This window comes from Cupriavidus sp. L7L (assembly GCF_004353535.1).
In the GTDB taxonomy this organism is placed as follows: Bacteria; Pseudomonadota; Gammaproteobacteria; order Burkholderiales; family Burkholderiaceae; genus Cupriavidus; species Cupriavidus oxalaticus_A.
Genome location: NZ_SMNY01000034.1, coordinates 57,672 through 115,342, shown reverse-complemented (window position 1 = coordinate 115,342; position 57,671 = coordinate 57,672). Strand labels below are relative to the sequence as shown.

Sequence of the window (57,671 nt, the reverse complement as noted above, 5' to 3'; positions counted from 1 at the left end):
GTACCCACGCCAGGTTGGCGGCGTCGGCAATACCGGCGTTCATGCCATACCCTGCGTAGGGCACCCAGAGGTGTGCAGCGTCGCCGCAAATGAAGATCCGGCGATCTCGGAATTTATCTGCCACCAGACGGCGGCCAAACCAGTCTTCCTTGTTGATCAGTTCGTATTCGAAGGTGCTGTCGACGCCCAGGATCTGGCGAATGCTCAGGTCGCGGTCCACGGACTCGAAGTCGGGCTCTTCATCCCTCAGGTAGTTGTGAACCAGCCAGAGTTCCTTGCCATCGATGGCATAGACGTTGCCGCTGCGAATCGGGCTGAGCGAAAAGGTCGCCCACGCCGGCTGGTACTTGAACATGCTCAGCAGCTTAGGCGCACGAATGTACGAGGACTGAACGCGCTGAATCACGTCATCGCCCACCAACTTTGCGCCGATTGCCGTACGGATCATGGAGCGCCCACCGTCGCAGCCGACAAGATAGTCCGCCGAATATTGTGTCGTTTCGCCTGAATCCAGATCACGAGCCTGCACCGTGACGCCACCATCGTCCTGCGACACTTCAGCGACTTCGACGCGATTGACAATGGTCACGTTTTCCATCGAAGCCGCATGCTCGAACAGAATCGGCTCGAGGTAGATCTGGTTGATCCGATGCGGCGGCTCCATCGTCGGCCAATCCGTGTCAGGGCCAGGATCACCACGCAGGCGCCCTGCACGACCAGGGATCGGAATACGGGTAAGCTCGATCCCCGTTGCACTCGTGCGGTACACAACATCGTGCGGGTACTCGTCCGGCAGACCCGCGGCGCGGACTGCCTTGGCCACGCCGAGTCGACGGAAGATCTCCATCGATCGCGCCGACACGTGATTGCACTTCACGCTGGGTGCCTCACCCCGCGGGCGACGCTCAAGCACCAGAACGGATACGCCTCGCGAGGCGAGATCCATTGCTACCGTCAGTCCGACGGGACCTGCACCAACTACGATGACACTGTGTTTGTCTTGTCTCATTTGGGAGAACACCCTCTTTAATCGTTGTCCGATGCAGCCAGTCTAGGGAGGTGTCCCTGCGCAAACAAACGAACTCTTCTTATCGACTTCTAAGGAAATCCTATGGATCCCCCCGTCACTTCTCAGACCGACTTCGATCTTTGCGTGCGACCAAGCCAATCTCGTAAAATGTCACTTACAGTGCATATCAGCCTTGCTCTGGGTAGGCGCAACGACTGCCTCCAGGCGGTCAGCCCAAGCAGGCTACGGGCAGGTGTGAGCCGTGAGAAATTGAATTTCTTTCGGCATTTATAAAAATCCTTTATAGTTCGAATCGCGATTCGGCACAGCCGAATCCTCCACCTACGCTCCCAGGTGAAGCGCATGCTCAAGAACGTCAGTTCACCAGTGGTCGAAAAGAAGACCATGTCCCTCAAAAGTCTTCCCTCGATTCGTCAACTTCGCGCGTTCGTCGCCGTCTACTACACTGGCAGCCTCTCTGCTGCAGCGGAGGCCCTGGCGTTGACGCAGCCCGCTGTGACCGTGCTGATCAAGGAACTGGAGGAGAAGCTTTCGGTTCGGTTGTTTGACAGAACGACAAGGGCCTTGAGACGGACCGAAGCGGCCACAGAGGCCATTGCATTTGCCGAGCGTGCGCTCGGTGAACTCGACGCGATGAGTACCAGCATGCTCGACCTGGCTGAGACACGCAAAGGTCGCATCCGCATTGCCGCCACGTCGACGGTCGCGCAGACCATCCTGCCGAAAGTCATTCGACGCTTCCTCGATCTTCACCCTTCCGTCCAGGTAAATGTGGACGATTGCGCCCCATCCGAATTCGCTGAACGCGTTCTTTCGGAACGCGTCGATCTCGGAGTGGGCACACTGGAAAGCGACATTACCGGCCTGGCCGAACATCGGTTCCTTGACGACTATCTGTGCGCCGTTGCCACGGGCGAGGCGTTCGACGAAGACAAGCCGCTGACCTGGAAGCAGTTGGCCTCCTTTCCCGCCATCCTTGTTCGTCCAGGCTACGGCGTCAGGCGCAGCATTGATCGAGCCGTGCATCAGGCGGACGTGCAGTTGCAGGTGGCGTTCGAGGTCTCGCTGCTCACAACTGCGATCGCGATGGCTGCGAACGGGCTGGGTGTTGCTGTCATTCCTCACTCAATCCTCGCGCACACGCACTACAGCAACCTTGTTGCCCGCAGGCTCATTCGTCCGACCGTTCAGCGCACGATTTCGGTCGTCTTCAAGGAAGGCCGCTCCCTATCCCCTTCCGCGCAGGCATTTGCCGATCTCCTCGAACTGGAATTCGCGGCGCCATGATCCGTGGCGCACAACGCCGTGAATCCTGACGTTGACGGCACCTACGCACGCTCGTTCTTTTCGACGCAACCGCAGCATTGGCGCCAATCCTGCTGATCGAAATGCTCGAGCGCATCTGTTCGGAGCTCGAAGAGACGGCGCGTGCACCGATGAAAAGGTGCTGCCGGCCGACTGAGCAATTGGAGCAACTGAATTTGCCCGGAGAGCTGACTCGCGCGCGGAGCTGCTCGACGACCGAGAAGCTCCGCGCTGGAGAAATGAACAGTTACTTCACGTGACTGTGGGCAAGTCCTTTAAGCTTTTCCGATCGAGTTTCCGTGCCGACAAACATTAAAGCGATGATTGCAAGCACGAAGAACACCACAGCGTAGTGTGCCGGAGCCAGTTGGCTTCCTGTCATCTGTTGAATGTAAGTGACAAAGAAGATGGAGAAGCCGCCGAACACCGTAGCCGCCAAGTTATACGTAATCGACAGACCGCTGGCGCGGACGCGCACCGGGAAAAGATCGGACATATACGTCGGGGAAGGGGCATAGGCGGCTGCAATCAGAATGGCGAACCAGCATTCCACCACCAGCAGCGAAGCGAAGCTGGGATGGACGATCACGTGGTTGTAAGCAGGGTAGATCGTCACGGCAAACACTACCATGGACACGGCCAGCATCTTGCGGCGCCCCATATTGTCGCTCAGCAGGCCGAAGATTGGGATCAGCGCCATGCGAAGCAGCACCGCAACGAACAGGACGAAGAACGCGTCTCCCTCCGAGATGCCCAGTGTCTGCTTTGCATAGAGCGGCAGGTACGTAACGATGACATATGACATCACGTTGACGGCTGCGCTGACCGCCGTACCGGCAATCAATTGCGGTGTATAGGACTTCACGAGATCGGCCATGCGGATCGATGCGGCCGGCGCCGACTTAAATTCCATCGGTTCATCGAGATGACGCCGGATGTACAGCCCCACGGGACCAATGAGCAATCCCAGGAAGAACGGAATCCGCCATGCCCAACTTTCGATTTCCGCCTGCGTGAAATACTTGAAAAGGACCGTGCCAACGATGGTCGACAGCAGTGCGCCCGACGCCTGGGCGAACATCTGCCAGCTTCCATAGAATCCTTTCTTGCCAGCGGGTGCGAATTCAATCAGATACGACGTGGCACTCCCGAACTCGCCGCCTGCGGAGAACCCTTGCAAAAGCCGGGCGGCCGAAACGAGGATCGTCGCCCACAGTCCAATCTGCAGATAGGTCGGCGCGAACGCGATCATTGCGGTCGACACAAACATCAGCAGGATGACCAGTGTCATCGCAGGCTTTCTTCCGACCTTGTCGGCGTAGATCCCAATGGCGATGGCGCCCAGGGGACGGGCGACAAATCCGATGCCAATACTCAACGTGGCCAGGAGCAACGCGACCTTGGGGTCACCACTTGGAAAGAACAGACGACTAAGGGTCGCTGCCAGGAACCCATATACGATGAAATCGTACCATTCCAAGGCGTTGCCGATGGTAGCTGCGAGAATGAGCTTCCAGGGCTTCAGTTTATTATGCCGTACTTCCATTACTTTATTTCCGTTTCGAAATTACAATGCTTTGCCCATTAAACCGTAGCCAAAAATTTCGGTAATTTATAATCGAATCTTGCAGCGGCTTAGTCAATGAGCTACGCCACGGCTTCATGTTTAACCGCAAAGGTCGCAGGCCAAGTTTGTTTCTTCGGAAGCAGCATTTCCAGCAAAACGCCGCAATCATGATCACCCATCGGAATCACCCTACATGTCTTGCTAGGCAACGGTTCCTGCCGCCCGGACATGACCTTAGGGTTTCCACTGATTCCGTTCCTCATCATGGTGCCGACGCCCAAATTGAGCGCATCGGATTCACCACAACGATTAATAAATGAACGTGCGATTTCCTGTCATGACCTTGGACGCTCGATTACGAAACGTAATCACGATGCCCTATCCGCCATAGCGGGATGGCGCGTAATGGTTCAGGATCGGATAACGCGATGTAATTTTTGAGCGTCGCATCACGCAGGGCGACGGTGGGCGTAGCGGTAGACGCCAACCAGCCACAGATTATCCGCACTGTTATATCGACATGTTTGACTTTCCTGATCACATCCAGAAGCTTCAGCCATACGTGCCTGGGCTTGCCATTACCACCTTGGCCAACGAACTCGGCGTGGCCCCGTCCGCAATCGTCAAGGTCGCGTCGAACGAGAATCCGCTGGGACCAAGCGTGCTCGCCCAGAGGGCGCTAGCCAGCGCTGCCCCAGAGCTCGCGCTCTATCCCGACAATGATTCCCTGGAACTGACACAGGCCATCGCAAGCTTCCACGGCCTGCCGGCCGGCTGGGTCGTAGTCGGAAGCGGTTCGGAAGCGGTTTTGAGCATGGCCGCGGTTGCCCTCCTATCCCACGGGCGCGACACCGTCTATTCGCAGTACTCGTTCCAGGCATTTGCGGGCGCAGCACAGCGTGTGGGCGCAACCGCTGTGGTTGTCCCCTCGCCCGACTTCAAAGTCGATCTCGATGGCCTGCTCGACGGCATCAACGAGCAGACCTCCCTCGTCTACATTGCCAATCCGGGCAATCCGACCGGCACGTACCTGAAGAACGACGAGATTGAGTCGTTCTTGCAGCGCGTACCTGCACAGGTTGTCGTTTTGCTGGACGAGGCCTACTTCGAATATTTGCCGGACGCGGAGAAATCCAACTCACTCGAACTGGTCCGACGCTACCCGAATCTGCTGGTGACACGAACGTTCTCGAAGGCTTACGGCCTGGCCGGCCTGCGCGTCGGTTACGGTATCGCTCAGCCTGGTATCGCGGATATGCTGCGTCGCGTACGCGCGCCCTTCTCTGTCACACGTGCGGCACAAATTTGCGCGGCTGCTGCGCTTCACGACACGGACTTCCTGGCAAGAACGGTAGCGTGCAATGCCGAGGGCCTTACCTATCTGTATCGCGCCTTTGATGAACTAGGCGTGCAGTATGTACCATCGTATGCCAACTTTGTGCTGGCCAAGGTGGGCGACGGGATCGGCCTTAGCAAGCGGTTGACCAAGCGCGGCGTCATTGTTCGCCCGCTAAAGTCGTATGGCCTCGATCAATGGATCCGAATTTCCGTCGGCACAATGAACGAAAACCAGCAAGTCGTTGCAGCCATTCGCGCGGAGCTCCAGACCGCACGGTAGTACTCGCGCGGCTTCGGTGAGAAAAGGGAGATCCCTCGATCTCCCTTTTTTCTTCGACTTGTCACGCCTGAAAATGCCTTCCATGGCGCAGCGAGCGTGTTGGGGGGCAACCCAGCAAGAAGGGCGGCTAAACTTCAGCCGCCCCCGCTCGCCAAATTACACGGCGCCGTGTAGGGACCGGTAAGTTAGACATTCCTCCACGCCGTATCGGCCGTTCTCACGTCCAATTCCAGATTCGCCGCGACCACCGAAGGGCGTAGCGAGGTTCTGCGGCGCGCCATTAATGATCACCTGGCCTGTCTTGAGTCGCCGTGCGAAAGCAGTGGCGCGCTCCTTGCTGGCTGACCACACCGCTCCGGACAGACCGTACTTCGTGGAGTTGGCAATCGCGAGCGCCTCGTCCTCAGTGTCATAGGGCATGATGGCGAGTACCGGGCCGAACGCTTCCTCTTGGGCAATTTCCATCTCGGGCCGCACGTCCGACAGTAGCGTGACGGGGTGAAAGTAGCCCTTTGCTGGTAAGTCGCGCGCGCCCGGTTCTGGCGACACATCACGTGCCCCTTGCGTCTTCGCCGTAGCGACCATCGCGCTGACACGTTCGAACTGTCGCGCATTCGCCAGCGGCCCAAGTCGGGTAGCAGCGTCGAGTGGATCGCCGAGCGGCCAGGCTTGAATCAGCCCCTTCAAGCGATTCTCGACATCTCTGAGCTGCTGCGCGGGAACGATCAACCTGGACTGACTCACACACGCTTGGCCCGAGTTGGCGATTGCCATGCGCATCACGACCGGCAATGCCACGTCCAGATCGGCATCGTCCAGGATTACGGCGGCTGACTTGCCGCCGAGTTCGAGCGTCACCCGCTTCAAATGCTTGCTGGCGTCAGCCATGATGGCACGACCGACTCCGGTGCTACCGGTGAAGCTTACCTGGTCAATCTCGGGGTGAGTAACCAGGGCCTGCCCGATTGCCGCATCGCCCCATACCGAATTGACCACGCCCGCCGGCAGATCCGCCTCGTGGCAAGTCTCCACGAAAGCCTGCGCCGCACCGGGAGCCAGTTCGCTGGGCTTGAGCACGACCGTGCAACCCGCAGCGATGGCTGCAGCCACCTTGGCAACGATCTGGTGAAGCGGGAAGTTCCACGGCGTGATCGCAGCCACCACGCCGACCGGCACCTTCTCGACCACTCCGTTACCGACGGACTCCGACCAGACGATCTGATCGAGGGCATCGATGGCAAGCTCCAGGCCCCGCAAGGCCATCGGAACCTGCATCAACTCCCCCAGCCAGACTGGGCAACCCATCTCCTGGGCCAGCAGGCGAGCAATCGCGCCAGTGCGCGACGCCAAGGCGGAGTGCAACCGACGCAGGACCGCCCGACGTTCATCCAGCGTGGACAGGCTCCACCGCGCGAAGCCGGCCACCGCACACTTCACGGCAAAATCGAGATCCGCGACGGAGGACGATCGGACTGACGCGATCTCTTCACCGGTGGTGGGGCTGAAGACGGGCAACCAATCCTGACCAGTCGCCTTATGGAAGGCGCCCTCGGCATAGTAGTGTTCGTATTTCATTGCGTTGCACGGTCAAGCGGATTTTCAGGGGCTTCCGGTCCCTTCATGCCCGCCATCGGCTGCAAGCGCAGCAGATGCCACGGGCTCGGCACAACACCGATCTTCACTTCGATGAGCACCGGACCACCAGACAACGAATCGCGAATGGCCGCCCCGAGAGCTTCCGGGGTATCGACCTGCACGGACGGCACGCCGAATGCCTTTGCCAGCAACTGGAAATCCGGATTGCAAAGATCCACCGCGATCTCCGCGCCGAAGACGCGGTTCTGGATGGCTCGAACGTTGCCATAGTGCCCGTCATTGAATACGACGAGCGTGACGGGGAGGTTGTAGCGCTTCGCCGTCGCCAGTTCCTGCAGGTTCCAGCCGAATCCACCGTCGCCAGTGATCGACAAGACCCGACGCCCGCCGCCACCGACCGCGGCACCCAAGGCCACGGGGAATCCGTAACCGAGCGTACCTTGATAGCCCGGCCCGATGTACGTCCGCGGTTCATATACGGGAAATGCGATGCGTGACAGATATCCGACCTGGGTCAGCTCATTCACAAAGATGCCGTCCTCAGGAAGCGCATTGCGCATGGCTTCGATGTAAGCAGCCTGCGGCTGAATCATCGAGATCTGTGCTTGGGCCCATGATTTGACTTCGGCTGCACGTTCGTTCGACAGCGCGACTCGCTTCTCCAGACGATCCTCGAGGGACGCCAAGGCATGACCGGCGTCGGCGACGATGGCGACATCGGGCGCGCGCGGAGGCGTCAGATCCCCGGCATCAATGTTGATGTAAACGTACTTCGTCGCGCCAGCGGGCCAAGAAGCGGTCGGCGTCATGGCATCGGCGAAACGGCTGCCGATGACGACAACCACATCCGCGTGCTCGAATACGGCCCTGCCTGCGAGCGAATTCATGGCGAGGGGATGGCGATCGGAGACGGCTCCGCGCCCGTTATCACTCATGACGATCGGTGCGCCAATACGTTCAGCGATACGACGCACGCTGTCGCCGGCATTGCTGGCGATCACGCCACCACCGATGTAGAGAACCGGCAGCCTTGCCGAGTTGATCAGCGCCGCGGCCTCACCGAGCACGCGCTCTTCTATCGGGTCGCAGCCCTCCTTTTCTACCGTTACCGTCGATCCAACTGCAGCAACGTCCACAGTGGTCTGCAGGTAATCGTGGGGAATCTCGATCCCCACCGGCCGCGGACGGCCATTGCCGGCACGGGAATAGGCCTCGCTGACTGCGCCAGAGATCGCGGTCGGCGCACCAACGAGCGTGTGCCATTTGGTCAGGCCCTTGATATAGCCGCTCTGATCCTTGATCTCGTGCAAGAGGCCATAGGCCTTGCCCACGCCACCCGAGTGAATCTGAGGGGTGATGAAAACCATACCGGAGTTCGACGCGTACGCCGTGGCGAGCCCCGCACCGGCGTTCAGCGCGCCCGGGCCGGGTACGACCATGGCGGTCCCCGTTTTGCCAGTGGCCCGATAGTAGCCATCCGCCATGTAGGTCGTAGATTGTTCGTGGCGCGGTACGAAGAGATTGATTTCGCCGGGCCGCTTTCGAAGCGCTTCCACGGCCCAGTCAAGTTGAATTCCCGGAATAAAGAACAGGTCCTTTACGTCATTTCGTACCAGGCTATCAACAAGAATCTCGCCGCCCGTTATCGTGGTTTTCATCTAGCAGTTCTCCAAGGTGTTCGCCCGCTCTTGCATCCACGTCCTGCGACGGCGTGATACGGACCATGTTCTGTCTGACCGCCTCGATTGGCAGCCGGAATAGCGCACCTGGCAGGGTGACCACAGTTCGCTGGTTGTGCGCCTGCGTTCGCCCTACCGGATCAGGGGCTTTGGGAATTTTGCGTGAATAGCCCAGCCGGGCGCGATAGCGTTCCCGCGCTCGCGATTCCAGGAAGCAATCAGGAATGGACGGCGTGTTCCGCAAAGGAAAGACTTTGCGGGCGCGAGGCGGCGTGGCAGAGGCGTCGGCGCCTCACTATAGGCGGGACGCGTCGTAAATGTGCTTAGAAAAAGGGAAGCCTAGCTCGCTTCGCCCACGATCGCGCGTGAGATCCGTGCAAACGATGAGATCATCGCCACGAGAGTCTGTCCTCCAGGCGATAGCCGTCGCGTTGTCTTATAGACGATTGCGATCCAGTAAGGTACCGGCGGCTCTTCAACGGGAATCGCAATAAGGTTCTTGGCTACCAACGGATGTTCAAGTAGCGCACGGGGTACCCGCGCCAATGCATCCGACTCCATCAACATCGATACGATGCTGAACAGCGAATTGCTAATTGCTGCAAATCGCGGACGGCCCAAGGCTTCGCGGTCGAACAGTTCCCAGATACTGTCGTCGCTCATTGCACCCTGTTGGGACGTATCCCCTGCCACCACCCAGTCGAATTTAACAAGGTCCCGAAGCGATGTCGCCCGGGCCCCGGGATGGCCTGCTCGGCCGACAATCACCGGTTCAGACTGGTATAGCCGTTCCACCTTGAGGTCCCCTGCGTCAAAATTCCGAGGCAATCGCACCACGGCAAGCTCAATCTTGCTTTCGCGAAGGGCGCTAAGGAGATCGTGGGAAATGCCCTGTGTCAATCGAACAGCTACGTCCGGCATGATGCGACGAAAGTCCTGCAGCACCGCCGGAACCAGTCGAATTGACGGTTCAATAGAGATGCCCAGGGAGACCGTGGGCGACGCGTCATTGGCGTTTGTCTTCAGCCACCGGTCGGCTCTGTCCGTCTCCTCCAGGATCGCTTTGGCGAACTCAAGGAAGGATTCCCCCCGCGCGGTCAACAGCACGCCCTTAGCACTGCGATCGATCAGGTCAATACCGTACTCCTCCTCTAAAGCAGCGATGCTCTTTGTGAGTCCCCCTTGAGACACGTTGAGGGCTCGAGCCGCCGCGCGAAAGCCGCCGTGATTCACGACAGCCATAAGCGCTCGCAACTGCTGGATTGACATTGACACAGGCAATTTGAAATTTGAACTACGGGGCACTCCGCTCCCGGCTGCGGGCGGTGGCGTTGAGATGCGAATGTTAGCCGGGCACATGGGGTGATGCTATTGGGGAATCATCTGAGCCCCCCACCAACTTGCACCCGTACATCCCCGTGCTGGATAGGAGGACCACCATCTGGGAGCGATTTTTCCGCTATTGCGCAGTTGCTATACCGGCTAAAAGGACCGTCGTACGCGTTTCCGCGCTCCAATATGCTAAACACGTCTCGTGTAGGCCGTCAGGGCTACAAGAGTCTGGGCTAAGATGCTCCCTCAAGTGCTGCGTTGACTTTCGGGCCGACTGCGGAGACCGAACCGCGGTGATTCCAATCAGCAATCGCGATGCCCAAAATGGGCAGAATTATCTGCTCGAAGTGGCACCGAGTTGTGCCAGCCGAGGTTCGATACAGCACCGTCAGCACCCAGCGGCAGGCGGCCACGTGCAGCCGTTCCCGCGCCGTCTCCGCTGGCATCGCCGCGACCGTGTCGTGAAGAGTAGTAAGGATAGTTGCCGGCATCGGAGGTGACCGCGACCACGATGGGCGCGTTCTTCTGCCGGCGCGAAGACCAGGGCATCGAGTGCTGGTGGCTGGAAACCGGCAAAGGCAGCAAGACCCGCCTGGTGCCGGCCACGGACGAGCTGATTGCCGAACTGGCGCGCTACCGCCGCGCCCACGCGTTGCCGCCTGCCCCGCAGTTCGGGGAGACGCGACGCTTGGTCCTGCCGGTGATTGGAAGCGGCGAGAAGCCGCTGTCGCGCGGAGCGCTGCACCTGATTCTGAAAGACGTATTCGGCATGGCCGCGGCGCGCCTGCGGGCCCGGGGGCCGGAATGGGAGCCGCAAGCCGCGGTGCTGACCAGCGCCTCGGCGCACTGGCTGCGCCACACTGCTGGCTCGCACATGACCGACCGGCAGGTCGACCTGCGCTACGTCAGGGATAACTTCGGGCATGCGTCGATCTCGACGACGAGCGGCTACCTGCATAGCGAGGAGGATGCGCGGCATGAAGCCACGCAGGAGCGGCACCGGATCGGTTGGGCAGAAAAAAGTGAGGCCTGCGGATAGTTTCACGATAGTGAAACTATGAGAACCCCCATGGTTGAAAGCAGCCGTTTTGCGTTTGGAAACGCGCCTGGCGGTTAATTTCACTTTGTGAGCCTGGCTGTGGCATATAGTGCATCCTCGTTCTATGTTGTTTGCCAAGCACGCTATGCGGCTCGCGCTCGAGCTGCACCTGGGCGGGCGCGGGCATCAGAAGTCACCGGCACGCCAATAGGCGCGTTCGTCTGTCGGCGCGACGCGAGAAGTGGCTGGAGGTGATCAGCAAGCGCAACAAGATTCGGCTCGCGCCGCCACGGCGCGCAAGCGCTCAGCGGCTTGTTCGACCGGCCCTACCCGCCCTGATAAGATTTAATCGTTGAGTCTTGCTGGCCCCGGAAAGTGGGGACAAGCCCTATGCGCTGCGCAAGCTGCGGGTTCGAGAATCCGGCAGGCGCCAAGTTCTGCGAGGAATGTGGCGCCAAGCTTGTGCGCGCCTGCCCGGCCTGCGGGCAAGAGGTGAGCGCGAGCGCCAAGTTCTGCAGCGAATGCGGCGCGCCGTTGGGCGCGACGCCCCCTATTGCGGGACTTGCGCCCAGCGCCCCCATTGACTACACCCCTCCCTATCTGGCCGAGCGCATCCGGGCGGCGCAGGCAGACATGGAAGCCCGCGGCGCGGCGGACGGCGAGCGCAAGACAGTTACCGCGCTGTTCGCCGACATGGCCGGCTCGACCGCGCTGATTCACGACCTTGACCCCGAAGACGCGCGCCGCCTAATTGACCCGGTGCTCGCGCTGATGATGGAGGCCGTGCATCACTATGAAGGCTATGTGGCCAAGTCCATGGGCGATGGCATCCTGGCGCTGTTCGGCGCGCCAATCGCAAATGAAGACCATCCGCAGCGGGCCTTGCTGGCGGCGCTGCGCATGCAGGATGCCATGCGCCAGTACGCCGACAAGGTGCGTGTCGCCCAGGGAATCGCACTACCGATCCGCGTTGGCATCAATACCGGCGAAGTGGTGGTGCGCACGATCCGCATCAGTGATTTGCACACCGACTATGACCCCATTGGAAATTCCATCCACATTGCCTCGCGCATGGAGAGCATCGCCATGCCCGGCTCGATCGTCGCGAGCGCACACACCTACAACCTGACCGAAGGCTATTTCGCGTTCAAGCCGCTCGGCGCGACGCCGATCAAAGGGCTGCCCGAGCCGCTCGCGGTCTTCGAGGTCCTCGGTCTCGGCCCGCTGCGCACCCGGCTGCAGGTGTCGGCCAGCCGCGGGTTGGCGCGCTTTGTTGGCCGTGCCCGTGAGCTCGAGCAGTTGCACGAAGCGCGGGCGCGGGCGCAGGCCGGGCACGGTCAGATCGTCGGCGTGGTCGGCGAACCAGGGGTCGGCAAGTCGCGGCTCTGTCACGAGTTCAAGCTGCTCGCGCCGCGCGATTGCCTAGTCCTGGAAACCTTCTCGGTGTCGCACGGCAAGGCCTATCCGTATCTGCCGCTGATCGAGTTGCTACGGAACTACTGCCAGATTACGACTCAGGATGACGAGCAGCGACGGCGGGAGAAGCTCACCCGCAAGGTCCTATTTCTTGACCACACGTTGGATAGCCATGTGCCTTATCTGCTTCACTTGCTTGGTGCCGCCGAGCCTGATTCGATGCTGGCGCAGGTGGATGCCCAGATACGCCAGCAGCATACATTCGAGGCACTCACACGGCTGCTGGTGCGGGAGAGTGAGATTCAGCCGCTGGAGCTGGTCGTTGAGGACCTGCAATGGCTTGACAGCGAGACCGAGGCCTTCCTTGACTTTTTCGCCGAAAGCCTAGCCGGCAAGCGTATCCTACTTATGGTGAACTTCCGGCCCGGTTATCAGCACCATTGGTATGCGAAGAGCTATTACACCGAGTTGCGGCTCGATCCTTTGCGCGAAGCCGAAGCTCAGGATCTGCTACGAGGCCTGCTGGGCGACCCAGCAGAGCTCGCGCCCCTTGAGCATCTGATTCTGGAGCAGACGCAGGGCAATCCCTTTTTCATTGAGGAGGTGGTACAGACGCTGGTCGAGGAACAGGCGCTACAAGGTGAGCGAGGGCATTATCGTGTGCGAAGCCTGCCGAGCCAATTGCGCGTTCCGACCACTGTGCAAGGCGTACTTGCTGGCCGTATCGACCGTCTACAGCCAGCCGATAAGGCGCTGCTGCAAACCATGGCGGTGATTGGCAAGGTCATCCCATGGAGCCTCCTGGCGCGGGTAGTCGACGTGACCGAAGACAAACTGAGAAGACGACTGGCGCGACTCCAAGATGGAGACTTCGTTTTCGAGCAGCCAGCGTTTCCCGAAGTGGAGTACAGTTTTAAACATGCGCTAACCCAAGAAGTGACATATAACTCCTTGCTGAGCGATCGCCGTCGTGCTCTACATGAGTGCGCTGCGCAAGCGATTGAAGGTCTCTTCGGCACTCAGCTAGAGGAACACTACAGTGAGCTCGCGCATCATTTCAGCCGCAGCGGCAACGCCTCCAAGGCAGTTGAATACTTGCACTGCGCCGGTCGCCAAGCAGTGCAACGTTCTGCCGATGCAGAAGCGGTCACGCACCTCACCATGGCTTTGGCCTTGCTGTCAACGCTTCCCGATACTCCAGAACGCACTGGCCACGAACTCGCGCTTCAAGTTTCCCTCGGCCCGCCCATGATGGCTACAAAGGGGTTCGCTGCCCCCGAAGTCGGGGCGACGTACGCCCGCGCATTGGAGCTTTGTCACCAACTCGGAGAAACAAACCAGCTCTTCCCTGCAATACTCGGGCTGCGCACATTCCACATAGTTCGTGCGGAACTGAGGATCGCGCGCGAGTTCGCAGAGCAATTGGTTGCTCTAGCCGAAGAGGCGCAGGATCCTGCGTTACTCATACAAGCTCGGCGCGCATTAGCGGCCAGCCTATTCTGCCTCGGCGAATTGACGCCCGCTCGCACCGAGCTAGAGCAAGCTATTGCGCTTTACAATCCTAGTAAGCATCGCTCGCATGCCTTCTTCTACGGACTGGAACCCGGGGTGCAGGGCCTGGCGCTCATCGCCATGGATTTGTGGCTGCTCGGCTATCCCGACCAGGCCCTCGCACGCAGCCTTGAGTCGCTTGCATTAGCGCAGACCCCATCTCACCCTTCAGATTCGGCCGATGCTCTTGTCTTCGCTGCAGAGGTTCGTCTGTTTCGCCGCGAAGCCCAGCCAGTGAATGATCTGGCCCAGGCGCTCCTGGCGCTCTCAACCCAATACGGATTGCCGTTTGGCCTGGCTTGCGGGAACATCCTCTCAGGTTGGGCGCTAGCTCATTCCGGGCGCGCAACAGAAGGGGTGGACATGATCCAGCGAGGATTAGGCGCCTACCGCGCCACCGGAGCAGAGCTTTGGCGAACCCACTTCCTTGCGCTGCTGGCCGAAGCTTGCGCGAAAGCAGACCAAGCCGACCGAGGGCTTGCCGCCCTGGACGAGGCTTTAGCGCTGGCGGATCAGACCGAGGAACGTGTGTACGAAGCCGAACTGCACAGACTCAAGGGTGAACTGACAATTCTTGCGAGGGGTCACGACAGTCATAAGGAGGACTGTCGGCGGGAAGCTGAAGCCAGCTTCCTTCGTGCAATGGCGATCGCACACCGCCAAGGAGCTCGCTCGCTGGAGCTGCGAGCGGCGGTTGCTTTATGCCGGCTTTGGCAGAGGGCGGGCGGCAACCCAAAGGGGCGCCATATGCTGGCCAAGAGAATTTGCTGGTTCACCGAAGGCTTTGACACAGTGGACCTGCAGGAAGCCATGGCTCTTCTCACAGATTGCGAGCTATAACGGAGGTTTCCGCCGCCGGTCACTGTTTTTGCCCCTTGAATTCCGATGCATGGCTGGCGTCAGTTGATGCGTCGGTTCCCAAGATGGCCGCCTCGCGAAGGGCCATGCCCGACCAGAGTGGGCATGGCGCGACTCACCGTTGTCAGGCGGCAGTCTTCAACATTCCGTGAGGATCAATGACAAACTTCTTGGCTACACCTGCATCGAATTGCGTGTAGCCTTGCGGCGCTTCGTCCAGCGAAATAACCTGCACGTTCACGATATCGGCGATATCGATTCTGTCCCAAAGAATCGCTTGCATCAGGTTCCTGTTGTACTTCATGACGGGCGTCTGTCCGGTAAAGAAGCTGTGCGACTTTGCCCAGCCCTGCCCCAGGCGCAGAGATAGACTACCGCGCCGGGCCGCGGCGTCGACTGCACCAGGATCGTCTGTCACGTACAGTCCGGGAATACCGATCTGTCCGGCCACACGCGTGACTTCCATGAGTGAATTAAGAACCGTAGCCGGAGCCTCCTGCTGGGAGCCACCATGCCCGTGGCCGCGCGCCTCAAAACCGACGCAGTCGATAGCGCAATCTACCTCCGGTTCGCCCACGATTGCAGCGATTTGCTCAGCGAGCGTAACGTCCAACGAGAGATCCACCGTCTCAAAACCGACCTTACGAGCGTGCTCAAGCCGAGCCTTGTTGACGTCTCCGATGATTGTGACCGCCGCCCCCAACAACCGAGCGGACGCTGCTGCAGCCAACCCAACCGGGCCAGCGCCGGCGACATAGACGGTCGTGCCCGGCTTCACCCCTGCGGTAACGGCACCATGATAGCCGGTCGGCAGAATATCCGAGAGACAGGTCAGGTCACGAATCTTCTCCATTGCCTGGTCGTAGTCCGGAAATTTCAACAAATTGAAATCGGCATACGGCACCATGACGTACTCAGCTTGGCCCCCGATCCAACCGCCCATGTCCACATACCCATAAGCACCGCCCGGACGTGCGAGATTGACGGTCAGGCAAACACCGGTGTTCATTGATTTGCACATCGGGCATCGGCCGCACGCCACGTTGAACGGCACAGACACCAAATCCCCCTTCTTGAGGGTGACTACATCGGATCCCGCCTCAATGACCTCACCCGTAATCTCGTGCCCAAGAACAAGCCCCTCAGGAGCCGTCGTTCTACCACGAACCATATGCTGGTCAGATCCACAGATATTAGTAGAGACCACACGCAGGATGACGCCGTGATTGGCCTTCTTTCCATTGGGTTCGACCAGCTCGGGGAAACGAATACCTTGAACTTCCACGACGCCTGGCCGTACATACACTACACCACGATTATCCGACACAATCTTCTCCTCGCGTTACCCCAGAAACCGGGGGCTTTTCTGAAATCTCGCGGTCACTGGGTGGACCACTGGTCCTTCCGGCACACCCCACCCCTCCACGAGTTCTCCTTGTGCGCCGTGGGTCCGGAACCGTTAAAGATCCAGGACCAGGTGCTTACCTTTGCACCCGGAGACGCAAACCATCATCGTCTTGTTGGCGTCGCGCTCTCGCTGGCTCAGCACACTGTCGCGATGATCAGGACATCCATCTATTACCGCCGTCTCGCAAGACCCGCACACTCCTTCCCTGCACGAGTAATCAATCTGCACTCCGGCTTCCAACAGCGCGTCCAGCAGCGACTTTCCCGCGGGGACAAGCACCGTCTCGCCAGAACGTTCCAGGGAGACGCTGTACTCGCCCTCTTGCGCAGCTACGGTACTGGCATCGGCCGCAAATCGCTCGATATGTACGTTCGAATAGCCAAGATCCTGGCATGCGCCTTCGAATGCGTTCAGCATTGGACCGGGGCCACAGCAGTAGAAATGCGTACCGGGGTCCTTCCCGGCCAGCAGAGTCCCGAGTTCTGGCGGACCACCTTGTTCGTCGTCGAAGTGAAAGCGCACGGAGTGTCCATAGACTGCCAACTCTTCCATAAAAGCGGCTTCGGCGAGCGACCGCGCGCAATACAACAGCGTGAACGTACGGCCAAGTTCAGCGAGCCGTCTTGCCATGCAAATGATCGGAGTCACACCGATTCCGCCCGCTACCAACACCGACTCCGCAGCTTCGTGATCCAGCTGAAAATGGTTGCGCGGTGGCGAAACCTGCAGAGTCTGCCCAACGCGCAGTTGTTCATGGACAAAGCGGGACCCGCCCCGACTGTTCCGGTCGAGCAGTACCCCTACCGTATAGCGATCACGGTTCTCCGGCGCACCGCACAGCGAGTAACTGCGAGTCAGTCCATTTCCCAAATGCAGGTCTATATGTGCACCTGGAGCGAACTCGGGCAAGACGCCTCCACAAACATCCCTCAGCTCAAGGCTAACGACCCCTTGCGCTTGATGACGGATTGCCTGCACCCTCATCGTCAATAGGCTGACTTGATTCATCTCTCTACTTCCTTCTTGCAACACCGCTTTCTTCAATGCGTTTGCGGATTGACCCGACGCTCGTTGGTACCTGAAATGGATGCTGCATCCTTCTCCAATATCCAAGCTAGCTCTTCAGCCGTCTTTCGTACTTTCGCAGCGAGTTGCTCCATCTCTCTTGTATTGAGACTTGAGGATCTGACAATGATGCCCAGTGAAGCGACCATTCCGCCTGTTAGACTCCGGACCGGCGCAGAAACCGCTGCAACGTTTCCCTCCACACCGGCTTCATGTGTTGAATACCCTCGCTCTGCTTCTTGCCGAACCATCTCGAAGAGTTCGTCGACCGTACGTATCGCTTGAGCGGACTGCCCCTGTAGTTCCGCGTCCGAGTAGAGCGAATGCAACTGTTGCAGCGTCAGTTCCGCTAGAAGCGCTCGGCCCAGAACGGTGCGATACGCCGGTAAGCTCGTGCCAATCGCCGTGTTTCCCAGGAGCAGTCTGTCAGGATCCGCCTTTGCAACACAGATCGCCAACCGTCCGTCGCGGACCGCAAGGTGGCTCGGATAACCGGTTTCTTCACTAAGCCGCCTCAACAGGGGATTGCTCAGTTCCGTCAGGTCCCTGGATGCAAGCTGATCGAAACCAAGCCGAAGCACCCCCAAGCCAACACGGTACGCATGGCTGGTGCCGACACGCTCTACACAGCCGGTAGCTTCCAGTGTCGCCAGCAACCGGAACACTGATATCCGCGGCAACTTCAACCTTTCACATAGCAGCGGTGCCGTCATTGGCGCGCGATGCGCCATCATCTCCATGAGCAGGCGAAGGCCTCTTTCCAGGCTCCTGACCGGAACCTCCGCGCCGAAGCCATCCGCCGCACCGATACCGATACTGCTCCCCTCCGCCCGTCGCTTCGGGATAGCGAGTTCATTGGCTGCGGGAGCCGCAATGTCCCTGGTCACGATTCTCGTCATAAGCATCTGCTTACGCCTGCTATCTCTTGTCATAGATCGCGGCAACGGTGTCCAAAAATCTGAAAAAGAATGAGGTAAGGCGAATCGAAAGTATTCATTTCGCCTTACCGATCCTGCAGATCGTCAGAAGCGGTGCCTCATCCCAAACCGCACCGCGGTCTGGCTGGATCCAGACGACGGCCCGCCAATTGCAGCCACCACCTGCGGGCCGAAGCCACGATCACGTCCGTAAGCGCCTACCAGATACACATCCGTCCGCTTGGAAAGCTGGTAGTCGACGCTGAGCGTGAGTTGCTGGGCATTGCCGACGTCGTTGTTGCGGGCCTGGTACTGGTAACCAAGGCCAATTGAGAGCGGCTGCATCAGGGTATATACCGCACCCAGCTCATAGGTTGTTGCTCTGGGCTTTTCGCCGCTTGAAATGCGGACGTCTGAGACCAGGCCAAATAGCCGTACCGCCTTGAAGCTGTACGCCGCACCACCGATGACAATCCGCTTCGTACTGTTATCTACGGCATTTTTCTGCGTGTAGTAGGAGACGGAAGCACCAAACGGGCCATTGTTGTAGTTGGCGATAACGCTGGTGGTTGCGCTTTTTCCGAGTGAGCCGGCCACTTCGCCGAAGCCGTACATTGCACCGAAATCGAAGCCGCCGAAATTCGGAGAGACGTACTTGACCGAGTTATCCACCCAATCGCCCCAGACGCGGTTGTCCAGCGTATACCCCCCGGCGCTGTACGAAGGAAGGCTCCACGCAAGCAGACCCGCCGGCGTATTGGAAGCAACCGCATAGGCGGGGAAGTACCAGCCTATGAAATCATATTGCCGCCCCATCGTCAGCGTGCCCCAGGGGCCCTGCGCTCCAACGTACGAGCCATATCCGAAGAGGCGGCCGCCGGCACCCAGCACACCGGTGTCCAACTGGAAGCCACTCTCCAGCTGGAAAAGAATCTTGTTGCCGCCGCCGACATCTTCGTAGCCGCGCATCCCCCAACGGCTGCCTTGTGCCACACCCGCCATGAGCGCTACTTGAGAACCTTCCGCTCCGTTTTGGCCAACAACATTATTGGTGTATGTCAGACCCGAATCGAGCAAGCCATATAGTGTCACGGACGATTGGGCAAATGCTGTCCCCGTCAATAGCGACAAGCCTGCAAGCAAATATTTCCTGCAACGCACAACTCCTCCTCCCTGCCTTTGAATAATATTAATTAGCAAAATGCGATCGAATGCATTCAGCTTGATCATCGCCGTGCGTGGCGCTCAGCGTCGGCTATCTAGCCATCGAGTGAGTGAATCCGGTGCATCAGCAACCAGTAGCTGCATGCCTTTTTTGTGAGTCAACGGGCCCCGTACAACGCCTTTTTGGCCTCCGGCGAGAGCCATTGCTCGACGGTCTTCTTGTTCTCATTGATGTAGGTGCGCGCTGCTGCGCGAGGAGGAATCTTCTTGTCCGCCATCTCAGCAATGACGCGATTGATGTCTTCCATGGGAACGCTCACGTTTTGCATGAGTCCCACAATCGCGGGCGAACCTTTCGCAAAGTCTCTGGAAAGCGCAGTTGTCAGGTTTGTCGCCGGGGAGGCAGACCCGCAAGGATTCGACGAGGGGTTCTCATGGATCGTCTTCCAGCATGCACTATTGAATTCTGGCTCTTGCAGTTGAACCGATTTATATTTTCCCAGAATGTTCGACGGCCCCCAGTATGTGAAGAGAATAGGCTTACCGCGCTGGAACGCCGATGCAATTGCAGCGTCGAAGGCCGCTCCTGTTCCTGGTCGGAAGTTGTTGTAGGACGCCGTCAGCTTGTAGGCTTTCAGGCGCTGGTTGTTATCCTTTTCACACGCCCACCCCGTCGGGCAATTGTAGAATCGTCCCTTGGTGGGATCCTCGTCGTCGCGGAACACTTCCGCATATCGAGCAAGGTCAGAGACCGACTTGAGGTTTGGGGCAATGGGCTTGATCCCGCGCACCGGATCGCCATGAATAACATACTCAGGCACAAACCAGCCTTCGCGTCCACCTCCCTTGACGAGTGAGCCGACCAGCTGGATGCTCCCACGTTCGGCGGCACGCTCAAAAGACTCCGTGCGACCTTGCCAGTATTCCACGAATACTTGCAAGTCATTGTTCAGCAATGCCGCCTGTGTAATCGGGCTAGACCCCACCACCGCTTCCGTCTTACAGCCATAGCCTTTCTCGATGATCTCACGCATCAGTTCCGTAAAAAACTTGCCACTATCCCATCCAATCTCTGCAAACTTTATCGGACGACCACTCTCGCACCAGCTGGAATCGCTTGCCAATGCAGCATGTGCAAAAAGTAGTGAAGTGGCAGCGACAGCGATCTTTGCGGCTTTTTTTACTTTGCCTTCCATTGTTTCCTCCAGGTGATATCTCGTACCCCGCTGGGTGGGGCGATTTAATCAGGCTGCTGCGCATTCTTTTGTTGCGCATGACTTGCTCTGGCAGCGGCATGGCCGTGTGAGATCAGATCCGCGTGCGAGGCATTGGCCAACGGGCTACGTTGGTAAGTCATATGTTTATGTGTGTGCGCACGTTTGACTCAATCAATCCTATGGTGCGTCGCACCAATAGGTCAGAAGCAGCCAGCAGGCGGAGGACCTTTTCAAGGTCACTGTGCGGAGAAAGCACCAAACTGGGTGTCTGTGTGCTTGATAAAGCGGGCAGAACGGAGGCGTTATACCCGGTGGCTGGCCTGTCTGAATTGAGAATGCCGGAGATCAGCGATGTGCGCCTGCGGAGATCGTGCGTGCAAGGTGGTATGCCGGCGAGATCAGCCTTTTCCCTTTACATGGCGGAGTGCCACTTCCAGAGGCGAGCCGTCACCTTTGAATTCTTCGAGCACGATGTTCGATGTCACTTCGAGCACCCCAGGTGTCTTGTAAAGGCGGCCAATCACGAAGTCTGCGTACTCCTTCAGCGAGCGTGCGCGCACCAGAAGGATGTAATTGCTCGACCCTGTGATGACGTACGCATAGGCAACTTCCGGCCATTCCGCCACTGTCCTCTTGAATGCCTCATGCCAGCCTTCGCCGTCTGGACGCATGGTGACTTGCACGATTGCCTGCACCTCTAGACCGAGATTAACGGAGTCCAGTTGAACCTTGTACGCCTTGATGACGCCGTTCTGCTCAAGCTGCTTCACACGGCGTAGGCAAGCAGATTGAGAAAGGCCAACCTGCTTAGCGAGGTCCAGGTTCGTGATCCGCCCGTCCATTTCCAGTGCGCGAAGAATGGCGATATCGATTGTGTCCAGATCGGTTTGCATAAAGTTAGACAAAGACGAGGTTTCATTGAATCTTCTTGCGCCAGGATGCGAAGGCGCCGCAGCAAAACGAAGCACATTTCGTATCCAGCCGCGTAATATTCTCCGCAGATCGTATCGGAACGGAGGCCTCGTGCAAAGTCATCGTTATGCCGCAGCTGGCATCTGGGACATCTCGCCATTGATACATGCGGGAACGCCCGTATGGCCAGGCGATACCAGCTTCAGCCATGAGCGCATCTGGCGGATGGAAGCAGGCAGCCCTGTGAACGTCGGACGCATCACGCTATCCCCGCATACCGGGGCACATGCCGACGCCCCAGTGCACTATGAAAGTGAGGGGCTCGGCGTCGCCGCGGTCGACTTAACCAAGTACATTGGCCCGTGCCGCGTTGTTCGGGTTGTGCCTCAGAACGGCGTGATCGAGCCAGAGTGCCTTCCGAAAGCACTTTGGGAGTCCTCGCCTCCTCCCCGCTTGCTGTTGCGCACCTATCAGGTGACTCCTGTTGGCTGGGATTCGCACTTTGCTGCCGTAGCTCCCGCGACCATCGACCTATTGGCCGAGTCCGGTGTCCAGCTCCTTGGAATAGACACGCCATCTTTGGATCCACAAGAGTCGAAAACGATGGATGCCCATCGGCGCATCGCAGCGCACGACATGGCGATCCTGGAAGGCATTGTGCTGGACGGCATCCTCGACGGCGACTATGAATTGATCGCGTTGCCGCTGAAGCTAGCAGCACTGGACGCCAGTCCTGTACGCGCCATTCTGCGGCGAGCGCCGCAATCCCCCATCACATCCTTGATTGGAGTATGACAATGAGCTGCCCAATGGGTCACACCGTGACTAATAACACCGGGGCTGAACAATGGCACGGTGCTCAGATGGATTTCGCCAAGGACATGAGCTACGGCGACTATCTCCACCTGGAGCCCGTTCTGTCCGCACAGCACCCCTTGTCCCCGGACCACAACGAGATGCTGTTCATCATCCAGCATCAGACGTCTGAACTATGGATGAAGCTGATGCTTCACGAGCTTCACGCGGCCAGGAATGAGGTTCGCACCGACAAATTGGCGCCTGCGTTTAAGAAACTTGCACGTGTCTCCCGCATCATGGATCAGCTGGTGCAGGCATGGAACGTATTGTCGACCATGACGCCGTCCGAGTACTCCTCGATGCGCCCGTACCTGGGGATGTCTTCTGGCTTCCAGTCCTACCAGTACCGCGAGATCGAGTTTCTTCTTGGCAACAAGAACGCTTCGATGCTCCGTCCCCATGCACACCGGGACGACCGGCTCCAGCCTTTGCAGGCAGTGCTGCATAGCCCTTCCCTTTATGACGAAGCACTGAAACTGATGGCGCGAAATGGCCTGTCGGTCGATCTGGCATGCTTGGAGAGGGACTGGTCGCAGCCATGGTCTTACCAGCCTTCCGTTGAAGCTGCATGGGCCCTCGTCTATCGCGACCCGGAGAGTTACTGGAATCTGTACCAGCTTGGAGAAAAGCTGGTTGATATCGAGGACTCCTTCCGCCAATGGCGCTTCCGTCATGCTACGACCGTTGAGCGCGTCATCGGCTTCAAGCGTGGTACCGGTGGCACGGAAGGGGTTGCCTACCTTCGCAAGATGCTTGACGTCGAACTCTTCCCTGAATTGTGGCGTGTCCGCACCGCACTGTAAGTAGTCCCTAACCTTTGCATAGCCCCCACCATGTTTAATAACGTTGAGGCCTATCCAGGCGACCCCATCCTTTCGCTGCTTGAAGGATTTCTCGTTGACTCCCGCGAGCAGAAGACAAACCTGAGCATCGGTCTCTACTACGACGACCAAGGACAGATTCCCATCCTGGAGAGCGTCCAGCAAGCCAAAACGCTGCTCCAAGCCAACCCAGCGCCCCACACCTATCTTCCGATGGAGGGCGTTGCTGCTTACCGGGACGCCGTCCAACGCCTTGTGTTCGGTGCCGACGCTCCCCAGGTCACCGACGGCCAAATCGCAACCGTCCAAACCGTTGGCGGATCGGGTGCCATTCATTTGGCGGCTCGCTTCATCAAGCAGTACCTGCCCGACAGTGCCGTTTGGATGTCCGATCCAACCTGGGACAATCATCGTACGCTGCTCGAGTCGGCTGGTTTGGCGGTGAACACCTATCCCTATCTCAATGCGGCGGGCAACGGGGTCGACTTCGATGCAATGCTGAGTACGCTGCAGACGCTCCCCCTGCACAGCGTTGTTCTCTTGCAGCCATCGTGTCACAACCCCACAGGATGTGACCTGACCCCTGAGCAGTTCGACGAAGTGATTGCGATTGTTGAGCACCGGAATCTCGTGCCGTTCATCGACATGGCATACCAGGGCTTCGGCGAAGGACTCAACGAAGATGCCGGCCCTATCCGAAAGATGCTTCAGAAGGGGCTGCCCATGTTCGTGAGCAACTCATTCTCGAAGAATTTCTCATTGTATGGAGAACGTGTCGGAGGTCTCTCGGTCGTCTGCGATAGTAAGCACGTTGCTGACAATGTCGTGGGGCAACTGAAGGCGATTGTTCGCAAGATTTACTCAAGCCCCCCGGCATTCGGCGGCCAGGTTGTGGCAACGATCTTGTCGACGCCTCAACTTCGCGCCAATTGGGAGAATGAAGTCGCGGCCATGCAGGCCCGAATGGTCTCGATGCGACATGCCCTGCGAAGCGCGCTGGAGGCACAGGTCGACTACCCGGCTGACTTTCTGACGCGCCAGTCCGGCATGTTCAGCTATACCGGGCTAAGCGCCACCGAGGTGGATTACATGCGCGAAGCGCATGGGGTCTACCTGGTTCGGTCCGGCCGGATTTGCATCGCCGGGCTGAACTCTCGCAACGTTGAGGCGGTGGCAAGCAGCATCGCTGACGTCATCTCCCGTCGACGTCGGAGCTAATACCTATCCCAGCCGCGCAACCGTTGGCTGGGTGCAACCTCTCTTCATGGATCATCTGATGGTTGAAGTCATCGATACAGGTCTGAAGCCAATAGCCCAGCCATTCTCATGGGCAACCCGTGCGAATGGGATTATCTTTACGGCGCATGGACCGGTGGACAGCACAGGAACTATCGCCGGTGACGATATCGCGCAGCAAGCTCATCTGACGTTCAGCAATCTGCAGCAGGCCGTGGTTGCCTCAGGCTCATCTCTTACTGACGTGGCTCAGGTACTGATCTACCTGAAGGAAGCATCCCATATGGCCTCTGTTGACGATGTGTACCGCAGGTTCTTCTCCGCACCGTACCCTAATCGCTCCAGCGTGGTTGTAAAAGACTTTGTACATCCTGCCATGCTGATCGAAATCGTCGCCTACGTAGCCTCCAAGGACCACTAAAAGGCTCAAATCTATTGCCAGACCGCGGGGCGTAGGCAAGATGCCCCGCGCATGGCTAACGGACCTTCCTACGGCCAGTGTTGCATTGCGACGACGGTCGCATCCATTGCTGCCGATGGCTTCAGTAGCCCCCACCGCGGCCATCCAATCGTCAACTCAGTCACCTGGATCGCACGCAGCAGCATTCTCTATACCGACTCGGCTACCTTCGCGGTGTAAGATTCAGGACAAGTTCCGGCGTTCCAGCCTGGTGTCGCAACATTAGTGCGCGTCGCATCGGGGGAAGGCACATTTTCCGTATTGGCCCGTGGTGGCCTATCAAGGCTATGTCCCCAATTAGCTCGCTTCACCTGCGCCTTCCCTCGCTGAACACAATTGCCGCATTCGAAGCCTCTGCGAGGCTGTTGAGCTTTACCAAGGCTGCTGAAGAGCTGCATCTGTCTCAGGCCGCCGTCAGTCGCCAAGTACAATCACTCGAGGCACGGCTCGGCACCGCGCTGTTTATCCGCCGTCACAAGGAAATCACCCTGACACCCGCTGGGCTCGAATTTCAAGAAGCGATTGCCGAGGGGCTGCTTGCGCTGCGCAGTGCCATTGCCAGAATTCAGAACCTGAACGACAAATCCGTAACGGTTTCCGCCAGCCTTGCCATGTCGAGCTTCTGGTTGATGCCTGCAATTTTGGATTTCCAAACTGCGCATCCTGATATCCCGATACGCGTATTGGCCAGCGACAGCGTCACTGACCCGGCAAGCCCTCCTGGAGATCTCGCCATCCGCTACGGCAATGGAGTGTGGGACGACGTCAGTGCCATCAAGCTGTTTGATGAGGTAATACTGCCGGTCTGTTCACCGGCATTCTTGTCGGGTCGTGCAGCTCTCGATACCGCGGCCTTAGTCCACGAACCGCTCATCGAGCTGGATAGCCCTATCACCACCAACTCCACTTGGCGAACCTGGTTCCGAAACCGTGGAATCGCTCAGGACTCCCTCAATATTGCATTGCAGCTGACAAACCACGACCTTGTGTATCGTGCAGTCTGTGCTGGAAAAGGCATTGCATTGGGATGGTCGTATGGGGTGCTGCGAGACCTCCGCGACGGTACGCTCATCAGACCCGTACTGGACCAGGTGAGCACCGGTAACGCGGAGTTCCTTGTTCACTCTAACGACTCCCCGTTGAGTGAATCCGCAACGTTGTTCAAAGCATGGATCCTTGACTACGCTGCAAGCCAGCGCCTCGAAATTGCTGCCTTGCTTAGCGTAGCGGGCGTACCCTGACGCCCGATGCGCGATTAAGCACGTCGGGCAGGCTGCTCTCAAGGACGGTGCGCTGACAAGAGAGTTGTCCGGACCCCTACAGCATCAGCTTGCTCCTTTCGCATGTACCGTGCAGCCACGTGAAAGTGCCACGCCGCCCACAAGCCGGTCAGAGACACGCCCATCAGGACATAGCGCAGCGACTCTGCTGGATTGGCGCTACGGGAAGCGATGATATCCGAAAGGAATCCGACAACTTGTGGTGCGATGACGAGGTTAGCGACGTTCGTGGCAAAGACGATAATGCCGACCACCTGGCCTCGCATCGCCGCAGGCGTGAGATTCTGCGCCATGGAGGCAGACGGACCAATATATACATAGATGGTCGGTATAAAGATCCACAGCATTACATGAGTCAGCGTTAGCGAGGACGACGCGTACGCTACAAATGAAGGCACTGTCGCAAAGGCCGTAATCAATGCCACCAACCTAGCTTGAGAGAAGTCCGCTCTTGCAAACGACCGACTCAGTACATAAGCAGTGCACAGCATGGCAATGACTCCTCCAACGCCGTGAATTGCGCCCAGACTTTCCCCGGCACCGCCAACGGTCATATGAAAGCTTCGCGCAAGAAACGAGGGCGTCCACCAGACCAGTCCCCATCCCCAGAACGTAAGAACAGTAGTTCCCGTAATGACGTGCAGGAGCGGCTTGCAGTGACGGATGTGGTTCAAGGTTTCCCGAAAGGTGGAGCGCACTACTTCGCTTCCCGCCTGATCGAACGCGCCACGTCTCGGCTCTTTGAAGCCCAGCATCACAATGACTGCCAGGGGAAATCCGATAGCCCCGAATGCAAGCAGCACCGCGCGCCATCCATAGTGTTCCGCGATCCATCCTCCTCCGGCCGAACCCATCAGCGCACCTATCGCGGCTCCGACAGAGAAGAGACTCATGGCCGTCCCGCGCAAAGTCGGCCGGAACTTGTCCGCCAGCAAGGAAACCGCTGGAGGCATACAGCCAGCTTCGCCAATGCCTACGCCAAGGCGAGAGATGAAGAAGGTCAGCGCGGAACTACTCGCCCCACACAGCATAGTGAAGCCAGACCAGACCGCCAACGCAATGCCGATCATGCGCTTGCGGTTTACCCGGTCCGCAAGTATTCCCAGCGGCAGGCTTAGTGTGACGTAGAACAATGCGACGGCGGTGCCTGTAATGAAGCCCACCTCGCCATCGCTGAGTCTGAACTCATGCTTGATAGGCTCGATGAGAGTCGATACGACATAACGGTCTGCGATGTTGACGGCGTAGACCATTGTGAGGAGTAACAGCACCCACCACTTCGTGGCGCCCCCTTCCTTCCTTGTTTCCTGGTAGTTTGTCTCGTTGCTCATGATTATGTTTTGTCTCACCCTCGTATCTTTCACTTCTCTGAGCGACCTGCCCACTTCTGCGCGGCCAAATACGCACGTACACCGACATCCAGGAATGGTCGGCGTGGCAGCATGTCTGGCGATCCGAGCGCCATCATGTCGCCAATCAATGGATGCCCGGTATCGCACGCGAATTCAGCAATCAGGGCACCTGCAGTGGTTTGCTTTGCGATCCCAACACCATTGCAGTTGACTGCAGCATAGACGTTGTTCGATAACTGACCCCAGCCCGGGGCACCGTTCTGACTTAGCGAGAGGTATCCGGCCCAGAAGTGGTCCAGCGTCACGCGATCCAGCATCGGAAACCTGGCCCTGAATAGCACCTCGTGAGAACGCTTCATCCGCTCACGCAACGAATCCGAACAACGCAAGCTGGGCGCAAACTGGAATCCGTACCGGAACAGAATTCGATAATCCTGGGTGTAACGCAGTGTTGCACCCGCAATACCGTGTGCCGGCGTGATGCCCCAGTCATTCGTTCCGCCCAGATGCTTGCGCTCGTCAGGGTTCAACGGGCGAGAAAGGCTTGCAAACAGCACAAACGGTAGCAGCTGCCTTTTGAAACACCCAAATCGAGAGATGAATGCGTTGTTGGTCAACACTGCTTTTCTTGCAGAGACCTTCACCTCTCCTGGCAAAGTCGCAACCACCATCGAATTGGAGTCGAGCTCCAGAACGGGGGAATTCTCGAAAAGTTTCACATTCGGAGGAAGCGTGTCAGCAAGTCCTCGCGACAAAGCTGCTGGATTCAGCAACCGGGTACCGGGCGTATGGATCGCCGAATCGTAGTAACGGGTGCCAAGGCGCTCGTGAAGGGCTTCGCCGCGAAAGATTTGGTACGGCTCCCCCAGCGCCTCCAGTTCGGCGACCGTCGCGCCAAGAAGCTTACGCGAGATCTCCGGCGACACCGCACAGTCATAACGACCACTCCTGCTCCATTGACACTCAATGGCGTGGGTGCTCACCAGGTCATCCAGGCAATCAATGCCGTAACGGCTCAACCTTATGTGCCGATGACCTTTCTCAGTGTTAGCTGGATCGTGGTCATTGTTGTGCGGAAGGTCGATTGCAAAGCCGGCATTGCGGCCATGTGCGCCCTCGCCGACTTGTTGGGCCTCGAGCAGAGCGATGGATTGCGACGGGTTCAGGATTGCGAGGCGCCGAGCAGCAGACATGCCCGCATATCCTGCGCCAATCACGAGCCAGTCAAAGCTGGCCGACTTCGGTACTGACGGGCGCGGCAACCGTTTGGGCAGGATCGCCGACCAGCCGTTGGTCTTGTCATCAGCCGGGAGTAATTTCTCCGGTGACAATGGAGCGTTCATGCTGAAATCTCGGTGGAGTGGTTCGAGTTGAGGCATTAGGCAGCTGTTACAACAAAGAAAAACTGTGCTTCAGTGCCGAAATATGTAACGGTCGAACCGCGCTTAATGGAAAGCACGCCACCGACGCGGGCAACCGTATCAATACCATTGCAGCTGACACCGAACGTCCCCTGAAGCACATAGATGACTTCGTCGTAGCCAAGTGTCTTTGGCGGAGTCCGACCGCTTCTCAAGCGGCCAAAGCCTGAGGCAAGCGAATTACCAGATGCGCGCGCCGCCCAGGCAATGCCGCCACCATTGTCTTCCGCACCACCACGCCCCTCCCACTGGACATCCCCAGCGGGAGTCAGCGCAATCGCTTCCGTTTCATTCATACGAACACCTGCAAATGGGAATTGGAAACGGAATTCTAGGAAGGGCTCACAGTGGCCGAAAGCGGAAATCTCACATGCTATGCATGCAGAAATGTCAGGCACCCTTGAAGCGCTCGCTACCCACCCGCGCGTGACTAGGGTTTCCACTTAGAACCGGATGAATTGACTGAATCAAACGTGATACCGCCGATTAATGTGGCACCAGAGTTCATGCGAGAGCCCAACTGAGCCCTCTCGTTTGCACAAGTCGTACCCCACTGGAGACCATAATGTCTGGAGTTATTACCCTGCACCGCAATGCCCTGGGCGCAGAGGTCAAGGAACTATTGGATACCTACCGCCCTGGCGTCGGGCTTCACCAAGCTTTCTATACGAGTGACTCGGTGTTCGAGGCTGAGATGGAAGCGATCTGGTACAAGAGCTGGCTATTCGCCGGGATGACTTGCGATCTGCCCGAAGCGGGTACTTGGTTCACCGTCAATATCGGCCGTGCATCCGTGGTAGTCGTCCGGAGCAACGACGGTGAGATCAACGCATTCCACAATACTTGCCGCCACCGTGGCTCGAAAATCTGCCTGACCGAGCGTGGCAAGTCCCGGAACTTGGTTTGTCCATATCATCACTGGACCTATAACACCAAGGGCACGCTGATCCATGCTCGCGACATGGGCGACTCGTTTGACAAAGACGCCCACTCACTTCGCCCGGTGAAGGTCGGGGAAGTCGCTGGCTATATCTTTATTTGTCTGTCTGAAGACGCGCCAGACTTTGCTGAGTTCCAACAAACCATGTCGCCGTACCTCGAGCCGCACGGCCTGCAGGACGCGAAGGTTGCCTATGAGTCAACCATCATCGAACAAGCAAACTGGAAGCTTGTCATCGAGAATAACCGTGAATGCTATCACTGCAAGTCGGGCCACCCCGAGCTGATGCGCACAATCGCAGATGTCGAAGCAACGGACGACCCGCGCTGTTCGCCCGAGTTTGTTCAGAAGGCTCGGGATGACAAAGCTCGCTGGGATTCGCAGAGCCTGTCATACGCACATCAAAGCAAACCAGAAGAAGGGTGGCAGATCATCCGGGTGCCGATGACCCACGGACTCTCCTTCACGATGACCGGTGAGCCTGCCTCGCGCCGCCTCATGGGTTCGCTGCCTGACTTCGATGCCGGCTCCGTTCGTCTCTTGCGCTTCCCGAGCACGTGGAACCATGCACTCGGCGACCACGCGATCTCGTTCCGAGTGACGCCAATCGACGCACAGACCACCGCTGTTACGACGAAATGGCTCGTCCACAAGGATGCAGAGGAAGGGGTCGACTACGATCTTGACGCACTGACGACAGTTTGGAAGGCAACCAACGACCAGGACAGGACACTCGCCGAAAACAACCAGCGCGGCATTAACTCGCCGGCATATCAGCCGGGTCCGTTGTCGCCGTCTATGGAGTACGGTGTCGTCGCCTTCCTGGATTGGTATATTGCATCGATGCAATCCCATTTCAATAAGTAACGCCGCTCATGAAGCAAAGGCAGGGGTCGCCCGAAAAAAGCGTCCCCTGCCACACTACGTTAGCCAGTTAATTATCACGGTAGTAAGCGCAATCGCTACAGCCACCATTAGGTGCTCTGCAATAGAGTTCGCCCGATGGGCGTAGGTTTTCGAACCCTACGTCTACACACCAGTCCCTGCCCGCTGCAAGGCGCTATCTGAGCCTCGCCAAGAGGCCCGCTGCAATACTTCGTTCTCCAATAGAAGAGGGTCAGCCCTATAGCATCGCCGACGTCTAAGTCGCCTTGCCTCGGAATGTTCCCTTCATTTGTTAGCACCGCTCAGCACAGCCTTGCGATCACATCGCTAGGCTCTCAAGCTTCGCATACGTGTGTGCAGCCGGGCAACAGCGCACCTTGGGCAGGTTCTGCATCCTGGTCATCCGCTCTGTTCCTCCATTCGGCGACGGCGGTGCCTCATTTCGATTTCATCGCCTCGACAACGACCAGCGTCGCGGTCCAGGCAGAAACAGTTAGGAAGCCAACGAAGATGGCGCAGCTGCGAGGGCAAGGCTTGTCGCATCTGCTTTTTCGCAGTGACTATCCCTGATGGCTTCACCCCCCCCCCGGTTTCGATGCGTCACTGTCTCGACCATGGCCTGGATAGCGGTTCACATCGGCTTGTCGCATCTGCTATCTCCAACCCCGCTCGTCGTCTTGGCGAATCATGCGGTTCGCAAAACTAAAACGCCCGCTATATAGCGGGCGTGCCATCAATGAAAGAACTGCCTGAATAGTGAGCCGTATGTTAGGAGGCACCCACGGTACGATGCTCGACAAACTTTCTCACATAGTCATTGGCCGGCGATTCGACAATCTCCTGCGGTTTGCCTTCCTGCATCACCGTTCCATCCTTCATGATGACGATGCGTGTTCCGATCCTTAAGGCCTCGTCGAGGTCGTGAGTGATGAACACAATCGTCTTCTTCATCTCCCGTTGAATCTGCAGAAGGAGGTCCTGCATCTCGCAGCGAATTAGAGGATCCAGTGCGCTGAATGCTTCATCAAGAAGAACAATATCCGTTTCAGCGACAAGTGCCCTGGCCAAGCCGACACGTTGTCGCATGCCACCAGAGAGCTCGTCGGGATACTTGTCCCCAAAGCCTTTCAGCCCCATCTTTCCATTGACCCACGCTTCCGCCTTGTCGCGACTGACCTTGGGATCGTCACCACGCAGGAGCATTCCAAACGCGATGTTCTCGCATACCGTCTTGTGAGGCAGTAAGGCGAAGCTCTGAAACACCATACTGATCTGTCGCCGCCTAACTTCACGAAGCTCATTGTCGGGCAGCTTTACGATATCCTGACCCTGGATAAGAATCTCTCCTGCTGTCGGCTCTATCAGTCTATTGAAATGCCGGACCAAGGTGGATTTTCCCGAGCCGGACAACCCCATGATGACAAAGATCTCGCTGCTCTCGACTCGTAGAGAGACATTGTTTACGCCCAGGGTGCATCCGGTCCGCGACAGAATCTCACTTTTCTCAATCCCACCTCGCGCAAATTGAAGCGCTTCTTCCACGGCCTTCTTAGTCGGGCCGAAAATCTTGTAGACGTTCTTCACATGAAGTGCAGCATTCATCTCCCACCTCCGAATCACGCGAGCGCTACGCGCTTCTGTTTCTTGGCCATCACTGCCCGATGACGCCGCCCCTTGCCGAATGCCTGACTAATCCTGTCGATGACGATCGCAAGAATGACAATGGCCAGCCCGGCCTGAAGCCCTCGTCCAATGTCGAGATTGTTGATGCCCGCCAAGACATCCTCGCCAAGCCCGCGAGCGCCAATCATCGATGCGATGACAATCATGCCCAGAGCCATCATCACAGATTGATTGATGCCAGCCATGATGCTAGGCCGAGCTAGTGGCAACTGGATCTTCAGAAGAAGCTGCGTCTGTGTGCAACCGAAAGACTTCCCTGCTTCAACGATGTCCTCGGGGACTTGCCTGATACCAAGGTCAGTAAGGCGAACCAGCGGCGGTAGAGCATAAATGACCGTCGCGATGATTGCCGGAACCTTGCCCAGTCCGAATAGCATCAGAACCGGAATCATGTAAACGAAGGTGGGCAAAGTTTGCATCATGTCCAGCACCGGGCTAACACCACTTCTCAGCCACAGGCTACGTGACATCAATATCCCCAGTGGTAACCCCAACATCACGGCTAATGTTGTCGAAACCAGCATGATTGCAAGAGTCTGCAACAGTTTGTCCCAGAGACCAAAGCACCCAATGAGGTAGAGTAAGCCGACTAGGACGACCGACATCGAAAGCCGCTTTGAACCTACCCATGCCAGCCATCCCACAACGGCCAGGATCAAAATCGCCGGCGTCCCTTTTAGAGCCAGCTCGATTGGCACCAAAATCCATTTCAGGACAAACGCGCTGAATCCCTGAAAATAGTCACCAAATCTCTGAACCAAATTGTTAAAGAAGACGTTTATCGCGTCCTCAATCGACAGATGAAGAAATATATCCATGTCAATCCCTACTACTGCCATTAGATTCATAACTGAAGCTAGCCACGGCAGATTATCTCGGCGTTCAAAAAAGGCTACCTTAGCGAGGCCATCGAGATAGTTGCTCATTGAACCCTGGCCAGCATCCCACAAACGAATGCGCTGCGGGGATCAGCATAGACACGAGCGGGATAGTTGACTAAATCAATCGTGGAAGACGCAACAGATACGCACTTATGCAGACACAGTCTCGCTGTGCTTTGTTCAACTTCTCGACTCGAAACGGAAAAAGAGCACCCGAAGTGCCCTGACCTATTAACAATTTAATGAGAGAGAAAGCGAGTCTCTACATCACATATATCAGTGATTCTTTCCGAACGAAGCGGCCGCCATCCTGAGCTTGTTCATTAGCCTATCCAGTTGATGGATTTCTTCAACTGTCAGGGCATCCACCAAGGCAAGGTTCATCTCCCGATATCGGGTGAATATCTTGTCATACAGTTCCCGTCCCTTGTCGGTGAATACAATTTTTGCGAATCGTGCATTGTCGGGGTTCGAAAGCCGCCTTAACAAACCTTCTCTCACCATCGTCCCGACCGTTCTGGATGCCTGCGCTTTATCCAGTTCAGCGCGCTCCGCTATCTCGGAAAGCGTTGCGCCTTCCATGTCGTGCACAGTAGCAATGAGACGCCAACGCCTCCTGTTGATACCAAACTCGTTGTTCAACATGCGTTCGGGATAGAAGCCGCACTCCCGATACACCAAATACAACCGGTAGTCGAGCATGTCTTGGAGGTTGCGAGGGTCCAGCGACGGTGTCCGTGACGATTCCTCCTCTTGAGATGGCGAGACACTTTGGTTCACATGGCGCATGGCAGACTTCCTTCTCCCTTCCCTTACGTCTGAGCAAGCCTCATGCCGGCTGCCAACGGGTGCGCAGTTTGCTTCCAATAGGGGCCGCCTGCTAGTCGGGAAGACCCGCCCCTATCGCAAGTCTAGGGCATCGAGCGCTGGTGGCTGGAGGTGACCGGGCAACGGCAGCAAGGCCCGGCTGGTGCCTGCGACCGACGAGCTGACTGCCGAACTGGCGCGCTACCGCCGCGCACACGAATTGCCGCCTACTCCGTAGTTCGGAGAGACGCGTCCGCTGGTGCTGCCGGTGATTGGAAGAGCGGGCGACGAGAAACCGCTGCCACGCGGCGCGCTGCACCTGAACCTGAAAGAGGTGTTTGGCATGGCCGCGACGCGCCTCCGGGAGCGCGGCGCGGGCCGGAATGGGAGTCGCAAGCCGCGGCGCTGGCCAGCGCCTTCGGCACACTGGCTGCGCTCTACCGCCGGCTCGCACATGACCGACCAGCAGGTCGACCTGCGCTTTGTGCGCGATAACTTCGGGCACAGCTCACTGTCGACGACGAGTGGCTATCTGCACAGTGAAGAGGATGCGCGCCATGAAGCCACGCAGGCGCGGCATCGGATCGGCTGGGGCACGGAGAAATAGCAGGCGGAGGATTATTTCATGAAGATGAAATTTTGGCTGCACCGTATTGTGAGTTCTGTGTTTGAGTAGCTCGGTCTGGTGACTGCCAGCAAACGCTCCGTATATGCTTTGAGGAGCTTAATGCGAACAAACCCGCGTAAAACATGACGTTACAGCAACTTGAAACCTTCTATTGGATCGTCCAGCTTGACGGATTCGCCGCTGCGGCAGAACGACTATGCGCAACGCAATCAACAGTCTCAATGAGGCTGCGTGAGTTGGAGCGTAGCTTGGGCGTCGAACTTTTTGACCGAACTCAGCGTAAGGCCCGCCTGACCCCGCGGGGGCGTGAAGTCTTCGATTACGCGACGCGTATTCTGAATCTATCCTCGGAGTTATCCCATCGCGTTGCTGCGCCCGATTCCGTGAGCGGCACCATCCGAATTGGTGTAGCGGAAGTTGTCTCCATCTCTTGGCTGCCAGCCCTAATCAAGAGGATCGCAAAAGAGTATCCGCAAGTACGCTTGGAGATCGACGAGGCCCTGACGAGCGATCTGATGAATGCGCTTGCGCAAGGCGAACTCGACCTCGTCTTGGCTCCTGGGCATACCCACATGCATGATGTCTCGGCCATTTCTCTCGGGACAGTAGATTTCGCCTGGATGGCGAGTCCAGGCCTGGCAGCCCGGCACATTCATTCGCCCGCAGAACTGGCGCAGTATCCAATCATTGGGCTAAAGCCACAGTCATTCCACAGCGCGGCCATCGATGCCTGGTTCCTGCGCGATCACGCACATTGCCGCTACCTGGCGCGCTGCAAGAGCATGGGCGTCGCGGCATCCCTGGCAATGGCAGGAATGGGCGTGACCTATCTCCCAGTTCCTAACTACCAGCGCCAACTCGGCGATGGTTTGCTGGAAATCATTGAGGTTCGCAACCCCTTCGATCCGGTCGAGTTTGTCGCGGCCGTGTCCCCCGAGCACACCTACTCCCTTCCGAGCGCTATCGCCGAACTCGCACAAAGCGTCAGTGAGTTCCAAAAGTAGCGCATCGGTAGGTCGTCGGCGTCACATCCCCCGGCGCCTGCGCGGAATCGCAGCCCTTGACCCGTACACATCAATAATTCCGATGTGATTCCGCAAAAATATATCGTTTGAATTAAACAATCGCGACTTCTAGGCTTGGATCAAATCACAGACGACCTTACCGCCACGCTCGGCCGGTGGGGCAAGCCTACAGGAGACCGCGATGGACCTCATCGTCGAAAGACCGCCTGCCGCCACCCGTTCAGGGCCAATGGCAACTGGCAAATTTCCCGTTTCCATCCGTTCCATCAGCGAGCTCGCTGACGACATCCGCGCATTCGAGTTGGTAGACCCGACTGGCATGCCGTTGCCGGCCTTTTCAGCCGGCGCCCATGTCGACGTTCATCTTCCGTCGGGTCTGATCCGTCAGTACTCCATCTGCAGCGATCCACTCGATGCCAGCCGCTACGTCGTCGCAGTGTTGAGGGATCCCTCTGGCCGTGGCGGCTCGGTCGGAATGCACCAGCTTACCGCCGGCGATCACCTGCAGATTTCGGCGCCCCGCAATCACTTTCCGCTCGCAGACACCTCACACCACGTTTTTGTAGCGGGTGGTATCGGCATTACCCCCATCCGATCCATGATGAACGCCGCGCTGGCGCGGGGCGACATGTTCCAACTGTATTACTGCACGCGCTCGCCAGAACGCACTGCTTTCCTCGATGAACTCAACCCGCTCGTACAGGCCGGCATTGCCGTGGTCCACCATGACGACGGTAATCCCGCAAACGGGCTCGATCTGAGCGCTGTCCTGCGCGAACAGCCGGCTGGTGCGCATCTCTACTACTGCGGCCCCTCGCGTTTCATGGACGCCGTCGACGCCAGTTCCACGCACTGGGCGCCAGGCACCAGACATTGCGAGCGCTTCTCAGCCCCTTCATCGGGCACCGCCGCAACCCGAGCTGCGGCGGAAATCCCGTTCGAGGTGTGCCTCGCCCGCTGTGGCAAGACCTTCACCGTGCCGCCTGGCAAGACCATCGTCCAGATCCTGCGGGAAAACGCCGTCGACGTCGATGTGTCCTGCGAAGAAGGCTACTGCGGCACCTGCATGACGCGCTATCTGGATGGTGAACCGATCCATAGCGACAGCGTACTCGACGAAGACGACCAGCAGGAGTTCGTCATGATCTGCTGCTGCCGTGCCAAGAGCAAAACCCTGACCCTTGACCTATAGGCCAGCAATTGCTGGGTTCTGCATCCCCACAAAAGACGAGGAGACAACAGAGATGAGCAAGTTCGAGTTTGTGAAGAATTGCTGGTACCCCATCGGTTTCTCGCGGGAGTTTCCCGCCCATGAACTGAAGGGGTTCAAGATTGCCGGCAAGCCCATTGTCATGTGGCGTACCGACGGTGGCGAGGTGGTCGCGTTTGACGATCGTTGCTGTCACAAACGCTTCCCTCTCTCCCAGAGCAAGCTGCTCGACGACGGTCGTCTCGAATGTGCGTACCACGGTCTCTGCTATGACGCAACCGGACAGTGCGTAGAAATCCCATCCCAGCCTGGCAAGATCCCGCCGCAGGCGCGCCTGCATGTCATTCCAGTGCGGGAAACGGACGGCGTCGTCTGGGTATGGCCTGGCGATCAGAAGGCCGCGTCTGGCATCGAACCACCTCGCACACCGGAAGTCATCTCCCCGGACAAGGATGCCGTTGGCTCGCCGCAGCCGCTGGAAGTGCCGGCAAACTACCTGCTGCTGATCGAGAACCTGCTCGACATCACCCATTTCTATCCCCTGCATGACGGCAACATCGGAGACAAGGCGAACAGCCTGATTCCCGTACAGCTCGAAGAAGGTAACGCGGGGGGCTACGACTTTGTCAAGACCATCCGCCATGTGCACGGCTACCAGCAGCCGCCATACCTGCGTGAGTGGTTCCACTACGATGAAGTCGAGCGCCTGCATACTCATTGCATGGTGAGTCCGGGCCTGACCCGCGTCGAAATGCACGTCGCGCCTGAAGGTCAACTGGGGACCGCGATGGAACGCGGCTACACGCTCCTGCACCTGCATTACCCGGTCGATGATGCCAATCTGGTGTGGCGCTGGAATGTCTCCTGCACGAAGGGGCATACGACGCTGAGCGACACGAGCATGCTCACCGCCCACAAAGTGGCTGAAATGTTTCCGGAAGTCGTCGCCCAGGATCAATGGGCCCTGGAGCGGCAGCAGAAGATGTTTGACTATCCCGACGACGACTACGCCGAACTCTTCCTGAAAACGGACAAGGCGCTGCGCCGCGCCCGACAGATTCTGATGGCCATGCAGCGGCGGGAACGCCAGGAAGAGAAAGCCATCATCCCCATCCATCCGCAGCCCGCCGAAGCCGCCGCGTAGGACATAGCACCACCGACTACAGAGGCCCGATACGGGCCCACAACCCTCTGGTGAGGAGACAAATCATGGATGCACAGGAGATCGCCCTGTCCGGGCCCCTGTCACAAAAGACATGGATGCAGCGCGTAATCGCATCATGCGTCTATCTGTTTGAACGCCTGATGCCCGATCCGTTCGTGATCGTGATCTTGCTGACGGCGATGACGGCGGCCTGTGCAGCCGTCTTTGCCCCCGGCGGCTCGGTCAGCAACATTCTGTCCGGCTGGTACAAGGGCATTTTTGGAATTTTCACCTTTGCGTTCCAGATGGTGCTGGTGCTGGTCACGGGCTACGCCCTGGCCAGTGCTCCAGTCATCCGGCGCGGCTTGCAACGCCTCACCATGCTCGCCACCGGCCCCCTGTCAGCGGTCGCGCTGGTCTCAATCGTGGGTGCCTTCGCCACGTTCCTTAACTGGGGATTCGGCCTGGTGGTCGGGGCGATGCTGGCCAAGGAAGTTGCCAAGCGGGTTCGCGTCGACTTCGCCTGGCTCGTGGCGGCTGGGTACACGGCGTGGGTTCTCTGGGCCTTCACCGGCATGTCCAGTTCGATCGCTCTGTCCATCGCCACGCCGGGGAACCCCCTCAACATCGTCGAGCAACACACCCGCGCAGTAGTACCGTTGGCGGATACGGTTTTCTCCGGTTGGAATCTCGTGGCCGGGCTCATCGCCACACTGCTGCTGCCGCTGGTGTTCATGATGATGCGCCCATCGGAGAGCGACACGATTGCTGCAGATCCGAAGGCGATCGAGGCCAGCGAAGCCGCTGTCGCCACTCCCAAGCGGCGCGATTGCCTGGCGGGTCTGCTTGAAAGGTCCCGGCTGTGCGCACTGTTGTTCGTCGTGGCTGGTGCAGCGTACCTAGTGCAGCAATGGAGCGCGACCGGCATTCACCTGGACATTAATACAGTCATCTTCATCTTCCTGCTCGCCGGGCTATGCCTGCACGGAAGCGCCGGCGCCTACGTCCATGCGGTGACGGAAGCGGCGAAGGTGACCGGGCCCATGCTGCTGCAGTATCCCTTTTACGGGGGCATCATGGGAATCATGCATGCAACCGGCCTGGCAGAAGTTGCCTCGGCATCGTTCATCCGCTTCGCGTCCACCGATACGCTACCGTTTTGGAGCTATCTTGGCTCCATCATCATCACCATCTTCATCCCCAGCGGCGGTGGTCACTGGGCCGTGCAGGGCCCCTTCACGATTCCTGCAGCACAACAGCTTGGCTCAACCCTGGCAGGCACCTCGATGGCCGTAGCAGCGGGTGAGCTAGCCGGCAGTCTGCTGCAACCCTTCTGGGCCATTCCCGTCGTTGCAATCGCTGGCGTTGGCGTGCAGCGGGTGCTGGGATTCACGCTGGTCAGCTTCATCACCGCGGGAACATTCTTCGGCTTGCTGTACCTGCTGGTCGTGCCGCACATCAGCGCATGACCGATGGTCTCCCGGCGGAATCACCCCTGCTTCCGCCGGCCCCACTTTCCAATCAATTCCAGGCACTCACGATGACCAATCCAATACAACACGCCCTCCCCCTGCAAGGCGTCCGGGTAATCGAGATCTGCAATGTGGCTGCGGGCCCCTACTGCGCCATGTTGCTGGCGGACATGGGGGCTGACGTCATCAAGATTGAACATCCGGAAACCGGGGATACGTTGCGGAGTTGGCCGCCCATCTCGGCCGGCTACAGCGAAAACTTCGCCTCTCTGAATCGGAACAAGCGGTCGGTCACACTAGATCTAAAGAAAACTGAGGATTTGGCGAGGGCCCTTGATCTGATCGACACAGCAGATATCCTGATTGAAAACAACCGGCCCGGCGTCATGGATCGGCTGGGCCTGGGTTACGAGGCCGTACGTGAAAGAAATCCGCAACTGGTCTACTGTTCAATTTCCGCCTACGGCCAGACTGGCCCACGGGCCAGCGAAGGCGGCTTCGATCTGACCCTGCAGGCCATGAGCGGCATCATGAGCGTGACAGGCGAGGCAGGCGGCCCGCCCGTGAAGTGCGGCGTGCCGATCGCCGATTTTTCCGCCGGGCTCTACGCCGCGTTTTCCGCGGTCTGCGCGCTACAACAGGCAAGCGCAACCTGCAAGGGCACGCACGTTGATATCTCAATGCTCGGTGCCACGCTTGGCATTGCTGCCCTGCAGACTTCCGAATTCTTCGGCAGTGGCCGCGACCCGGTCAAGCTGGGAAGCGCCCACCCGCGCAATGCGCCGTATCAGGTCTTCGCCTGCCGCGATGGCTACTTTGGTATGGCAGCTGGCAACAATGCGCTGTGGCGCGCGGTATGTGACGTCATGGCGCGCGACGAGATGTTGGTCGACAGCCGCTTCACTAGTCCGGCGCTTCGGGCTAAGCATCAGGTTGAACTGCGCGAGCTACTGGAAACCGAGTTCATTCGGGAGGGCGCGGAGACCTGGCTCATGCGATTCAGGGCTGCCGGGGTGCCATGCGCGCCGATCAACAACTACTCCGACGTGCTAGCCGACGAACAGGTGAAACACATGCAATGGGTCCAACCCCTCACGCTGCCCAATGGTGTGGAGACTCGTACCTTTGCCTCGCCGATTCGCCTGTCCGGAAACAACCTGCCGATCCGCAGTGCTCCCCCGGCATTAGGGGAGCACAACATGGAAATCCTAGGCGCAAGCCAAGAATCCAATGAGGAGTTCGTGCAATGAATGAGAATCTGATCGTGAATAGGGGCGGTGATTCCGTTACGCTCACGCTGAATCGGCCCGACAAGCTGAATGCCCTGTCTCCAGAGCTTGTCGAAGCATTGATCCAGGCGATCCGCCAGGCCCACACCGATGACGCTGTCAGGCTCATCGCCTTTCGAGGCATGGGGCGCAATTTCTGCGCAGGCTTTGACCTCGGCAGCCTCGACCAGGAAACAGACGCGAGTCTTCTCCTTCGCCTGGTCAGGATCGAAACGCTGCTGCAATTGATCGCGTACTCGCCCTGTATGACGGTAGCTTACGCGCAGGGGCGGAACTTCGGAGCCGGGGTCGATCTGTTCGCGGCATGCAAGCGGCGCTATGCCACGTCAGACGCAAAATTCCGCATGCCGGGTCTCTTGTTTGATCTGGTGCTTGGAACGCGCCGCTTCGCCGCGCTTGTCGGCACCGAACGGGCGCGCGAAATCCTGCAGACTGTTCGTGAAATTTCCGCCGATGAAGCGAACCAGATTGATCTGGTCTCCCGCGTGACCGAGCAGGATGACTGGACCGCTCTCTTCGCGCGTGACCTCAAGGACGCCACCGTGCTTTCCCCACGGGCGCAGGAGAGCCTTTACGCCGCGGTACATCCACCGACAGCGGATGTCGACATGGCGGCATTGGTTCGGTCCGCAGCGGAACCTGGGCTGCGGCAACGCATCGAGCAATACCTCGGCCGATAGAGCTTACCCACTTTGACACTATAGACGCGCCTACTATGAAGACGAAAGCTGCAATCGCCTGGGAAGCCGGTGCTCGGCTGACCATCGAAGACGTGGACCTGGACGGCCCGCGCGCCGGGGAAGTGCTGGTGGAAGTGAAGGCCACCGGCATCTGCCATACCGATTACTACACGCTGTCCGGCGCCGATCCGGAAGGTATCTTCCCGGCGATCCTGGGCCATGAAGGCGCTGGCATCGTCACCGACGTCGGCCCCGGCGTGACCTCGCTCAAGCCCGGCGACCACGTGATTCCGCTGTACACGCCGGAATGCCGCCAGTGCAAGTTCTGCCTGTCGCGCAAGACCAACCTGTGCCAGGCGATCCGCACCACGCAGGGCAAGGGCCTGATGCCCGACGGCACCTCGCGCTTCTCGCTCGATGGCAAGCCGATCTTTCACTACATGGGCACCTCGACCTTCGCCAACCACATCGTGGTGCCGGAGATCGCGCTGGCCAAGATCCGTCCGGACGCTCCGTTCGACAAGGTCTGCTACATCGGCTGCGGCGTGACCACCGGCGTGGGCGCGGTGCTGTTCACCGCCAAGGTGGAAGCCGGTGCCAACGTGGTCGTGTTCGGCCTGGGCGGCATCGGCCTGAACGTGATCCAGGCGGCCAAGATGGTTGGCGCCGACAAGATCATCGGCGTGGACCTGAACCCGGCGCGCGAGGCCATGGCGCGCAAGTTCGGCATGACACATTTCGTCAACCCGAAGGAAGTGGAGAACGTCGTCGACCACCTCATCCAGCTGACGGATGGCGGTGCGGACTACTCGTTCGAATGCATCGGCAATACGCAGGTCATGCGCCAGGCGCTGGAGTGCTGCCACAAGGGCTGGGGCAAGTCGATCATCATCGGCGTGGCCGAGGCCGGCGCCGAGATCTCGACGCGTCCGTTCCAGCTGGTGACCGGGCGCGAGTGGAAAGGCTCGGCCTTCGGCGGCGCGCGTGGCCGCACCGATGTGCCCAAGATCGTCGACTGGTACATGGAGGGCAAGCTCAATATCGACGACCTGATCACGCACACGCTGCCGCTGGAGCGCATCAACGAAGGCTTCGACCTGATGAAGCGCGGCGAGTCGATCCGCTCGGTGGTGCTGTACTGAGGCACGCGCCATGGAACTGATCTCACAACACGGCTGCCATGGCGGCGTGCAACGCTTCTACCACCATGACTCGGCGGCAATCGGGCTGCCGATGCGGTTCTCGGTGTTCCTGCCGCCACAGGCGCAGGGCGGCGCGAAGGTGCCGGTGCTGTTCTACCTGGCCGGCCTGACCTGCAACGAAGAGACCTTCATGATCAAGGCCGGCGCGCAGCGCTTCGCCGCCGAGCATGGCCTGATGCTGGTCGCGCCCGACACCAGCCCGCGCGGCGCGGGCGTGCCGGGCGAGGCCGATGCGTGGGACTTCGGCGTGGGGGCGGGCTTCTACGTCGACGCCACCGAGGCGCCGTGGAGCAGGCACTGGCGCATGGAAAGCTATGTCGCCGGGGAGCTGTTCGACCTGGTCACCACCGCGCTGCCGGGCGAGGCCTCGCGCGCGGGGATCTTCGGGCATTCGATGGGCGGCCACGGCGCGCTGGTGCTGGCGCAACGCCATCCGGAGCGCTTCCGCTCGGTGTCGGCCTTTGCGCCAATCTGCACGCCTTCGACCAGCCCCTGGGGTCGGAACGCGTTGTACCGTTACCTCGGCGATGACAAGATCGTTTGGGAAAATCATGATGCCACTGCGCTAATGCTGAAGCACATTCGCCCTCCTTTTGCGGACGGAATCCTGATCGATCAAGGACTATCGGATCAGTTTCTGCACGAACAACTTCTTCCTGACGCATTCGCAGCGGCTTGCGCCCACGTTGGTCAAAACCTCATTCTCCGAAGACATGAGGACTACGACCATGGCTATTACTTCATCGCTTCATTCGTCGAGGATCACGTACGTTTTCATGGAAGCATCCTGAATGGATGCCGCCGCCCGTTGTTGGCCAGCGCTGCTAGTTGGAATGCTCAACTCCGGAACACGTTGATGCCGGCTTAGTGACACCCGACCAATGCGCGGCAACTGATGCTTGATAGCGCATTGTGTCCACTCTTTTTCTACCCACAAAGGAGTTTGAACATGGCAATCTTTTCCCATATTGTTGTAGGCACCAACGACCTGGAGCGTGCTCGCGCATTCTATGATGGCGTTCTCGGTGCACTTGGCATCAGCCGCGTCATGAATCTGGACACGGCCTCGCTATGGGGCGTGGACGGCCCGGAATTCATGGTCACCAAGCCGGGGAACGGCCTGCCGTCCACGTATGCCAACGGTGGGACCATTAGCTTTTCCGCCCCCAATCGCTCAGCGGTCCATGCCTTCCATGAAGCCGCAATCAGCCTGGGCGCCCGGGATGAAGGTGCGCCAGGTCCCCGGAGCTTCACCCCCACCTCATACGCGGCATATGTGCGGGACCCCGATGGCAACAAGATTTGTACCTATTGTTTTGATCCAGCGTAACCTATAAGTGTGTCATCGCTCTGAGCGGTACGTTCAGAGCGATGAGTGGGCTTTGCCGTCTGTCTTTGGTCGCCACGGAACGGCGATCGTAAATTGGGTCTTCCGCACTTTGTGTGACAAGCCTCGCTGGCGTGGAGGATCTTGTAGCGGGGAGCGTCCGTCGTCTCCCGGCCATCCTGACTGGCGCCCGTTTGCCGGGCCGTTGTCGCCCGGCAGGGTGCGCCAAGCGATGGTGATCCTGAACGCGCTGTTCTCCTGGCTGACCGAGGCGGGCTACCTGGCCGGCAACCCGCTCGCCCTCGCCCGCCGCCGGCGCGCCCCCACCCGGGCGCGCATCACCCGCTATCTAAGTCACGACCTGTGGGAGACGGTCAAAGACACCGTCGCGAAAATGCCGACTGAGACGTCGCGGGAAAAGTTGCACGCGGCCCGCTGCCGCTGGGTGCTGACGGTGCTCTATCTGGGCGGCTTGCGCGCATCCGAACTGACGGCCACCACCATGGGCGCGTTCTTCTGCCGGCGCGATGTACAGGGGGTCGAGCGCTGGTGGCTGGAGGTGACCGGCAAAGGCAATAAGACGCGCCTGGTGCCGGCGACCGACAAACTGATTGCCGAACTGGCGCGCTACCGCCGCGCCCACGAACTACCGCCTGCCCCGCAGTTCGGGGAGACGCGTCCGCTGGTGCTGCCGGTGATTGGAAGCGGTGAGAAACCGCTGTCGCGCGGCGCGCTGCACCTGATCCTGAAAGAAGTATTCGGCATGGCCGCGGCGCGCTTGCGGCGACGCGGGCCAGAGTGGGAGGCGCAAGCCGCGGTGCTGGCCACTGCCTCGGCCCATTGGCTGCGCCACACCGCCGGCTCGCACATGACCGACCGGCAGGTCGACAGGCGACTTCGGCCATAGCTCGCTGTCGACAACGTCGCGCACAAAGCGAGCGGCTACCGGCATAGCGAAGAGGATGCGCGCCACGAAGCCACGCAGGGCACCGGATCGGCTGGAAGGACGCTGAGATCCCTTTCATGACGTTGAAAACGGCATGGTCTTGACCACGGCCGAGCGCTTTTCGGGGTCATTGTATTGCGAAATAGCCGGACTGCGATGTGAGCTCCGTTTTCTTATAAGTCGCCGGATGAAAGCACATTGGCCCTTCTGACAGTTGCGGGTGGGGCCCATGTAACTCATTTATACCGAACGACGGTGATAAAGCCCTTCATGGTTTCACCCCCGTCGTTTTGATGCACGCCCAACCGGCTCGGGCAAACTTACTTTGGGCGCCCTGCAGAATTGTGTGTTCCCGTGAGCTGGATTGCTAGCGGCGTGCGGCCCCTTGGTTGGGCAGAGCGAAGTCCGACCGACGTTGCTTCAACCAATAGCCGACTCCAAGCGCAGCAATCCATACAGGGATGAGGTAGACAGACAGGCGCAAAGACGGTGTGAGGTACATAACTAGTAGAATGCCCGCCATGAAGGCCAAGCAAACATAGTTGGTGATCGGGTAGAGGGGGCTCTTGAACTGGGTAGTTTCTCCTGCCTCTCGTTTGGCTTTACGGAACTTCAGGTGAATCAAGCTAATCATTGCCCAGTTGATTACGATGGCCGACACGACCAACCCCATGAGAAGCTCAAAGGCTTTGCCTGGCATGAAATAGTTGATGACTACGCAGAACGCGGTTGCTATTGCTGACAGGCCGATTGCGACAACCGGAATGCCGCGACGGCTAACCTGAAGTAGTGCACGCGGTGCATTGCCTTGTTGTGCGAGGCCAAAGAGCATACGGCTATTGCAGTACACGCCGCTGTTATAGACCGACAGCGCGGCTGTAAGCACAACAACGTTCAGCACATGCGCAATGATGTTGCTGTTTAGCGCATGGAAGATCAGTACGAAAGGACTGCCACCCGTCACCACCTTTTCCCAAGGGTAGAGGGAAAGCAACACTGCAAGTGCGCCAACGTAGAAGATTAAGATTCGATAGATGACCTGATTAGTCGCCCGCGGAATGCTTTTCTTGGGGTTGTCAGCCTCTGCTGCAGTGATCCCGATGAGTTCGAGACCGCCATACGAAAACATGATGACCGCCATGGACATGACGAGACCTGACACACCATTCGGGAAGAAGCCGCCGTGTTGCCAAAGGTTAGAAATGGTGGCCTCGGGGCCCGCACGACCAGTGAAAAGCAGCCAGGAGCCAAAACCAATCATGCCAAGAATGGCGGCTACCTTGATAATAGAAAACCAGAATTCTGTCTCGCCGTACGACTTGACACTTGTCAGGTTGATGAGGTTAATCATGACATAGAAGACAAGCGCGGATGCCCATGTCGGAACTTCCGGCCACCAGTATTGAACATAGATTCCTACCGCAGATAGCTCTGCCATGTTCACGAGGATGTACATCACCCAATAATTCCAACCGGCGACAAAGCCGGTGAACTGGCCACAGTACTTGTCAGCAAAGTAGCTAAATGAGCCAGCGACCGGTTCGTCCACGACCATTTCGCCGAGTTGTCGCATGATGAAAAATGCAATGACACCCGCAACAGCATAGCCGAGCAATATGGAGGGGCCTGCCATCTTGATGGTCTGGGCGATTCCGAGAAAAAGCCCAGTTCCGATCGCACCACCAAGCGCGATGAGTTGTATATGGCGGTTTGTTAGCCCGCGCATCAAGCTATCGTTTTCGTGCTTCGACGTCATGTGTTGTCTCCACTAATTCTATTGCTGGCCGGAATGTGGTCCATGGGTCCTCGGCCTTTGTCGGACGGCTTTATGTCGTTTTTGGTAGCAGCCATGCGGTGCTAAAAAGTGTTGAGTCTTGTTTTAATTCGGAAGCAGGTGCGTCAACTTACGAGAGGCCTCGCGCAAAGCGAGGTCACTCGGACAGACTCGGGCCTTCGCCTTCTCACGAAATCAAGCTGGTAATCAGAACAAATACCGCGCGTGGAACGCTTGCCATGGAATATTTAGCAAGGAATCAATACTCTTCTGATATTCGGCAATTGGAACGGAAGCACCGGCTGTCGCGCTCCTAAGTCGGTATTATTTTCGGAAGATTTGAAAATGATTGGCGCTAGCCTCTAAAGCGGCACAGCTGAAAGCCTCTTGATTTCGCTCCACACTTTGCGAGAGTAGTGAGGATCGAATAGCGCCTGATATCCGCCCGTGTGCCAGAAGACGACAGGACCTTTCAGTTCCTTTTTCGCGGCCAGATCGATAAGCGCTACCACTGCCTTTGCGCTGTAGACCGGATCTACGAGTATGCCTTCCGTCGTGGCGAGCAGATCAATCGCCTCCATAACTCCTGGCGCGGGCAGGCCATAGCCGTCGCCAAGGTAGTCTTCAGTGAGGTTGATGTCGCTGCGAGTTAGTTCTACTTCCGCCCCGATTAGTCGTGCGCCGCCTTGGGCATAGGCTAGGTATTGACCTGGAACATCATCGTAGACGTCTGCGGCGACGACGATTCCCCTTACGGTGCTTTTAGAGCCGTAAAGCACGTTTCCGAGCACCAGACCGGAGTGTGTTCCGCCTGAGGAACTGGCATGTACGATGGTGCCGATTTCACGACCGTGCTCAGCCATTTGCGCGCGAAGCTCGGAGTACGCGATCGCAAATCCCAAAGAGCTTCGCTCCGAGGCACAGCCGATTGGGAGTCGAAAGACGCTTTCGCCACTATTTTCGAGTTCGGTGGCCACCGCCTGAGCATGCTGAGCGAGTTCTGGCCAGGTCACGTCGCCGACGAATCGTAGATCTGCGCCGAAAAGGCCATCTAAAAGCAGATTGCCCACCGGTTCACGCGGTTCGTTGTGGCACAGCACGAGTGTGCAACGAAGACCGGTAGCTGCCGCAGCTGCAGCTACCGCGCGAGTTGCATTGGAAAGACGCGATCCTTCCGCCACCAAGTGTTTAGCACCGTGAGCAACAGCATGAGCAAGCTCAACTTCAAGCTTGCGTACCTTGTTTCCCGCAAGCCCCACCGTGCCGATGTCATCGCGCTTGCACCATACCTCGACGCCTAGCTTCGCGCTAAACCGTTCCAAGTATTGCACGGGAGATGTAAAGCCGCGGAGGTTAAGCTTTGGAACTCTGGCAAGTGTATCTAGGGCGTTCATTGTGCTCCTCAAGTGATCTTTACCTAATAAGTGACTGGGGAGCCGGCGAACGATGCAGGCACACGGCACGTTTCGTTGGCCGGGGCCGATACCCCATGGCAGGATTGTGAAGGTGGCAGACTACAGCGATATAATGAAATCCCGCCAACTCATACGACGTTTCCGACAAGATGCCCGGCGCTGAAATTTCCTACCCGCTCGGAAGGTCCTTGCCACATGAGCTCGTGTTCCGAACGATGCAGCTCAAAGAGGTGACGTCGTATCCCAACGAAAGCCACGACTGGGGTGAATTCGTGTTTTCTTTCAGCGGTGTTATTGAGCTAACTGTCGGAGATCGCACGTACTTGACGCCGCCGCACTACGGGCTGTGGTTGCCCCCGCAGACAGAACACGAGGCTAGTACACGGTCAGAGGCGTGCTATTGCGTCTTGGACATCGCTTCAAACCTATGCGATAGACTGCCGACGCAGGTGTGTACTTTGGCGGTTGGCCCCATCATTAAGGCGATTTTGGCCGACTTGATGGCGAGGCAGGTTGACTACCCTCGGGATGGCGACGACGAGCGGCTAATGCGGGTGTTAGTTGACCAGATGAGCCGTGCGCCCCGTCAAGATACTTACTTGCCCAACTCGGAAGACCGAGCGCTGAGTCAAGTACTTGAGGCCTTGCGCCAGCAACCAGGCGACAGTCGTCCACTCGAGGCGTGGGCAAAAGCTGTACATAGTACGGAGCGTACCTTGTCGCGGCGCTGCCAGCGCGATCTGGGAATGTCATTCCTGGAGTGGCGGCAGCGATTGCGACTCGTGCGGGCGCTTTCGATGCTGGAGGAAGGATTGGCCGTGCAAGCGGTGGCCCTCGAGTTGGGCTACAGCACTTCATCCGCTTTTATCGCGATGTTCCATCGGTTAATGGGCGCAACGCCCGACGAGTTCCGCAAGCGTATCGTGCAGCGAGACGGCCAGCAGGGTCCGTATAATGACAGCCATGACTGATACCTCCTCCCCTTCCACCCGTACGCCTTCGGACCCAACGGACGCGATTTCGGCTCGCGTGCGCATAGAGCGCGAATCGCGGGGTTGGTCAATGGGTGACCTTGCTGAGCGCGCCGGCGTGTCGAAAGCCATGATCAGCAAGATCGAGCGTGGCGAGGCGAGTCCAACCGCAACGGTCTTGGGCCGGCTCTCCGGGGCGTTTGGCCTGCAACTTTCGATGTTGCTGGCACTGGCCGAACAGGCGGGTGACCGCCTTTGCCGCGCTGCGGATCAGCCGGTTTGGACCGATCCTGAGACCGGCTATACCAGGCGTGCCGTGTCGCCGCGCAATGGAGGCATGCTAGAACTGGTGGAAATCATGCTCCCAGCCAACGTTCGGATTTCTTATCCCTCATCGGCCTTCATCTTTCAGCACCAGCAAATCTGGGTACTCCAGGGCAGCCTGGTGTTCGAGGAAGGCGAATTAGTGCACCGGCTGGAAGCCGGCGACTGTCTGCAACTCGGCCCTCCGGCACCTTGCACCTTTATCAATCCTGGCAACAAGCCCTGCATCTATCTCGTGGCGTTGGTCAAGCGCTAAGGTAGCAAGTTGATTGGGCGAATGTTTCAACAACTCGCCCATGATCCCTTCATCACGCTGGCCGTAGAACCTGTGGAATCGTGCGCGGAAAGCCGTCGAACAGGTAATCTGCTTCGCAGTCGTCCTGCTTAAGGCGGTCCTTCACCAGGCCGACAATGAGGTCATCTGACACCAGTGCACCGGCGCCCATATCACCTTCTTGGCTTCGATGCCCGAGGGCGTGTCCGCCTTCACCGCGGCGGGCCGCATGTCACCGGTAGAGATCTGCGGAATGCCAAATCTCTCGCAGATAAACTCTGTCTGCGTGCCTTTACCAGCGCACCTAGCAGAATTAGCGCATTCTTGCCTCATTGTTTATGGCCATCTGTTGATGAGGCCTCTTTCAACTGGCACGCTCAAACTTGCCGATCGCGCGTCGCCTTCCGGAACTCTTTCGCACTTCCGAGGTTTCCTTGGTCGGACTCAGTGACCGCAACTGTCCGATGAACGCTTGGCTGACGGCATCAAGAGGACCGCGAGATTTTTCGAGCTTGGAGCCCAGCACAGCGCCTTCCCACGCATACCAGAACAACCTCGCAAGGCCTTTAGTGTCTACGGCGGCGGAAAGCTGACCTGTATGCTGAGCCTCTTCCAAGCATGCTTGCACACGTGACTGCCATCCTTGAACGGTCGACAGCAGCACCTCGCGGAATGTCTCGTCCAGAGCTGCAAGTTCCTGCCCTAGATTGCCGACAAGACACCCGCGCCGAAACTCATACCGCTCCATCCCGGCGGTTGCTTCATCCATAAACGCCTTAACGCGCTCAATAGGCTCCACCGACGTATCGGACAGAATGCGATCAAGCTTCTTGTTGAAGTACTCCGCATACCGTTCAATCACCTGCACCGTGTATGCGTCCTTGCTGCCAAAGTAATAGGCAAATGACCCTTTGGGGACGCCTGCAGCCGCAACGATTTCATCGATCGGTGTGTTATAGAATCCTTTCTCCGTAAAGACGGCCACGCCGATTCGAAGCAGGTCCTCGCGCTTGTTCCCATCGCGGGTACGACTTTGTCCCGTCGATCGCTTAGTCTTCTCGGTCAATGTGGCTCTCCTACACAGGGTGAACTACTTCATCGAATGCACTGACAATCGCAGTCCCATCCTATGCATTTTTGGCTGACTGGTCAACTAGGTCGCCCTGCGACTTCCGGCTCCCTGCGGAGAACTGCGCGGAAAGCGCCTTACATGCCGCTTTCTAGCCAGGCTGTCGGCGCAGTCCCGGATAGATGAGGCGTCGCAGGAATACCAATCCCACTATCGGGCCTGGCAATAGCAGCCAGGCAACGTCCGGTCCCAACTCACCTACCATTCCCACTACCATATTGATCGGCAGCACCGTAACGAGAAAGCCGATGCTGTTCTGGATGGCAAGAGCACTACCTAGCAAGTGCGGTGGACACGCCTGCGCCGACAAGGCGGAGAACTGGGCAGAGTCAGCGATCACCGAGACGCCCCATATCAGCAGGATGACAATGCAGAGTGCGACGGTCCCATGATGAGCGGCGATCGGAAAGACCAGGCACATCGCTCCCGATAGCGCCAGCGCAGTGGCGGCAACACGCGCACTCCCAAACCGCTGGCTCATCATTCCGGCGGCGACACAACCCAGTGCACCCGAGGCAATCACGACGAACGTTACAAGCGACGCCGCTCCCTTTGCGTCGACGCCGCCAATGCCAAGAACATGCGCGACAAGGAACGGCGCGACCGCCCAGAATGCATAGAGTTCCCACATATGGCCAAAATAGCCCATTGCAGCGGAGCGAAACGCGGGCTCCCGGAACACCGTTAAGGCGGTCCCCCAGGAATTTCGCCGTGGCGCCGATGCGCTTCGCAAGTGTGGACCGTCACCAAGGGCCGCGATCACTGCACCGCCGACTAATGCAAGCACCGACGACGTTAGGACAACCGCTTGCCAGGACCACGAGGCCCCAACAGCCCGCACGCCGTGCGGTAATGCTGTGCCCATCGTCAGCATCGCAACCAGAAGTCCCAGTGTCTTGCCTGCATTTCCCTTGGACCACGAAATCACCATCTTCATGCCCAGTGGATAAATGCCGGCCAGACATACGCCGACTGCACCACGAACAAGGAGCGCCTGGCTAAATGAGATCGGTGCTAACGCAAAGACCGCGTTAAACGCTGCGCCCAGGACACTGGCTATCCAGAAGATTCGGCTTGCCGGAAACCGGTCTGCCAGACCGGAAGTGGCGAGCAGAAGTGTTCCCGCGATGAAGCCGAGCTGTACGGCACTCGTCAACTGCGCGAGTTCTGGTGTGGAGATGCCCCATGCGTGCGCAAGGCTCTCCGCCGCGCTATTGGGGCTGAACCACAAGGAAGTGCCAAGAAGCTGGGCTACGACGATAACGCCGATGGGAAAGCGAGACAGCTTCATTTACTCTTCTTCAAAGCGTTCAGCGCGCCAAGCTAGCGCCGCCTTCAGCCCGTCATTTCGGGCGATGTCCATAAACTTCACCTTGTCGGGTGAACCGTGCGACTCGATACTGTGGTCGATATCCAAGGCCGCGGCCAGCGCTGTCTCTATACCCTGGATGTCATACGTGCGCTGGATGGCCTTCTTGGTCTGCTGCACGAGATCCGGGTCCATCTTCGCGATATTTCGAGCAATGCGTAAGGCAGATTTCAGATGCTCGCCAGGCGGGACGACCTCGCTAACCAGCCCCATTTCCATGGCAAGTTTTGCTCCCACACGATCCTGACCGCTCAAGATGATCCGCTTCGCGTGCTTCGGCGATGTCATCCAAGGCAAGAGCATGGTGACAATTCCGGCTCCAAAACGCAGCTCTGGCTCCCCAAAGAAAGAATCCTCTGAGGCAATGGTCATGTCACAGGCAAGCGCCATCTCAAAAGCCCCAGCGACACAGGGACCGTGCACGGCAGCGATGGTCGGCTTCGGACTGCGCCAGAACCGCATTGTCGCTGTAAAGTCCAGATCTAGGATCTCTCTCCAGACCTGAGGGCCTTGTGGTCGTCGATCCATCTGGTCCTTCAGATCGAAGCCCGAAGAGAATCCGTTCCCTGCCCCCGTGAGAACGATCACTCGGACGCGCTCCTCAGCCTCCAGGTGCGTCATTGCATCGCAGATTTCCAGAAGCATATCTTTGGACAGCGCGTTAAGGCGCTGCGGGCGATTGAGCTGGAGAACGGCCACACCATCATCGCCGACTTCAACCTGAATGGACTCAAAGGGGTTCATCGTTTTCATGATGTAAGGTAAATGGACGGCAGAGCTTATGCCTTCCAGAAAGGCAAGGGAGCGACCGATTGTGTTGCCAGCCATTTGGCAAGCTGGCCGCGATCGACCTTGCCAGTCCTCCCAGTGGGCAACTCGGTACCGACGAAGCAAGCGTCAGGATGCTTAAATTTCTCCAGGATCTTGGTCAGCTCAGCTCGCACCAGAAGGGCATCAATCTCGCCACCAGCCTTCGGTACCAGCAACGCCTGAATTCTCTGTCCCATCACAGGATCGGAGGTGCCAGTTACCAGGGCCGCTGCGACACCGGGACAGCGAGTAAGGGCCCGTTCCACCTCCACTGGCGTAACCTTGTTGCCCCCGCGAACAATAACGTCCTTCAGACGGCCGACTATCGATACGTAGCCATCGCTGTGACGGACGGCCAGATCGCCGGTGCGAAACCAGCCATCCTCGAAGGCAGCCTTGGACAACTCTTCATCTCCCAGATAGCCACTCATCAAATACGGCGAGCGGAGTTGCAGTTCTCCTGGCCCTTCTTCGTCATCCGCAGCCGATACAACTCGATACTCGATTCCGGGAAACGGCTGACCGATCGTGCCCTCATGTGTGTCGAAATCGCGAGGCTGAAGCACGAAGTCACAGGTGGAAGTCTCCGTCAGGCCATAGATGTCGAAGAGCGCAGCCGGGTGAATGAAGGCGCGGAGCGACTGTGAAAGGTCCTTGCCCAGCGGTTCACCGCCGATCACGACTGAACGCAGGCGAGCAACCGCTTGCAGGTTGGCCTTCGCATTCGCAAGCTCTCCTTCACTGAGGGCGCTAAAAGTTGCACGCACCATGGTCGGGACCACTCCAAGGAAGGAGACACCCTCGCGGGCTAGGGATTCCACAAAATCGGCTGGCGAGAACTTCGCTTGCGTGAGTAACCGCCCTCCGGCCAGCAGCGTCAGTAGCGATACCCAGATACCAAAGCTGAACGTGTTGTTCAGCACAAGCATTGTCACGTCGTCGGACTGGATGGACAGTAGCCGCTGGTTCTGATCCAGTTTGCCAGAGAACGCCGCATGTGAAAGCACCGCGGCCTTCGGCAATCCGGTCGATCCGGAGGTAAAAATGATCAGAGCACCGTCCTCCAAGTTCTGGCGCCGGCTTGCATCACTTGCCAGTTCACCCTGAACACGTAGCGCCTTCAGCGGTTCGACTTCGTCCAGGAGATCGACGCAAAGTTGGCAATCGGCCTTTGCCTGCATAGCGGACACGACTGCATCCGGCGTCGTGCGATGCACTGGTGCGACAACACCACCAGCAAGCCATACCCCGAGGAACGCAACGAAATCTAGCGGATGGTTGGAACATTTGACCATGACCGGTTCATGCTCGATCAGACCAAACTCGGTCAAGTGCTTCGCGATCTGGCGCGATCGATCCAGCCACTCCGAGTACGTCAATTTTACGCCCTCACCGGTGAGTGCAACCCGATCACTATAGGTGCTTGCGGCTTGTTCAAGGCGAGTTGCGAGGATGTTCTGCTTCATTGCTTCACCATGTGTTTTGGGTTGGTGCGACGTCGAAAATCGAGAGACGCTCGACGTCGCAAGTCGATGCCGGTCCGCCGCTTAACCGTGAGGGAACATGAGCAGGACGCCGCCCATAACCGTGCACATTACAAAGAAGATAATTAGCGTGTAACCCATAACGCGACCCAGGCCTACTCCGGCGATCGCGAGCAAGGGGATCGCCCACATCGGTTGAATCATGTCGGCGGCACCTTCCCCCAATGCCACCGCGATGGCTACTGCGCCGGGGGGAACACCAAGGCTTGTTGCAGCGGGTACCGCGAAGGGGGCTTGCACGACCCAGTGCCCGCCCGCACTAGGGACAAATACGCTGATGATGAGTGAAGAGATGAATGTCCAGAACGACAGGGTCTGACCAGAGGAATACTGGACGAACAGTTCGGACATCCAGTCAGCCAACCCGGTGGCCGACATGATTCCCATGATGCCGCCATAGAGGGGGAATTGCAGCAGAATCGGCCCAGCCACCCGGGCAGCATTGTTGACGGCCTTGAGGTACGCACGGGGCGTCCAGTGCATCAACAGGCCAAGCAGAAGGAAGATCAGGACAAGCATATTCAGATCGAGCTTGAATGCGCCTGAGGCGACCTTCATGCCGATATACCAGGCGCCCGTGCCTACCAGAATGATGTTGACGATCCAACTGTGATTCAGCCAGCCTGCGATCGTTGCAGGGGCTGGTGCATCCTCAGCGATCGCATCCTCTTTCTTCAGTTTCTCCGGATCCGCGGGTACGGCTTCCTTCGCGCTCGGCATCATCAACCAGAACACAAATGGGATGATCACGGACAGCAACAGAAGCGGCAGGTAGTTTAAGGGAGACAACAGGAAATCCTTCATGGGAAGGATGTTCCCGGTCAGCTTTTCGATGATGTTCATCGGCGAGCCACTGCTTGCGCTCAGCAGCGCAATGGAACTCGAGATTCCGCAAACGTAGAAGGACCAGCCAGCGTAGGCTGCTGCCACGAGCCAAGCGAAGTCTACCCTGACGCGTTTTGCCACCTCGCGTGCAAAGAGCGCTGTAACGACCAAGCCGAACGCCCAGTTGAGCAGCGTACTGATCAACGAGACGAAGAACGTGAGGACCATGGCTCCCGCTGGCGAGGTCGCCAGGTCTGCGGTCGCAGAGAGCAGCTTCGAGACGGGCTTGGAGGTGGACAGCGCGTGGCCGGTCACCAGCGTAAGCGCTACGAGAAATGCAAAGCTCGCGATCTTAAAGACGCCGTCGTACCACCCCGTCAAAATCTCCGAAGGCGCACCTTTCGGAGCGATGGCATACGCCAGCACACAGGTGAACCCCGTGAGCAGAACCGCGATAACAAAGGGATCTGGCATGACCTGCTCTACCAGGCGCACGCACAACCGGCTCAGACGCCGGATAACACTGCCACCGACGATCGCTTCAGATTCCGTCGGCACTCCGTGTGAATTCGAATCGGAAAAGTCCATCGCTTGTCTCCAATAGCGCTATAGACATACATACCCCGTCATGCAAGGGCGCCCGTGCCAGTTGACTGGTCATCTAGTTTGCTAAGAAGTGGCTGCCCGGGCTTCAGCCAAGGCTCCACTCATGGGACTTCAATCCCCGGCGTGGCCGGATAATTCAGGTGGAGAAGTTCGCTCGCCCATCTCGACAAGGCCCTTGCTGGTGACCCCGCGCACTGGACGATGAAGACGAGGTACATGGCTACCTCCCGTGGCTGTGATTGTCTGCCTGCGTATGACGCTGGCGGCATTGGCCGGCACAGATATAACTAGGCGTTTACCTCGACAAGAACGCGGCCCTTCAGCTTGCCATCAAGCATGCGGTCCGCAGCATTCTTGACGTCCTCAAGGGATACAGAAGTAGCAGAAATGCCTTCAAGCATTTCGAAAGGCAGATCGCTGACCACACGGCTCCAGGTGGAAATCCGATCCTGTGTGGGCAGCATCACCGAATCCACCCCAATGAGATTTACGTTGCGCAGAATGAATGGCATTACGGTAGTCGGTAGGTCTGCACCGCCCGCGAGGCCGCAAGCCGCCACCACGCCGCCATACTGCATTTCGGCAAGGACACGAGCCAGGACCTTGGAGCCGACGGTATCGATCGCGGCAGCCCATCGCTGCCCTTCCAGCGGCCGAGGCGAGTTTGCCCACTGCGGGCCATCCGCGAACTCGGCAGCGCCGAGCGTGGCGACATAGTCATGCTTCGCCGGATCGCCAGTCAGAGCAGCGACCTGGTAGCCCAGCTTCTTCAGAATCGCGACCGCGACACTGCCTACGCCTCCGGCCGCACCAGTCACGAGCACCGTGCCAATATCCGGCCTAACGCCTGCGCGTTCGAGCGCATTCACGCACAGCATGGCAGTAAATCCTGCCGTCCCCACCATCATCGCCTGCCGCGTAGTAATCCCCTCCGGCAGCGGGACAAGCCACTCACTCTTTACTCGTTGGTACTGTGAGTAGCCTCCCCAGTACTTTTCACCGACGCTCCACCCCGTAAGAACTACCTTCGTGCCAGCCCTGAATTGAGGGTTGGATGACTCAACAACGGTTCCGGAAAAATCAATACCGGGTACGAGCGGCCATGACTTCACGATCTTGCCGCGGCCGGTCACAGCCAGCGCATCCTTAAAGTTGAGGGTGGAGTACTCAACTTTCACAAGCGTGTCTTCGCTGGGCAGCGCATCGACGGTAAGGTTTTCGACGGTGGCCACGGTCTTCGCATCCTCCTCGCGAAGCACCATTGCGCGGAATTGGTCAATGCTCATGGGTAAATCCTCTTGGGTAGGCCCTCTTTTGAGAGCCGTTGCATAAAAACGGCTGACCTCGAAGCAAGTTCAGTTGTGTCGTTGGGCTTTGCCACACGGCGCCACATCTAACTAGACGGCCAG

General features: G+C 58.3%; 46 protein-coding genes and 3 pseudogenes (1 of these 49 only partly in view). 23 read left to right on the top strand and 26 right to left on the bottom strand.

Features of this window, described 5'->3' with window-relative positions:
- A protein-coding gene (locus E1J61_RS28490; protein WP_133097267.1) for an FAD-dependent oxidoreductase crosses the window boundary here: on the bottom strand, positions 1 to 1,009 show its 5' portion. Its footprint begins 638 nt before the window's first position; only the first 1,009 of its 1,647 coding nucleotides appear in the window; the start codon lies at positions 1,007 to 1,009; its stop codon lies off the left edge, out of view.
- A gap of 363 nt (positions 1,010 to 1,372) precedes the next feature.
- Between E1J61_RS28490 and E1J61_RS28485 the strand changes: the two genes are divergently transcribed.
- The gene (locus E1J61_RS28485; RefSeq protein WP_133097266.1) at positions 1,373 to 2,317 is read left to right on the top strand and encodes a LysR family transcriptional regulator; all 945 of its coding nucleotides are present in this window, start codon (positions 1,373 to 1,375) and stop codon (positions 2,315 to 2,317) included.
- A gap of 265 nt (positions 2,318 to 2,582) precedes the next feature.
- Here the strand turns inward: E1J61_RS28485 and E1J61_RS28480 are convergent, their stop codons facing one another.
- On the bottom strand, positions 2,583 to 3,881 hold the full coding sequence (locus tag E1J61_RS28480; protein ID WP_133097265.1) for an MFS transporter: 1,299 nt from the start codon (positions 3,879 to 3,881) through the stop codon (positions 2,583 to 2,585).
- 541 nt (positions 3,882 to 4,422) lie between these two features.
- Between E1J61_RS28480 and hisC the strand changes: the two genes are divergently transcribed.
- Complete coding sequence (hisC, locus tag E1J61_RS28475) at positions 4,423 to 5,520, top strand: histidinol-phosphate transaminase (RefSeq protein ID WP_133097264.1); 1,098 nt, start codon at positions 4,423 to 4,425, stop codon at positions 5,518 to 5,520.
- A gap of 156 nt (positions 5,521 to 5,676) precedes the next feature.
- Here hisC and E1J61_RS28470 read toward each other — a convergent pair whose 3' ends face one another.
- The 3 genes from E1J61_RS28470 to E1J61_RS28460 all read right to left on the bottom strand — a co-directional run bounded on the left by E1J61_RS28470 (position 5,677) and on the right by E1J61_RS28460 (position 10,064).
- On the bottom strand, positions 5,677 to 7,095 hold the full coding sequence (locus tag E1J61_RS28470) for an aldehyde dehydrogenase family protein (protein WP_133097263.1): 1,419 nt from the start codon (positions 7,093 to 7,095) through the stop codon (positions 5,677 to 5,679).
- On the bottom strand, positions 7,092 to 8,774 hold the full coding sequence (locus E1J61_RS28465) for a thiamine pyrophosphate-dependent enzyme (protein ID WP_133097262.1): 1,683 nt from the start codon (positions 8,772 to 8,774) through the stop codon (positions 7,092 to 7,094). The genes E1J61_RS28470 and E1J61_RS28465 overlap by 4 nt, the downstream gene beginning before the upstream one ends.
- 360 nt (positions 8,775 to 9,134) lie before the next feature.
- The gene (locus E1J61_RS28460) at positions 9,135 to 10,064 is read right to left on the bottom strand and encodes a LysR family transcriptional regulator (RefSeq protein WP_133097261.1); all 930 of its coding nucleotides are present in this window, start codon (positions 10,062 to 10,064) and stop codon (positions 9,135 to 9,137) included.
- A gap of 544 nt (positions 10,065 to 10,608) precedes the next feature.
- On the opposite strand from E1J61_RS28460, the pseudogene E1J61_RS28450 reads away from it, so the two are divergent.
- Positions 10,609 to 11,166, top strand: a pseudogene (locus E1J61_RS28450) (tyrosine-type recombinase/integrase); the annotation flags it as partial.
- A 390-nt stretch (positions 11,167 to 11,556) separates the two neighbouring features.
- Complete coding sequence (locus E1J61_RS28445) at positions 11,557 to 14,973, top strand: adenylate/guanylate cyclase domain-containing protein (protein WP_133097260.1); 3,417 nt, start codon at positions 11,557 to 11,559, stop codon at positions 14,971 to 14,973.
- Positions 14,974 to 15,115: 142 nt separating this feature from the next.
- Here E1J61_RS28445 and fdhA read toward each other — a convergent pair whose 3' ends face one another.
- The 6 genes from fdhA to E1J61_RS28415 all read right to left on the bottom strand — a co-directional run bounded on the left by fdhA (position 15,116) and on the right by E1J61_RS28415 (position 21,655).
- Positions 15,116 to 16,318: a formaldehyde dehydrogenase, glutathione-independent gene (gene fdhA / locus E1J61_RS28440; protein WP_133097259.1), complete on the bottom strand. Its 1,203-nt coding sequence runs from the start codon at positions 16,316 to 16,318 to the stop codon at positions 15,116 to 15,118.
- A gap of 132 nt (positions 16,319 to 16,450) precedes the next feature.
- Entirely contained in the window at positions 16,451 to 17,407 is a 957-nt protein-coding gene (locus tag E1J61_RS28435) for a PDR/VanB family oxidoreductase (protein ID WP_133097258.1), read from the bottom strand.
- Between the two features lie 32 nt (positions 17,408 to 17,439).
- Positions 17,440 to 18,363 (bottom strand): IclR family transcriptional regulator, encoded by a 924-nt coding sequence (locus E1J61_RS28430; RefSeq protein ID WP_165971564.1) that lies wholly within the window; start codon positions 18,361 to 18,363, stop codon positions 17,440 to 17,442.
- Between the two features lie 123 nt (positions 18,364 to 18,486).
- On the bottom strand, positions 18,487 to 19,611 hold the full coding sequence (locus tag E1J61_RS28425) for a porin (RefSeq protein WP_133097256.1): 1,125 nt from the start codon (positions 19,609 to 19,611) through the stop codon (positions 18,487 to 18,489).
- A gap of 92 nt (positions 19,612 to 19,703) precedes the next feature.
- Positions 19,704 to 20,741 (bottom strand): glycine betaine ABC transporter substrate-binding protein, encoded by a 1,038-nt coding sequence (locus E1J61_RS28420; protein WP_133097255.1) that lies wholly within the window; start codon positions 20,739 to 20,741, stop codon positions 19,704 to 19,706.
- Between the two features lie 419 nt (positions 20,742 to 21,160).
- Positions 21,161 to 21,655 carry an Lrp/AsnC family transcriptional regulator gene (locus E1J61_RS28415; RefSeq protein ID WP_133097254.1) on the bottom strand — a complete coding sequence of 165 codons (495 nt, stop codon included), beginning with the start codon at positions 21,653 to 21,655 and terminating at the stop codon, positions 21,161 to 21,163.
- 130 nt (positions 21,656 to 21,785) lie between these two features.
- On the opposite strand from E1J61_RS28415, the gene kynB reads away from it, so the two are divergent.
- From kynB to E1J61_RS28390, 5 genes are all read left to right on the top strand, one after another.
- Positions 21,786 to 22,469, top strand: a complete 684-nt coding sequence (kynB, locus tag E1J61_RS28410; protein ID WP_243737015.1) for an arylformamidase — start codon at positions 21,786 to 21,788, stop codon at positions 22,467 to 22,469.
- A complete protein-coding gene (gene kynA / locus E1J61_RS28405) occupies positions 22,466 to 23,335 on the top strand; it encodes a tryptophan 2,3-dioxygenase (RefSeq protein WP_133097252.1) in 870 nt (289 codons plus the stop codon). The genes kynB and kynA overlap by 4 nt, the downstream gene beginning before the upstream one ends.
- A gap of 30 nt (positions 23,336 to 23,365) precedes the next feature.
- Positions 23,366 to 24,571, top strand: coding sequence for an amino acid aminotransferase (locus E1J61_RS28400; protein WP_133097251.1), 1,206 nt, complete (start codon positions 23,366 to 23,368; stop codon positions 24,569 to 24,571).
- Positions 24,572 to 24,629: 58 nt separating this feature from the next.
- Complete coding sequence (locus E1J61_RS28395) at positions 24,630 to 25,010, top strand: RidA family protein (protein ID WP_133097250.1); 381 nt, start codon at positions 24,630 to 24,632, stop codon at positions 25,008 to 25,010.
- Between the two features lie 326 nt (positions 25,011 to 25,336).
- Entirely contained in the window at positions 25,337 to 26,290 is a 954-nt protein-coding gene (locus tag E1J61_RS28390) for a LysR substrate-binding domain-containing protein (protein WP_133097249.1), read from the top strand.
- A 38-nt stretch (positions 26,291 to 26,328) separates the two neighbouring features.
- On the opposite strand, the gene E1J61_RS28385 is transcribed toward E1J61_RS28390, so the two are convergent.
- From E1J61_RS28385 to E1J61_RS28375, 3 genes are read right to left on the bottom strand one after another with little or no spacing between them, the layout of a single operon-like run.
- Complete coding sequence (locus E1J61_RS28385; RefSeq protein ID WP_133097248.1) at positions 26,329 to 27,660, bottom strand: MFS transporter; 1,332 nt, start codon at positions 27,658 to 27,660, stop codon at positions 26,329 to 26,331.
- Positions 27,661 to 27,689: 29 nt separating this feature from the next.
- Positions 27,690 to 29,024, bottom strand: a complete 1,335-nt coding sequence (locus tag E1J61_RS28380; RefSeq protein ID WP_133097247.1) for an FAD-binding oxidoreductase — start codon at positions 29,022 to 29,024, stop codon at positions 27,690 to 27,692.
- Between the two features lie 35 nt (positions 29,025 to 29,059).
- A complete protein-coding gene (locus tag E1J61_RS28375; RefSeq protein ID WP_133097246.1) occupies positions 29,060 to 29,398 on the bottom strand; it encodes a hypothetical protein in 339 nt (112 codons plus the stop codon).
- Positions 29,399 to 29,667: 269 nt separating this feature from the next.
- Here E1J61_RS28375 and E1J61_RS28370 point away from each other — a divergent pair, with 269 nt between their 5' ends.
- On the top strand, positions 29,668 to 30,909 hold the full coding sequence (locus E1J61_RS28370; protein ID WP_133097245.1) for an aromatic ring-hydroxylating dioxygenase subunit alpha: 1,242 nt from the start codon (positions 29,668 to 29,670) through the stop codon (positions 30,907 to 30,909).
- A 786-nt stretch (positions 30,910 to 31,695) separates the two neighbouring features.
- Here E1J61_RS28370 and E1J61_RS28360 read toward each other — a convergent pair.
- From E1J61_RS28360 to E1J61_RS28350, 3 genes are all read right to left on the bottom strand, one after another.
- Positions 31,696 to 32,529, bottom strand: coding sequence for a glycine betaine/L-proline ABC transporter ATP-binding protein (locus E1J61_RS28360; RefSeq protein ID WP_133097244.1), 834 nt, complete (start codon positions 32,527 to 32,529; stop codon positions 31,696 to 31,698).
- A 14-nt stretch (positions 32,530 to 32,543) separates the two neighbouring features.
- Positions 32,544 to 33,428, bottom strand: coding sequence for a proline/glycine betaine ABC transporter permease (locus tag E1J61_RS28355; protein WP_133097281.1), 885 nt, complete (start codon positions 33,426 to 33,428; stop codon positions 32,544 to 32,546).
- Positions 33,429 to 33,767: 339 nt separating this feature from the next.
- Entirely contained in the window at positions 33,768 to 34,280 is a 513-nt protein-coding gene (locus E1J61_RS28350; RefSeq protein ID WP_133097243.1) for a MarR family winged helix-turn-helix transcriptional regulator, read from the bottom strand.
- Between the two features lie 126 nt (positions 34,281 to 34,406).
- Here E1J61_RS28350 and E1J61_RS28345 point away from each other — a divergent pair.
- The 11 genes and pseudogenes from E1J61_RS28345 to E1J61_RS28295 all read left to right on the top strand — a co-directional run.
- A pseudogene (locus E1J61_RS28345) lies at positions 34,407 to 34,905 on the top strand (tyrosine-type recombinase/integrase); the annotation flags it as partial.
- A gap of 143 nt (positions 34,906 to 35,048) precedes the next feature.
- Complete coding sequence (locus tag E1J61_RS28340; protein WP_133097242.1) at positions 35,049 to 35,930, top strand: LysR family transcriptional regulator; 882 nt, start codon at positions 35,049 to 35,051, stop codon at positions 35,928 to 35,930.
- 202 nt (positions 35,931 to 36,132) lie between these two features.
- Positions 36,133 to 37,143, top strand: coding sequence for a PDR/VanB family oxidoreductase (locus tag E1J61_RS28335; protein WP_243737014.1), 1,011 nt, complete (start codon positions 36,133 to 36,135; stop codon positions 37,141 to 37,143).
- 52 nt (positions 37,144 to 37,195) lie between these two features.
- Positions 37,196 to 38,305 (top strand): Rieske 2Fe-2S domain-containing protein, encoded by a 1,110-nt coding sequence (locus E1J61_RS28330; protein WP_133097241.1) that lies wholly within the window; start codon positions 37,196 to 37,198, stop codon positions 38,303 to 38,305.
- Positions 38,306 to 38,370: 65 nt separating this feature from the next.
- Positions 38,371 to 39,774: a short-chain fatty acid transporter gene (locus E1J61_RS28325; protein ID WP_243737013.1), complete on the top strand. Its 1,404-nt coding sequence runs from the start codon at positions 38,371 to 38,373 to the stop codon at positions 39,772 to 39,774.
- Between the two features lie 71 nt (positions 39,775 to 39,845).
- On the top strand, positions 39,846 to 41,027 hold the full coding sequence (locus E1J61_RS28320; protein ID WP_133097278.1) for a CaiB/BaiF CoA-transferase family protein: 1,182 nt from the start codon (positions 39,846 to 39,848) through the stop codon (positions 41,025 to 41,027).
- Positions 41,024 to 41,746 (top strand): enoyl-CoA hydratase/isomerase family protein, encoded by a 723-nt coding sequence (locus tag E1J61_RS28315; RefSeq protein WP_133097240.1) that lies wholly within the window; start codon positions 41,024 to 41,026, stop codon positions 41,744 to 41,746. The genes E1J61_RS28320 and E1J61_RS28315 overlap by 4 nt, the downstream gene beginning before the upstream one ends.
- 35 nt (positions 41,747 to 41,781) lie before the next feature.
- The gene (locus tag E1J61_RS28310; protein ID WP_133097239.1) at positions 41,782 to 42,888 is read left to right on the top strand and encodes an S-(hydroxymethyl)glutathione dehydrogenase/class III alcohol dehydrogenase; all 1,107 of its coding nucleotides are present in this window, start codon (positions 41,782 to 41,784) and stop codon (positions 42,886 to 42,888) included.
- A 10-nt stretch (positions 42,889 to 42,898) separates the two neighbouring features.
- The gene (fghA, locus tag E1J61_RS28305) at positions 42,899 to 43,816 is read left to right on the top strand and encodes an S-formylglutathione hydrolase (protein WP_133097238.1); all 918 of its coding nucleotides are present in this window, start codon (positions 42,899 to 42,901) and stop codon (positions 43,814 to 43,816) included.
- A gap of 81 nt (positions 43,817 to 43,897) precedes the next feature.
- Positions 43,898 to 44,278 carry a VOC family protein gene (locus tag E1J61_RS28300; protein WP_133097237.1) on the top strand — a complete coding sequence of 127 codons (381 nt, stop codon included), beginning with the start codon at positions 43,898 to 43,900 and terminating at the stop codon, positions 44,276 to 44,278.
- 229 nt (positions 44,279 to 44,507) lie between these two features.
- Entirely contained in the window at positions 44,508 to 45,182 is a 675-nt protein-coding gene (locus E1J61_RS28295) for a tyrosine-type recombinase/integrase (RefSeq protein WP_371704820.1), read from the top strand.
- A gap of 406 nt (positions 45,183 to 45,588) precedes the next feature.
- Here E1J61_RS28295 and E1J61_RS28290 read toward each other — a convergent pair whose 3' ends face one another.
- Together E1J61_RS28290 and E1J61_RS28285 are read right to left on the bottom strand one after the other, a co-directional pair.
- Positions 45,589 to 46,977 (bottom strand): amino acid permease, encoded by a 1,389-nt coding sequence (locus tag E1J61_RS28290; protein ID WP_133097236.1) that lies wholly within the window; start codon positions 46,975 to 46,977, stop codon positions 45,589 to 45,591.
- A 380-nt stretch (positions 46,978 to 47,357) separates the two neighbouring features.
- Complete coding sequence (locus E1J61_RS28285) at positions 47,358 to 48,389, bottom strand: 1-aminocyclopropane-1-carboxylate deaminase/D-cysteine desulfhydrase (protein WP_133097235.1); 1,032 nt, start codon at positions 48,387 to 48,389, stop codon at positions 47,358 to 47,360.
- 236 nt (positions 48,390 to 48,625) lie between these two features.
- Here E1J61_RS28285 and E1J61_RS28280 point away from each other — a divergent pair, with 236 nt between their 5' ends.
- Positions 48,626 to 49,381: a helix-turn-helix transcriptional regulator gene (locus tag E1J61_RS28280; RefSeq protein ID WP_133097234.1), complete on the top strand. Its 756-nt coding sequence runs from the start codon at positions 48,626 to 48,628 to the stop codon at positions 49,379 to 49,381.
- A complete protein-coding gene (locus tag E1J61_RS28275) occupies positions 49,374 to 49,961 on the top strand; it encodes an XRE family transcriptional regulator (RefSeq protein WP_133097233.1) in 588 nt (195 codons plus the stop codon). The genes E1J61_RS28280 and E1J61_RS28275 overlap by 8 nt, the downstream gene beginning before the upstream one ends.
- Before the next feature lie 52 nt (positions 49,962 to 50,013).
- On the opposite strand, the pseudogene E1J61_RS28270 reads toward E1J61_RS28275, so the two are convergent.
- The 7 genes and pseudogenes from E1J61_RS28270 to E1J61_RS28240 form a co-directional block, all read right to left on the bottom strand.
- Positions 50,014 to 50,312: pseudogene (locus tag E1J61_RS28270) on the bottom strand (nucleoside monophosphate kinase).
- A 31-nt stretch (positions 50,313 to 50,343) separates the two neighbouring features.
- Positions 50,344 to 51,045, bottom strand: coding sequence for a TetR/AcrR family transcriptional regulator (locus E1J61_RS28265; RefSeq protein ID WP_243737012.1), 702 nt, complete (start codon positions 51,043 to 51,045; stop codon positions 50,344 to 50,346).
- Between the two features lie 154 nt (positions 51,046 to 51,199).
- Positions 51,200 to 52,399 carry a nitrate/nitrite transporter gene (locus E1J61_RS28260; RefSeq protein WP_207951267.1) on the bottom strand — a complete coding sequence of 400 codons (1,200 nt, stop codon included), beginning with the start codon at positions 52,397 to 52,399 and terminating at the stop codon, positions 51,200 to 51,202.
- Positions 52,400 to 53,230 carry an enoyl-CoA hydratase/isomerase family protein gene (locus E1J61_RS28255; protein WP_207951266.1) on the bottom strand — a complete coding sequence of 277 codons (831 nt, stop codon included), beginning with the start codon at positions 53,228 to 53,230 and terminating at the stop codon, positions 52,400 to 52,402.
- Positions 53,231 to 53,256: 26 nt separating this feature from the next.
- The gene (locus tag E1J61_RS28250) at positions 53,257 to 54,753 is read right to left on the bottom strand and encodes a class I adenylate-forming enzyme family protein (RefSeq protein WP_133097232.1); all 1,497 of its coding nucleotides are present in this window, start codon (positions 54,751 to 54,753) and stop codon (positions 53,257 to 53,259) included.
- Positions 54,754 to 54,834: 81 nt separating this feature from the next.
- On the bottom strand, positions 54,835 to 56,244 hold the full coding sequence (locus E1J61_RS28245; RefSeq protein WP_133097231.1) for a TIGR00366 family protein: 1,410 nt from the start codon (positions 56,242 to 56,244) through the stop codon (positions 54,835 to 54,837).
- A gap of 305 nt (positions 56,245 to 56,549) precedes the next feature.
- The gene (locus E1J61_RS28240) at positions 56,550 to 57,548 is read right to left on the bottom strand and encodes an MDR family oxidoreductase (RefSeq protein WP_133097230.1); all 999 of its coding nucleotides are present in this window, start codon (positions 57,546 to 57,548) and stop codon (positions 56,550 to 56,552) included.
- Positions 57,549 to 57,671 lie beyond the last annotated feature (123 nt).

Coding starts and splice junctions, on each gene's coding strand:
- E1J61_RS28485 (WP_133097266.1), top strand. CDS start 1,373: ATGCTCAAGAACGTCAGTTCACCAGTGGTCGAAAAGAAGACCATGTCC.
- E1J61_RS28480 (WP_133097265.1), bottom strand. CDS start 3,881: ATGGAAGTACGGCATAATAAACTGAAGCCCTGGAAGCTCATTCTCGCA.
- hisC (WP_133097264.1), top strand. CDS start 4,423: ATGTTTGACTTTCCTGATCACATCCAGAAGCTTCAGCCATACGTGCCT.
- E1J61_RS28470 (WP_133097263.1), bottom strand. CDS start 7,095: ATGAAATACGAACACTACTATGCCGAGGGCGCCTTCCATAAGGCGACT.
- E1J61_RS28465 (WP_133097262.1), bottom strand. CDS start 8,774: ATGAAAACCACGATAACGGGCGGCGAGATTCTTGTTGATAGCCTGGTA.
- E1J61_RS28460 (WP_133097261.1), bottom strand. CDS start 10,064: ATGTCAATCCAGCAGTTGCGAGCGCTTATGGCTGTCGTGAATCACGGC.
- E1J61_RS28445 (WP_133097260.1), top strand. CDS start 11,557: ATGCGCTGCGCAAGCTGCGGGTTCGAGAATCCGGCAGGCGCCAAGTTC.
- E1J61_RS28435 (WP_133097258.1), bottom strand. CDS start 17,407: ATGAATCAAGTCAGCCTATTGACGATGAGGGTGCAGGCAATCCGTCAT.
- E1J61_RS28430 (WP_165971564.1), bottom strand. CDS start 18,363: ATGACGAGAATCGTGACCAGGGACATTGCGGCTCCCGCAGCCAATGAA.
- E1J61_RS28425 (WP_133097256.1), bottom strand. CDS start 19,611: ATGATCAAGCTGAATGCATTCGATCGCATTTTGCTAATTAATATTATT.
- E1J61_RS28420 (WP_133097255.1), bottom strand. CDS start 20,741: ATGGAAGGCAAAGTAAAAAAAGCCGCAAAGATCGCTGTCGCTGCCACT.
- E1J61_RS28415 (WP_133097254.1), bottom strand. CDS start 21,655: ATGCAAACCGATCTGGACACAATCGATATCGCCATTCTTCGCGCACTG.
- kynA (WP_133097252.1), top strand. CDS start 22,466: ATGACAATGAGCTGCCCAATGGGTCACACCGTGACTAATAACACCGGG.
- E1J61_RS28400 (WP_133097251.1), top strand. CDS start 23,366: ATGTTTAATAACGTTGAGGCCTATCCAGGCGACCCCATCCTTTCGCTG.
- E1J61_RS28395 (WP_133097250.1), top strand. CDS start 24,630: ATGGTTGAAGTCATCGATACAGGTCTGAAGCCAATAGCCCAGCCATTC.
- E1J61_RS28390 (WP_133097249.1), top strand. CDS start 25,337: ATGTCCCCAATTAGCTCGCTTCACCTGCGCCTTCCCTCGCTGAACACA.
- E1J61_RS28385 (WP_133097248.1), bottom strand. CDS start 27,660: ATGAGCAACGAGACAAACTACCAGGAAACAAGGAAGGAAGGGGGCGCC.
- E1J61_RS28380 (WP_133097247.1), bottom strand. CDS start 29,024: ATGAACGCTCCATTGTCACCGGAGAAATTACTCCCGGCTGATGACAAG.
- E1J61_RS28375 (WP_133097246.1), bottom strand. CDS start 29,398: ATGAATGAAACGGAAGCGATTGCGCTGACTCCCGCTGGGGATGTCCAG.
- E1J61_RS28370 (WP_133097245.1), top strand. CDS start 29,668: ATGTCTGGAGTTATTACCCTGCACCGCAATGCCCTGGGCGCAGAGGTC.
- E1J61_RS28360 (WP_133097244.1), bottom strand. CDS start 32,529: ATGAATGCTGCACTTCATGTGAAGAACGTCTACAAGATTTTCGGCCCG.
- E1J61_RS28355 (WP_133097281.1), bottom strand. CDS start 33,428: ATGGATATATTTCTTCATCTGTCGATTGAGGACGCGATAAACGTCTTC.
- E1J61_RS28350 (WP_133097243.1), bottom strand. CDS start 34,280: ATGCGCCATGTGAACCAAAGTGTCTCGCCATCTCAAGAGGAGGAATCG.
- E1J61_RS28340 (WP_133097242.1), top strand. CDS start 35,049: ATGACGTTACAGCAACTTGAAACCTTCTATTGGATCGTCCAGCTTGAC.
- E1J61_RS28335 (WP_243737014.1), top strand. CDS start 36,133: ATGGACCTCATCGTCGAAAGACCGCCTGCCGCCACCCGTTCAGGGCCA.
- E1J61_RS28330 (WP_133097241.1), top strand. CDS start 37,196: ATGAGCAAGTTCGAGTTTGTGAAGAATTGCTGGTACCCCATCGGTTTC.
- E1J61_RS28325 (WP_243737013.1), top strand. CDS start 38,371: ATGGATGCACAGGAGATCGCCCTGTCCGGGCCCCTGTCACAAAAGACA.
- E1J61_RS28320 (WP_133097278.1), top strand. CDS start 39,846: ATGACCAATCCAATACAACACGCCCTCCCCCTGCAAGGCGTCCGGGTA.
- E1J61_RS28315 (WP_133097240.1), top strand. CDS start 41,024: ATGAATGAGAATCTGATCGTGAATAGGGGCGGTGATTCCGTTACGCTC.
- E1J61_RS28310 (WP_133097239.1), top strand. CDS start 41,782: ATGAAGACGAAAGCTGCAATCGCCTGGGAAGCCGGTGCTCGGCTGACC.
- fghA (WP_133097238.1), top strand. CDS start 42,899: ATGGAACTGATCTCACAACACGGCTGCCATGGCGGCGTGCAACGCTTC.
- E1J61_RS28300 (WP_133097237.1), top strand. CDS start 43,898: ATGGCAATCTTTTCCCATATTGTTGTAGGCACCAACGACCTGGAGCGT.
- E1J61_RS28295 (WP_371704820.1), top strand. CDS start 44,508: ATGGTGATCCTGAACGCGCTGTTCTCCTGGCTGACCGAGGCGGGCTAC.
- E1J61_RS28290 (WP_133097236.1), bottom strand. CDS start 46,977: ATGACGTCGAAGCACGAAAACGATAGCTTGATGCGCGGGCTAACAAAC.
- E1J61_RS28285 (WP_133097235.1), bottom strand. CDS start 48,389: ATGAACGCCCTAGATACACTTGCCAGAGTTCCAAAGCTTAACCTCCGC.
- E1J61_RS28280 (WP_133097234.1), top strand. CDS start 48,626: ATGCAGCTCAAAGAGGTGACGTCGTATCCCAACGAAAGCCACGACTGG.
- E1J61_RS28275 (WP_133097233.1), top strand. CDS start 49,374: ATGACTGATACCTCCTCCCCTTCCACCCGTACGCCTTCGGACCCAACG.
- E1J61_RS28260 (WP_207951267.1), bottom strand. CDS start 52,399: ATGAAGCTGTCTCGCTTTCCCATCGGCGTTATCGTCGTAGCCCAGCTT.
- E1J61_RS28255 (WP_207951266.1), bottom strand. CDS start 53,230: ATGAAAACGATGAACCCCTTTGAGTCCATTCAGGTTGAAGTCGGCGAT.
- E1J61_RS28250 (WP_133097232.1), bottom strand. CDS start 54,753: ATGAAGCAGAACATCCTCGCAACTCGCCTTGAACAAGCCGCAAGCACC.
- E1J61_RS28245 (WP_133097231.1), bottom strand. CDS start 56,244: ATGGACTTTTCCGATTCGAATTCACACGGAGTGCCGACGGAATCTGAA.
- E1J61_RS28240 (WP_133097230.1), bottom strand. CDS start 57,548: ATGAGCATTGACCAATTCCGCGCAATGGTGCTTCGCGAGGAGGATGCG.